Raw genomic sequence first — 55,628 nt, forward strand, 5'->3', positions numbered from 1 at the left:
CTTGCGGTTTACCTCTGGTGATACGGACTACAGCGTTGCCTGGATTCTGTTGACGTTTCTCGGGGTATTTGGCGTGCACCGCATGTACATGGGCAAGTGGATCACGGGGCTGATCTACCTGTTCACTGGCGGTTTGTTCTTGATTGGTATTCTTTATGACTTCTGGACGTTGAACGAACAGATTTCGATCAAGAATGCAGAGCGGCGGTAGATCAAAGTCAAAAGCCCCTCACCCTAGCCCTCTCCCGGAGGGAGAGGGGACTAAAAGCTACAGCAGGTCTTCGCAACGCCATAGATCAAGCCCCTCTCCCGGAGGGAGGCGGGACTAAAAGCAACAGCAGATCTTCGCCACGCCATGGATCAAGCCCCCTTTTCCAGAGGGAGAGGGGACTAAAAGCAACAGCAGGTCTTCGCAACGTCATAGATCAAGCCTCCTTTCCCGGGGGAGAGGGGACTAAAAGCAACAGCAGATCTTCGCCACGCCATGGATCAAGCCCCCTTTCCCGGAGGGAGAGGGGACTAAAAGCTACAGCAGGTCTTCGCAACGCCACAAATCAAGCTCCCTCTCCCCCTGGGAGAGGGTTGGGGTGAGGGTGCTCTTAGCCTTCGTAGCTGATCCGGCCGTCGACCAACGTGTAACGCACTGCACTCGGCAGGCAATGGCCCAGGAACGGGCAATTCTCGCCTTTGGACAGCCATTTCTCGCCCGCCACGGTCGACGACGCCGGGTCAAACAACACCAGGTCCGCGGGTGAACCTACGCCCAACCGACCCGCAGGCAAACGCAACGCATCAGCCGGGCCCGCACTCAGTCGTGCCAGCAAGGTGGGCAAATCGAGCAAGCCGTCTTCCACCAGGGTCATTGCCAGTGGCAGCAGTAACTCAACGCCACTCATGCCTGGCTCGGTTGCACCGAATGGCGCCAGCTTGGCATCACGCTCGTGCGGCTGATGATGGCTGGAGATGGCTTGCACCACTCCCGATTTCACCGCCTCACGCAAACCGTCGCGGTCTGCACGAGTGCGCAGCGGCGGTTGCACGTGGTACACGCTGGAAAAATCCACCAGCGCTTCATCCGTCAGAATTAATTGATACAGCGCCACGTCAGCCGTGACTTTCAGCCCACGCGCCTGAGCCTGAGCAATCAGTTCTACACCGCGCGCACTGGTCAGTTGGCTGAAATGCGCACGCACGCCGCTTTGCTCTACCAGCAACAAATCACGCGCCAACGCCACGGTTTCAGCCGTTTCCGGAATGCCCGGCAAACCACGGAAAGCCGCCATCGGGCCGTCATGTGCCAAACCACCTTCAGCCAGGTCGCGATCCTGTGAGTGAAAAATCACCGTCAGATCAAAGGTGGCCGCGTATTCCAATGCCCGGCACAGGGTGCGTGCATTGGTGAAGCTGTTTAGGCCGTTGCCAAACGCTACGCAACCCGCATCGCGCAGGGCAATCAACTCGGCCAGTTGCTCACCTTCCAGGCCTTTGCTCAGTGCGCCAATGGGGAACACTTTGCAGTTACCGGCCTCACGGGCGCGGTCAAGGATCAGCTCGGCCACGGCGGAGGTGTCCAGCACCGGCTTGGTGTGAGGGGGGCAGCACAGGCTGGTCACGCCGCCGGCGGCAGCGGCACGGGTTTCGCTGGCGATGGTGCCTTTGCGGCTGTAACCCGGCTCGCGCAAAGCGACATTCAGGTCGACCAGCCCCGGTGCAGCCACAAGGCCTTTGGCGTCGATGGTTTGGGTTGGGCTGAAACCGGCTGGTGCAGCGCCAACAGCAACAATTTTGCCCGCTTCCAGATGCAGGTCAGTCACTTGATCCAGTTGACTGCTGGGGTCAATGACGCGGGCGCCGAGAATGCTGAGCTTCACTGTGCTTTCTCCTGTTCGAATTGACGCTGGGCCGTTTGCCCGCTCATGGTCATGGACAAGACCGCCATGCGCACGGCGATACCGTAGGTCACTTGGTTGAGGATGACCGAGTGCGGGCCGTCGGCCACCGCCGATTCAATTTCCACGCCCCGGTTGATCGGGCCGGGGTGCATCACGATGCAGTCCGGCTTGGCGCCGGCCAGCCGTGCGGTGGTCAGGCCGAACAGGCGATAGAACTCACCTTCGCTCGGCAGCAGGCCACCGGACATGCGCTCGCGTTGCAGGCGCAGCATGATCACCACGTCGACGTCTTTCAGGCCTTCGGTCATGTCGGTGTAGACCTTCACGCCGTATTGCTCGATGCCGATGGGCAGCAAGGTTTTCGGTGCGATGACGCGAATGTCCTTACAGCCCAGGGTCTTGAGCGCAATCATGTTCGAGCGCGCCACACGCGAGTGCAGAATATCCCCGACGATGGCGACTGACAGGTTTTCAAAGCCGCCCTTGTGACGACGAATGGTCAGCATGTCGAGCATGCCCTGGGTCGGATGCGCGTGACGTCCGTCGCCGCCGTTGATGATCGCCACCTGCGGGCACACGTGTTCGGCAATGAAGTGCGCGGCGCCGGAGTCGCCGTGGCGCACCACGAACATGTCGGCAGCCATCGCTTCAAGGTTGCGCAGGGTGTCGAGCAGGGTTTCACCCTTGCTCGCCGACGACGTGGACACATTGAGTGTGATTACGTCAGCGGACAGCCGCTGGGCCGCCATCTCAAAGGTCGTGCGGGTGCGCGTGGAGTTTTCGAAGAACACATTGCACACGGTCTTGCCGCGCAACAACGGTACTTTTTTCACCGCTCTTGCGCCGACTTCAAGAAACGAGTCGGCAGTGTCGAGGATTTCTGTCAGCAGTTCGCGGGACAGGCCGTCGAGCGACAGAAAGTGGCGCAACTGGCCCTGATCATTGAGCTGCAGCGGGCGCTTGGCGTCTGTAGGCGTCATCGCAATGGTCTCTTATTGGGCAGGGTTTACGGATGAATCTTGCAGTTCCAGAGTCAGCGGCGCGGGGCCGGACAATTTGATCCGCTCGTTCGGTTTGAGTGGCAATGTCGCGCCCACGACGTCCGGGCGAATCGGCAATTCAGCAGCGTCCAGGTCCAGCAGGCTGACAAGCGTTACGCTGGCCGGACGACCATAGTCGAATAATTCGTTGAGTGCGGCGCGAATGGTACGGCCGCTCATCAGCACGTCGTCGATCAGCACCAGGTGCTGGCCGTCAATTTCGAAAGGCAGATCGGAGGGACGTACTTGCGGGTGCAGGCCGTTCTGGCTGAAGTCGTCGCGGTAAAACGACACGTCCAACGTGCCCAGTGGTGCATCGCTGTTCAGGGCGCGCAGCAGCGCTTGAGCCACCCAGATGCCGCCGGTGCGAATGCCGATAAAGCGCGGTTCGGTGATGTTGCGACGGGCCAGATGGGCTTTGAGATCAAGCGCCATCTGAGCGATCAGTTCAGTCGGGACAGGCAGGATCATAGTGGCTCCTTAAACGCTGCGCGCGGCAAAACCGGCCGCGGCGGGCGCAAACAATGGATCGCGTCATAATTACAAACGCAGTATCAGGCTCAAGATTCAGCCGGGTGCTCGTCGAGCCAGCCTTGCAACACCAACTTGGCGGCAATGGCATCGACGGGGTTATCGCGGTAACTGCCTCGCTGGCCGCCCTGTGCCCGGCGTTCGCCTTTGGCCTCGAAGGTGGTCAAGCGTTCGTCATGGGTAAACACGGGCAGATTGAAACGGCCATTGAGGCGGTTGGCAAACTTTTGCGCACGGGCGCAGAACTCGCTCGGTGTGCCGTCCATGTTCAAGGGCATACCCACGACCAACGCGTCGGGCTGCCACTCTTTGATCAGCTTTTCGATCTCTTCCCATTTGGGAATGCCGTTTTCGGCTTTCAGGTTGCACAACTCGCGTGCCTGGCCGGTGATCATCTGGCCGACAGCAACACCAATGGAGCGTGTGCCGTAGTCAAAACCCAGCAGTAAACGAAGGCTGGCCATCAGGAGTGGCCTGCTTGACGGGTTAACAAATTGAGATCGACTCCGAGATGTTTGGCGGCAGCGTCAAGGCGCAGTTCGCAGGGTGTTTCAAAGAGGATATGCGCTGCGTACGGGCAGGTTAGCCACGCGTTGTCGGCGAGTTCGGCTTCTAGCTGGCCGGCGTCCCACCCGGCATAGCCCAGGCAAATAAGGCTGCGTTGCGGGCCGTGGCCGTCAGCAATGCTGGACAGCACATCGGCCGAGGTGCTGAGGGCCAGTCCGTCTTCAAGCTCGACGGTTGCATCAAATGCTTGGCCGGCAGGATGCAGCACAAAGCCCCGATCAACCATCACCGGCCCGCCGACGTAGATCGGTACATGCTGGCATAAAGGCGAAGGTGTTTTGTCCGGGCGCAGTTGCTCCAGAATATCGGCCAGCGTGAGGTCTGAAGGCCGGTTGATCACCAGCCCCATCGCCCCATTGGCAGTGTGCTCGACGATGTAGGTCAAGGTCTGGGCAAAGTCCGGATCGTCCAAGTGCGGCATGGCGATCAGAAATTGGTGCTTGAGGTAAGTCGGGGCGTGGTTTTTCATGAGCCTTAGTGTGGCGCTGGCAGCGTGAACTGACAAGTTGGCGGATGATAAAAGCCTTGTCTGCTAATTACTCGATAACCGGTCGCCCTGGGTAAACTTCCAGGTGCGGATAATCTCCAGCCGGTCTATGTCTGCCAGGTCGCCGGTGAACGGCGCAAATGGTGCTGCCAGCCTGACGATGCGTTGTGCGGCTTGATCCAGTAGCGGTTGCCCGGAGGACTCAAGCACCAGCACTTCGTGCAGCGAGCCGTCGCGATTGATCGACACCAGCAACCGCAGGGTGCCGTAGATTTTCTCGCGACGTGCCTGTTCCGGGTAGTTCAGGTTGCCGATACGTTCGATTTTCTTGCGCCAGTCCTCTTTGTACCAGGCACCTTTGTCGCGCATGGTTGAGGCTGCACTCATGCGGTAAATCTTGGGGCGCTTGGCATAGAGCTGCTGGTCATTGGCCAGTTCGGCTTCGAGGCTGGAAATCTCGCTGGACAGTTGAGAACTGTCAAACGTGGGAATGTTGGCTTTGGGCGCCGCTTCGGTTTTGACCTTGTGCGGTTCGCTGGCGGCTTTTTTCGGCTTGGGGGCCACGGTGGTCACTGACGGCTTGGGCGCGGCCTGGGGTTGCTCAGGCTTGGCTGCCGGGGGCGGCGTGACCTTTTTCACGGTGTTGTCCTGGAACGGCGCAACTTCGGTGGTTTTAGGCACCGCTTTCTTGTCCAGAGTGCCGCTGCCTTGCTGATTGTCCTGGGCCAGAAAGTCAGCTTTTTCCGGGGCTTTGTCGCTTTTAAAGGTCGAGAGGGTGATTTCCAGGGTTTTGCTGATCTGTTTAGGCTCGCTCATGCTGAAGCCCACTCCCAGAAGCACGGCGATGTGAATCAGCGCCGCGACAAACAGGGTAAAACCCAGTCGGTCAGCTGCGCGCACGCCGCTTTGGCTCAGTTCAGGGGGCAGGTCGCTGGGGAGTGTCATAACAGAAAGACCAACATCGCGTTGTTCACGGGTTGCGCATGATAGCGCAATGTTGGTCCTGTTCTTACGTGTGCAGATCAGCGTGCGGCGAGTTTGCGCTCGATCGCATCCATCAGCAGGGCGCCGATGTTGGTACCGAAGGCGTTGTCGATTTCGCGGATGCAGGTCGGGCTGGTGACGTTGATTTCGGTCAGGTGCTCACCGATTACGTCCAGGCCGACGAACAAGAGGCCTTTTTCACGCAGGGTCGGGCCAACTTGTGCGGCGATCCAGCGGTCTTTTTCGCTCAATGGCCGGGCTTCTCCACGACCGCCTGCCGCCAGGTTGCCACGGGTTTCGCCCTGGGCCGGAATGCGCGCCAGGCAGTAATCCACCGGTTCGCCGTCGATCATCAGGATGCGCTTGTCGCCGTCTTTGATCGCCGGCAAGTAGCCTTGAGCCATGATTTGCTGTGTGCCGTTGGCCGTCAGGGTTTCAAGGATAACCGACAGGTTCGGGTCGCCGACCCGGTGGCGGAAAATCGAGGTGCCGCCCATGCCGTCCAGCGGCTTGAGGATCACGTCACCGTGCAAGGCGGCGAATTCACGCAAGACATCGGCGCGGCGGCTGACAACCGTGGGTGGTGTGCACTGAGTGAATTGCGTGGCGAACAGTTTTTCGTTGCAGTCGCGCAGGCTCTGCGGTTTGTTGACGATCAGCACGCCGTCGCGCTCAGCCTGTTCGAGCAGATAGGTGGAGTACACGAACTCCATGTCGAAGGGCGGGTCCTTGCGCATCAGGATGACGTCCAGATCGCTCAGGGCGGTGTCGGTCTCGTCACCCAGCTCAAACCATTTTTCAGGGTTGGCGAACACGTTAAGCGGCTTCATCCGCGCCCGGGCCTTACCTTCGTTCAGGTAGAGGTCTTGCTGCTCCATATAGAACAATGTCCAGCCGCGGTCCTGTGCGGCCAGTAGCATGGCCAGCGAGCTGTCCTTCTTATAGGAGATGCCCGCAATAGGGTCCATGACAATCCCGACTCGAACGCTCATGGCAAATTCCTCAAGTAAATAGTGGGCGCAAAGGCTTTGAAAAGTGGCGTCAGAGTGGCGCTGAGCGCGGGCTCGGTCAAGAAAAAAACGCCTGCTCCAGCCTGCTCGGGCCGCGTTCATGGATTGCCGGTAGAGACTGTGCTAAAAAGGCTCGCACAGTGCTTACAGCCCTTGTCCATCAAGGAGTTGGGGTTTTAAGCCGAACAGTTGTAACGAATTGGGTCGCTGTGGCGATGGTAGAGCACATATGGAAATACATTCCAGCATCTTGAAGGTGATGGTGATTGACGACTCGAAAACCATCCGCCGCACGGCTGAAACGCTGCTGAAGAATGTCGGTTGTGAGGTCATTACGGCCATAGACGGTTTCGATGCGCTGGCCAAAATTTTCGACCATCATCCGCATATCATTTTTGTCGACATCATGATGCCGCGTCTGGATGGCTATCAGACCTGCGCGTTGATCAAAAACAACCGGGCGTTCAAGTTGACGCCGGTCATTATGCTGTCGTCCAAAGACGGACTGTTTGATAAGGCCAAGGGACGAATAGTGGGCTCTGATCAATTTTTAACCAAGCCTTTCAGTCGGGATGAACTGCTGAGTGCCATCAAGGCCCACGTACCCGGTTTTAACATCGCTCCAGGCACGCAATGACCCTCGGCCGTTGGCCGCTCACCTGATAAATGGGGAACACCATGGCTCGCATTCTGATCGTCGATGATTCGCCGACTGAAATGTATAAATTGACCGCCATGCTGGAAAAGCACGGTCATGTCGTGCTCAAGGCAGAAAACGGTGCCGATGGCGTCGCGTTGGCGCGACAGGAAAAACCGGATGCGGTGTTGATGGATATCGTGATGCCGGGCCTTAATGGTTTTCAGGCCACTCGCCAGTTAACCAAAGACTCCACTACCCAAAACATCCCGGTCATTATGGTGACCACCAAAGATCAGGAAACGGACAAGGTGTGGGGCACCCGCCAAGGGGCGAAGGGCTATTTGACCAAGCCGGTCGAAGAAGAGGCCTTGGTCAAAGAGGTCAACCGCGTTTTATCTCTGACCGAGTGATTGCGTCTTTATGCCCGGTTCACTGACCGCTTACGAGCTGCTACTTGAGATAGACCAGCGCTGCCGCTCACTGGCCGCTGGCCTGGTGCCTGCCCAGGCACAGGATAATATCTGGAGCGGCATCGGTTTTCGCATCGGCGAGTACACGTGTGTGGCGCCGATCGCTGAAATCGCCGAAATCCTTCATGAGCCACGTTTCACCGCACTACCGGGGGTCAAGCCCTGGGTTCGGGGAGTGGCCAATCTGCGCGGGCAATTATTGCCGATCATGGACTTGTGCGGCTTTTTTGCCATTGACTCGTCACAGGTCCGTAAGCAGCGCCGCGTGCTGGTGCTGGAATACAAGGATGTGTTTGTCGGCTTGCAGGTTGATGAGGTGCTGGGCATGCAGCATTTTGCACAGGCCGATCTGGATACCACTGCGCAGGTATTACCTCCTGCACTGCTTGCTCCCTATGTAAAAGGGCATTTTGCCGGCGAGACCACGTGGTGGGTATTCAGCCCGTTTGCCTTGGCGCAGGCACCCCAATTTTGGGCGGTAGCCGTGTGAGTGGCCCACCCGCTTTACCTTTTGTTTCAACCTTCGGGGCTTGATCGATGACCACCACCCGTAGCGTCAAACCCTTGGAAGGTTCACGCAGTCGTGCGCAGATCATGGTGCTGTTTGTTGCCCTGATCGTGTTTATCATGCTGTTGTTTGCCAACTTTGCTTACCTCAATACCCAGACCAATTACGACAAGCAGTACATCAGTCACGCCGGTGAGTTGCGTGTGCTGTCGCAGCGCATTGCCAAAAACGCCACTGAAGCCGCTGCAGGCAAAGCGGCTGCCTTCAAGTTACTGAGCGATGCGCGCAACGATTTCAGCCAGCGCTGGGGGTATTTGAAGCATGGTGATCCTGCCACCGGCCTGCCCCCTGCCCCCTCTGCCGTTCACAAAGAGATGCAGGCCGTTCAGCGTGACTGGGAAAATTTACTCGACAGCACCAACGCCATTCTTGCCAGCGAACAAACCGTGTTGTCCCTGCATCAAGTGGCCGCCACATTGGCTGAGACCATCCCGCAGTTACAGGTCGAGTATGAAAAGGTCGTAGAAATTCTTTTGCAGCGGGGTGCGCCTGCCGGTCAAGTGGCGTTGGCACAGCGTCAAACCCTGTTGGCCGAGCGAATTCTGGGGGCCGTGAATACCGTGCTGGCTGGCGACGCGAATGCTGCGCAGGCCGCCGGTACCTTTGGCCGGGACGCCAATCGTTTTGGCCAGGTGTTGAACGGCATGCTGGAAGGCAATGAGGGGCTGCGGATTTCCGAAGTTGAAGAGAAGGATGCTCGCGCCCGCCTGCTGGAGATTGCCGAACTGTTCCAGTTCGTCTCAGGCTCGGTGGACGAGATTCTGGAAACGTCGCCGCAACTATCCCATGTGCGCGCCGCCGCCGACCAGATTTTCAACCTGTCGCAGACCCTGCTCGATGAGGCCTCGGTACTGGCCAATGGGTTTGAAAACCTGGCCAACAGCCGTTATCTGGACATTATTGGGGGCTACGTTCTGGGGCTGCTGGCGCTGGCGTCTATCATCCTCATCGGGCTGGTAATGGTGCGCGAGACCAATCGGCAACTGCGTGAAACCGCCGAGAAAAACGAGCGCAACCAAAACGCGATCATGCGCTTGCTGGATGAGATTGAGGACTTGGCTGACGGCGATCTGACCGTAACCGCTTCGGTCACGGAAGATTTCACCGGCGCTATTGCGGACTCGATTAACTATTCCATTGACCAACTGCGTGAGCTGGTGGCGACTATTAACCTGACCGCTGGCCAAGTGGCCGGTGCGGTGCAGGAAACCCAGGCCACCGCAATGCAACTGGCCGAAGCCTCAGAGCATCAAGCCCAGCAAATTGCCGAAGCATCCGGGGCGGTTCAACAGATGGCCCACTCCATTGATCAGGTGTCAGCCAACGCCTCCGAATCCTCTGCGGTGGCTGAGCGTTCCGTGGCCATTGCCAATAAAGGCAATGAAGTGGTGCACAACACCATTCACGGCATGGACAACATTCGTGAACAGATTCAAGACACCGCCAAACGCATCAAGCGCTTGGGTGAGTCATCTCAGGAAATCGGCGATATTGTCAGCTTGATTGACGACATTGCCGACCAGACCAATATTTTGGCGCTTAACGCGGCGATTCAGGCGTCTATGGCGGGCGACGCCGGGCGCGGATTTGCCGTTGTGGCTGACGAAGTGCAACGTTTGGCCGAGCGCTCGTCAGCAGCCACGCGACAAATTGAAACCTTGGTCAGGGCGATCCAGGCGGACACCAACGAGGCGGTTATTTCCATGGAACAAACCACCACCGAAGTGGTGCGCGGTGCCCGTCTGGCCCATGACGCGGGCGTTGCGCTGGAGGAGATTGAAGGCGTTTCGCAGAACCTCGCGGACCTGATTCAAAGGATTTCCAACGCCGCACATGAGCAAACCCGCTCGGCGGCGCAGATCTCCCTGACCATGAACGTGATTCAGCAAATCACTAACCAGACCTCGTCTGGCTCTACCGCCACCGCTGACAGCATTGGTAATTTAGCCAAAATGGCCCGCCAATTGCGGCGCTCGGTGTCGGGCTTCACCTTGCCGCCTACCCCGCCCCGTGAGCCACAGTAGTTCTGACTGGAGTCGTTATGGTTGACCGGCACGATTACGTGGCCCTCGAATGGGTTAAAGGCGAAATTTGCGACACCTTGAAGCAGGCCCGTGCATTGCTGGACCGCTATGCCCAGCAGCCCGGCGACGACCTGTTGGCGCAGTGTCTGGAGTGCATCCATCAGGTGCATGGCAGCTTGCTGATGGTCGAGTTCTACGGTGCGGCGTTGCTGGCCGAAGAGATGGAGCAGTTGGTGATCGCGATGCAAGCGGGCCGTGTCAGCCAGCTTGACCAGGCCTTGCCCCTGTTGCAGCAAGCGTTCAGTCAGTTGCCGGTTTACCTGGAGCGTGTGCACAGTGCCCGTCGCGACTGGCCGCTCGTGGTTTTGCCATTGATTAATGATTTACGCACGGCTCGCGGTGAAACCCTGCTGTCTGAGACCAATCTGTTCAGCCCGCCCTTGCATGTACTGCCTGAACTGGACCAGGCCGCACTGGCCCGTTTGCTGCCAGCGCAGTGGCCGCGTCAGTTGCGCGTATTGCGCCACACCTTGCACACCGCGCTGCAGAATGTGCAGGACGAACACGACGTGCCAGCCAACCTTGAGCTGATGGCAGGTGTTTTCGCCCAGCTTCAGCACGTCTGCCATAACGCGCCGCTTAATGCTTTGTGGCAAATAGCCTCGGCTCTGGTTGACGGCATGCTCCGTGGTCGGGTGCCCAACAGCCCGGCCTTGCGCAGCCTGTTTCAAGACGTCGACAAAGAGCTTAAGCGCTTGCTGGAGCAAGGCATTGATGGCGTGAATCAGCCCGCGCCCGAAGAGCTGCTCACCAGCTTGCTGTTTTACATCGCCAAAGCTGAAAAGCCGACGGCCAAAATGCTGGCGCTGAAGAACCGCTACGAGCTGGATGACGCCATGCCGGATGCGGCAATGGTCGATGAGGAGCGGGCGCGTCTGGCAGGCCCGGACCGTGATGCCATGCGTTCAGTGGTCGCGGCGTTGTGCGAAGAACTGGTGCGGGTCAAAGAGCGTCTCGACCTGTTCGTGCGCAGCGACCGCCAACATGTCTCAGACCTGAGCAGCCTGATGGCACCCTTGCGCCAGATTGCCGACACTTTGGCCGTGCTGGGTTTCGGGCAGCCACGTAAAGTCATCATTGACCAACTGGCGGAGTTGCAGAGTGTCGCTCAAGGCCAGCGTGACCCTACCGATGCGGTGTTGATGGATGTCGCCGCGGCGCTGCTTTATGTCGAAGCTACCCTGACCGGCATGGTTGGCAATGTGGAGCCTTCACAGCGCGAAGAAAGTCGTTTGCCTACTACCGACCTGTTGCAGATCCATCAGTTGGTGATCAAGGAAGCCCGTGTGGGCCTTGAAGAAGTTAAAGACTTGATCACCGATTACCTGGAGGCGGGCCTCGACAGCCAACTCTTGCAGCCCGTGCCGCAGTTGTTGACGCAAATTCGTGGTGCGTTGGCCATGATCCCGCTGAGTCGTGCTGCGGGGCTGCTTCAAGCCTGTGGCGATTATGTAAGCGAGCACTTGTTGCTTGGCACTGAAGCGCCTGCGACGAAGCAGTCGGATCATCTCGCCGATGTGCTGATCAGCCTTGAGTACTATCTGGAACGTATTGCCCAGGACCCTGGAGCGGCCAGCGAACAAGTGCTCGACCGTGCTGAAAACAGTCTGATCGAACTGGGTTACGCGCCTAAAGAGCGTCAGGTCCCCGTGCTCAATGATCGCCTGAGTCCCATTGAATTACTGGTCATGCAAGACCTGCAGGCGCTGGACGATCCAGACGTGGTGCACACGTTGGCCGATGTGTTGGCCCGTCCTGTGTCAACGCTCAACCCGCAGGCGCAACACGTCCCCGAGAGTCTGTTGCCACCGCCAGTGGGTGAAGAGGCCATCGAAGAAGAGTTGCTGGAGGTCTTTCTTGAAGAGGCCAATGACGTGCTGGTCACGTTACATGACTACCTGCCGCAATGGGTCGCCAACCCTGCGGACAGCGCCGCGCTGGCTGAGCTGCGGCGCGGGTTTCACACCCTCAAAGGCAGTGGGCGCATGGTGCGCGCGTTGGTGTTGGGTGAACTGGCCTGGGCGGTGGAAAACCTGCTTAACCGGGTGATTGAGCACAACGTCGCACCAGGGCCGGGGATCTACCAACTGTTGGATGACACCTTGGTGATACTGCCTGAACTCATTCAGGAGTTTGCCGAGCAACGCCAGCGGCAACGCGAAGATATTGATCAACTGGCGGCGCGAGCACACAGCCTGTCCCGGGGTGAGCCTCAGCCTCTGCTGATCGAGCAGCAAAATACCGAGATCGACCCGCAACTGCTGGATATTTTCGGTCAGGAAGCGCACACCCACCTTGCCCGCATTGAGCGTTTTCTGGATCAAGCTCTCCAACAAGTGCCAGTTTACGCAAGCGATGATTTACAACTGGCCATGCACACCCTCAAAGGTAGCGCGTCTATGGCGGGCGTGTTGCCCATCGCCCGGCTGGCGACGGCGCTGGATTATCTGGTACGTGAGCACAAGGCCCACCATCTTGCGCTGGAACGCAGTGAAATCGATTGCCTGCGCGAAGCTGCGCGCTTGCTTCATTGCGGCCTGCAGCAACTGGACACTGACCCATTGGCCGAGATTGATGGCGCGCGTGCGTTGGCCGACCGTGCCGAACACTTGATTAACGAGCGTCTGGCTACCTTGCTCGACAAGCCGGTGAGCGACGTGGTGACACGGCGAGATCCCCAGCGCATCGCCGAATTCCTGGGCGAGAGCATGGACATTCTGTTCGATGCCGAAGACTTGCTGCTGCATTGGCGTGATCATCCCCATGAGCGGCAAGGTCTGGATATGCTGCTGGACCAGCTGACCAGCTTGGCAGAGTCTGCGCACTTGCTGGACTTGCAGCCCATTGATGCGCTGTGTGAAGCCCTGCTCGACGTGTATGGCGCGGTTGAAGAGAGCAGCCTTGCGGTCAGCGAGCGTTTCTTTCATGAGGCCAATATGGCCCATGAAGCCCTGATCAACATGCTTGATCAATTGGCGGCAGGCCAGGAAATCGAGCCGCAACCGACCTTGATTCAGACCTTGCATGACCTGTTGCATGAAGGCCTGGCACCAGACGCCACTGGCCTGATTCGCCGCGATGGCGGGCTTAGCATCACTGAGTTGAGTGCGGCCACGGCGCAGTTGGGCGCTGAACAGAGCATCGATACCGATCCCGAGATGGTGGCGGTTTTCCTTGAAGAGGCGGTGGACATTCTGGAGAGCTCGGGGGCGGCGTTGTTACGCTGGCAAGCCGACCCGCAGAACCACCTTGAAGTCGAAAACTTGCTGCGCGACTTGCATACCCTCAAAGGCGGTGCTCGGATGGTTGAAGTGGGTGCCATTGGTGATTTTGCCCACGAACTGGAAACCCTCTTTGAAGAAATCTCGGCAGGCTTTCTCGTGCCCTGCACAGACCTGTTTGTGTTGTTGCAGCGTTGCCATGATCAACTGGCGCAAATGCTCGACGCCTTGCGCAGCGGCCAGCCGGTGCCTTCACCACAAGCGTTGATTGAGCGTATCCGCCAAATCGAACGCAGCAGTCATGAAGCCCAGCCGGTGGCCCCGGCAAACAAGTCGGAACCCGCACCGCCGACCCCGCAGGTTGAGGGCGAGCGTACGGGGCTGGACACCGTCAAGGTGCCGGCTGAGTTGCTGGAAGACCTGTTGAATTTGGCGGGTGAGAGTTCAACCATTCGCGGTCGCGTTGAACAGCAAGTCAACGACGGCAATGTTGCCCTCAACGAAATGCAAACCACGCTTGAGCGCATGCAAGATCAACTGCGCCGGCTCGACAGTGAGACCCAGGGCCGGCTGCATAGCCGCTTGCATACCGAAGCGGACGGCGTGGCTTACGATGAATTCGATCCGCTGGAAATGGACCGACATTCGTTGCTGCAACAGCTGTCTCGCGCTTTGTCCGAGTCGGCGTCGGACTTGCTCGACCTCAAGGCCACGCTGTCGGCCCGGATTCAGGACGCGCATGGGTTGCTGCAAAAACAGGCGCGCATGAACACCCAGCTTCAAGAAAGCTTGATGGGCACTCGCATGGTGCCGTTCGAGCGCGTACTGCCACGCCTCAAGCGTATCGTGCGGCAAGTCGCCAATGAGCTGGGCAAGCAGGTTGAGTTCAATGTCATCAATGCCGAAGCCGAAGTCGACCGCACGGTGTTGGAGCGCATGGTCGCGCCGCTCGAACACATGCTGCGCAATGCGGTTGACCACGGCCTGGAGCCTGCTCACATTCGCCATGCCAGTGGCAAACCTGAGCAGGGGCATATCACCCTGGAGCTGTCCTATGAAGGCGGCGACGTGGTGTTCGACATGCATGACGACGGTGCCGGGATACCTCTCGAATCGGTTCGGCGCAAAGCCATGCTGCGTGGCTTGCTCGACCCCGACACCCTGATGTCTGATCGCGAGGTGTTGCAGTTCATCATGCAGCCGGGGTTTTCAACGGCTGAAAAGATCACCCAGATTTCCGGCCGCGGTGTGGGCATGGACGTGGTGCACGAAGAGGTGCGTCAACTGGGTGGCAGCATGACCATCGACTCGGTGGCGGGGCAGGGTGTGCATTTTCAGATCCGCCTGCCCTTCAGTGTCTCGCTCAATCGCGCGTTGATGGTGCAGTGCGCCGATGAGCAATATGCGATCGCGCAAAACAGCGTCGAGCGCATCGTGCGGGTCATGCCCAACGAACTTGAGGGGTATTACCAGCACAACCCGCCGCTGTATCACTACGGCGGAGAGACCTATCAATTACGTTATCTGGGCGAGCTGCTGCAAACCGTCGGCAAGCCCCGGACGGGGGGCGAAAACGAAGCGCAACCGGTGCTGCTGGTGCACTCTCAGGATCAGCGTGTGGCCCTGCACGTTGATGCGCTGGCCGGTTCAAGGGAAATCGTGGTGAAAAGCCTCGGCCCGCAATTTACGGCCGTGCAAGGTGTATCGGGCGCCACCATTCTGGGCGATGGCCGCGTGGTGCTGATCCTTGACTTGCTGGCCTTCCTTCGCGCCCATCAGGTGCGGCAACCCATCGTCGGTGCGCCACCGGAGGCTACTGGAGCATTGGAGTTCATTCCCGCCGAGCGCCCGTTACTGGTGCTGGTGGTGGACGACTCCGTCACCGTACGCAAAGTGACGAGCCGGTTGCTGGAGCGCAACAGCATTAACGTCATCACCGCCAAAGACGGCGTCGATGCCATGAGCGTGCTCGAAGAACACACCCCTGACCTGATGCTGCTGGACATCGAAATGCCGCGCATGGACGGCTTTGAGGTGGCCACCCGTGTACGCAACAATCCGCGCCTTAAAGACCTGCCGATCATCATGATCACTTCGCGCACAGGGCAAAAGCACCAGAACCGGGCTATGGCCATCGGCGTCAACGACTATCTGGGCAAACCTTACCAGGAGAGCGTGTTACTGGAGCGCATCGCCTACTGGAGCACACTTCATGCTTGATCATCGCGTGGGCAGCCTGACGAGCTTATTGCTGCCGCTTTCGGACCGCTACCTGCTGCTGCCCAACGTGGCGATTGCCGAGCTGATTGACTGGCAGCACGGTGAACCCAGTCGGGATACCCCGCCCTGGCATCTGCGCACGATCAACTGGCGTGACCACACCGTGCCACTGATCAGCTTCGAAGTTGCGTGCGGTAGCTCGCTGGTGATTGGTGAGCGGGCGCGCATCGTCATCCTCAACACCTTGGGCGGCAACCCCGACTTCAAATTCATCGCCATAGTGGTGCAGGGCATTCCGCGCTCTTACAAAGTGGACAGCCAGTTGAGTTTTGTTGATGTGCACCTCAGCGCGTTGGAACTTGCCGCCGTGCAAGTCGGTGATCATGTGGCGAAGATTCCGGACCTGGAGGCGCTGGAGAGGTGGGTGATGGGTGGCGGGCTGGCTCAAGCTCGGGAATGAGCGCATAGACCTTGAGCGCTCAGCCAATTAGCCCGGTGAGGGGCATCGCTGGATTTCTATAACGGCGGAAAAGGCCGCCCGCTGCCCTCGACCATCGGCGCATTGCCCTTTGATGTCGCAACCCTGACCCTTATATAGTTACAAAGTGACACAGACGCACTATCAGTTCTTGAGGATGTTGCACATGTATCACGGCGAAAAATTGAACGCCTGGACGCATTTGGTCGGGGCAGTGCTGGCAGCAGCGGGCAGTATCTGGTTGTTGGTTATGGCGGCGTTGGATGGCAGCCCGCAAAAGATCATCAGTGTTGCGATCTATGGGGTCACGCTGGTGTTGCTGTACACCGTGTCGACTGTGTATCACAGCGTGCGCGGGCGATCGAAGGTGATCATGCAAAAGTGCGATCACCTGTCTATTTACTTGTTGATTGCCGGTAGTTACACGCCATTCTGTCTGGTCACTCTCCACGGGCCGTGGGGTTGGACGCTGTTCGGGATCGTCTGGGGCATGGCAGTGATTGGCATGTTGCAAGAGATCAAGCCGCGCTCCGAAGCGCGTATCTTGTCCATTGTCATCTACGCACTGATGGGCTGGATTGTGCTGGTGGCCGTCAAACCGTTACTCGCAGCGCTAGGCACCGCCGGCTTTGTCTGGCTGGCGGCGGGCGGGGTGATGTACACCGTGGGGATTATCTTTTTTGCCCTTGATCATCGTCTGCGCCATGCCCACGGCATTTGGCATCTGTTCGTGATTGCCGGCAGCCTGCTGCATTTTGTGGCCATCGCGCATTACGTGATCTGATTCAGGGCTGCTGACTGTCCGGTTCAGGTTTTTGGGTGTCGCTGCGAATCTGTGCGTGGCTGATCAGGGCGAAGATAAAACTGCCGCCGATGATATTGCCGGCCAGCGTCGGGCCGGCAAAGATCAGCCAGAAGTCTTTCCACGGCAGTTCGCCGGCAAAGACCAGGTACGACACTTCGGCCGTACCGACCACGATGTGAGTGAAGTCGCCCAGTGCCATCAGGTAAGTGATGAGGATGATGATCCACATCTTGGCGCTCTCCATAGACGGGATCATCCACACCATGGTGGCAATCATCCAGCCTGAAATAATGCCCTTGGCGAACATCTGGCTGACGTCGTTTTCCATCACTTTGTGGCCGATTTCTAAAAAGGCCTTGTCGGTTTGCGTATCAAAGATGGGCAGGTGAAGCATCACGTAGGCCACCAGCAAGGTGCCCATGAGGTTACCGACCAGCACCACCGTCCATAGCCGGAATAATCGGCCGACATTCTTGAGTGTGGGTTTGCTCATGATCGGCAACACGGCTGTCAGGGTGTTTTCGGTAAACAATTGCTGACGAGAAAGAATGACCGCCAGAAACCCCGCGCAATAGCCGAAGCTGGCGATGACCTTGAAGGCTTCGCCGCTGGGTAAGCGTGAGTTGAGCAGGCCCATGGCCATAAGCGACAGGCCCATGGTCAGCCCGGCGGCCAATGCTGACCAGAACAGGGCAGCGATGCTGCGCTCCAGTTCCTGATCGCCCTGCAAGCGAATAATTTCGTGCAGAACGGCGGCCCGTGGAGGTTGGTTTTTGGTGACGTCGTGCTCTTCTTCAGCCGACAGGTTGGGGGTTTTGCCTGACTTTTGCGCGTCCATAAGGCTCCAGAACCATTAGCGTGTGAATGTACGACACGTATGGACTGTAGCTGTTCATTTGTTGCCCTGTAGCCGCTGTCGCAGGCTGCGTTCGGCGACGCAGTCGGCGTAAAATTTGAGTACGCAATTCTCAGCCGAACGGCGTGCTCAGGTTTTACGATCGCTTCGCAATCGGACGTCGCCTTCGGCAACTGCTACGAGGCTACGTGCATCACGCCTGATTGTCATCCTGGAACTGGTCTTTGACGTATTTGATCTCGGTACGGCCGTGAGGCGCTGGCAAGCCATCTTCGCCCAGGTTGACGAAGACCATTTTGTCGACGGTCAGAATGCTTTTGCGGGTAATTTTGTTGCGCACTTCGCAGGTCAGGGTAATGGACGTGCGGCCGAATTCGGTGGCCGTGATGCCCAGCTCAATGATGTCGCCCTGACGCGAGGCGCTGACAAAGTTGATTTCAGAGATGTATTTGGTCACCACGCGCTGGTTGCTTAATTGCACGATGGCGTAAATCGCGGCCTCTTCGTCGATCCAGCGCAGCAGGCTGCCACCGAACAAGGTGCCGTTTGGGTTGAGGTCTTCGGGTTTAACCCATTTGCGGGTGTGGAAATTCATATTCGCTCCTGACCGTCTTGCCTTAGATGGCGACCATGATGTCAGACCATGGCGCATAGCTCTATTAGGCTTGGACTATGGTCTCGATAAGGCAAAAGAAAAAGCCTTGGGAACCGTTGCCTTGATGGCTATAATCACCCCCGCTTCAAAACGGTCATTTTTACCCAGTACCGTTCCCGCCACCTGTCCGAGGGGCGCTGCAGCAGGTTCAACCTGTCAGGCTCGGATGGGGCGTTGTTTGTTCAGGTCTCCCTGGGCAGGCACTAAACGCACAACGGCGCCCATTCGCGATTAAACGAATGGAGGCTCTTGATGAGCGCTGTAAACACGCCTGCTGGTTTTGCCGACTTTAAAGTCGCTGATATGTCCCTTGCCCAATGGGGCCGCCGCGAAACCTTTATCGCAGAGTCCGAAATGCCAGCCCTGATGGGCCTGCGTCGTCGGTATGCCGCAGAACAACCGCTCAAGGGCGCGAAGATTCTGGGTTGCATCCACATGACCATCCAGACTGCCGTACTGATCGAAACCCTGGTTGCTCTGGGTGCCGAAGTGCGTTGGTCGTCGTGCAACATCTTCTCGACTCAAGACCAGGCCGCTGCCGCTATCGCTGCTGCCGGTATCCCGGTATTTGCATGGAAAGGCGAAACCGAAGAAGAGTACGAGTGGTGCCTGGAGCAAACCATCCTTAAGGATGGCGAGCCGTGGGATGCCAACATGATCCTCGACGACGGCGGCGACTTGACCGAGCTGCTGCACAAGAAATACCCGGCCATGCTGAAAAAGATCCACGGCGTGACCGAAGAAACCACCACCGGTGTACACCGTCTGCTGGACATGCTGGCCAAAGGCGAGCTGATGATCCCGGCGATCAACGTGAACGACTCGGTCACCAAAAGCAAAAACGACAACAAGTACGGCTGCCGTCACAGCCTGAACGATGCGATCAAGCGTGGTACTGACCACCTGCTGTCCGGCAAGCAAGCGCTGGTGATTGGCTACGGTGACGTGGGCAAGGGCTCGGCTCAATCGCTGCGTCAGGAAGGCATGATCGTTAAGGTTTCCGAAGTTGACCCAATCTGCGCCATGCAAGCGTGCATGGACGGCTTCGAAGTGGTTTCGCCGTTCATCAACGGCCAGAACGACGGCACTGCTGCCAGCATCGACGCTGCGCTGCTGGGCAAGATCGACCTGATCGTGACCACCACCGGTAACGTCAACGTGTGCGACAAAAACATGCTGGCTGCGCTGAAAAAACGCGCTGTGGTGTGCAACATCGGTCACTTCGACAATGAAATCGACACCGCTTTCATGCGCAAAAACTGGGCATGGGAAGAAGTGAAGCCACAGGTTCACAAGGTTCACCGTACTGGTCTGGGCGAGTTCGACCCACAGAACGACGACTACCTGATCCTGCTGGCTGAAGGCCGTCTGGTTAACCTGGGCAACGCTACCGGTCACCCAAGCCGCATTATGGATGGCTCGTTTGCCAACCAGGTACTGGCTCAGATTTTCCTGTTCGCACAGAAATACGCTGACCTGCCAGCTGAACTGCAAGCTGAGCGTCTGACCGTAGAAGTGCTGCCGAAGAAACTCGACGAAGAAGTAGCCCTGGAAATGGTTCGCGGCTTCGGTGGCGTGGTCACGCAACTGACCAAGCAACAGGCTGACTACATCGGCGTTACCGTCGACGGTCCGTTCAAGCCAGAAACCTACCGTTACTGATTAAAGAAAGGCGGCCAGGCTTGTACTGACCGCCTTTTTTTTGTGTGTGAGTTCAGCGTCAGGGGCCATCACTGCCTCTTCGCGTACGCAAGGGTATCTCCATGTCTCAAGACCGTCGTTTCAGCTTCGAGTTCTTCCCGACCAAGACCGATGCTGGGCATGAAAAACTGATGAACACGGCTCGCCAACTGGCGACCTACAACCCGGATTTTTTCTCCTGCACCTACGGTGCCGGTGGCTCGACCCGTGACCGCACGATCAATACCGTGCTGCAACTGGAGAGCGAAGTAAAAGTACCTGCGGCCCCGCATTTGTCGTGCGTGGGTGACAGCAAGGCCGATTTGCGTGGCCTGCTGGACCAGTACAAGGCAGCGGGCATCAAGCGCATCGTGGCGCTGCGTGGCGACCTGCCTTCAGGTATGGGCATGGCCAGCGGCGAACTGCGTTACGCCAACGACCTGGTGAGCTTCATTCGTGAAGAGACCGGCGAGCACTTCCACATCGAAGTGGCTGCGTACCCTGAAATGCACCCGCAAGCGCATAATTTCGAAGACGACATCACCAACTTCGTGCGCAAGGCTCAGGCTGGCGCCGACAGTGCGATCACCCAATATTTCTTCAACGCCGACAGCTACTTCCGTTTTGTCGAGCGTGTGCAGGCGGCGGGCGTCACGATTCCTGTGGTGCCGGGCATCATGCCGATCACCAACTACAGCAAACTGGCGCGTTTCTCTGACGCGTGCGGCGCTGAAATTCCGCGTTGGATTCGTAAGCAGCTGGAAGCTTACGGCGATGATGTGCAGAGCATTCAGACGTTTGGCGAGCAAGTGATCAGCGAGATGTGCGAGCGCCTGCTGGATGGCGGCGCACCGGGGCTGCACTTCTACACCCTGAACCAGGCCGAGCCGAGCCTGGCGATCTGGAACAACCTGAAGCTGCCGCGGTAAAAATAGCGGCGTCTTTCTTTGGCGGGATTTTTCATGGGTCTTTCAAGGCAGCATGAGACTTCTCGTCATTGGATTTACCTGTCAGTTAACTGAACTCAATCAGGTTATAAATACCATCATTGCTGAGAGTAGGAATGTTTGAAGGTTGATTTAATATCAAAAATTCAATAATTACCTACCGCCAGAGTGAAGATATGTCTAATTTGATTGTGAATGGTGAATTTACAGATTTTGGTGATAAGTGGACCCACTTGGGCGCTACGTTTGATGGCCGTACGGCCACTGTTAAATATATATCCAAGCCAGGTTATATTGAGCAAGAGATTGTTTTAGAAGCCCCTCTCAAAAAAAATGATGCGGTGCGGGTTAAGTTCAAGGTTTCTGATTTGATAGCGTCCTTTTCCGTCACTCTAGAAGGTGTTGGGAATCGAGTTTTTCTTTCAGGCGGTGATTACGATATCGCATTCGTACTGCCAGCCGATATGGTCTCAGACCGATTGGCACTCAAATTCGAAGCCCCTAATTCTTTAGTGCTAGATGACGTATGGCTTGAGGTTGAGAATAAGGTATGCACGCCGAAGGATGTAATCAAAAATGGTGATTTTTCAAGCCGTGATGAGTATTGGACTTATGACGGATTTACTACGTTCGTCGATGGCAAAGCGAATATCGCGGGCGTGGGTCATATCAAACAGACCGTTACTCTAGATCGACCACTTAATACAGCAGACATTGTTAAAGTTAATTTCACCCTTTCAAATGTTTATGGTGGTGTCACTGTTTCTGTGGGCGACAGCGCTCATCAAGCAATCAATAAAAGTGGGGTCTATACACTGGCGATACCTATTCTTTCAGACCACGCAGACAATAATGTGGTTGTGAGATTTCAAGCAGAAAACGCGTTCGACATAGATGATATTTCTGTGATTGTCTGCCTGTAAATTATTAGGGTTTTAGGCTGCCGTGTTGGAGGATGGTAAGGTTCATTTGTTCTCCACCAGATCCGTAACCCGAACAAGAACATGTATTTGAAGCGCACCGGCTTTAGCCTTTAGCTCAGGCGCCTGCTCGCCGCGCTTCAAATCTTCTCTCGATGCCAGCGATGATGGCCCGTCCTGACCGCCAACCCCTGAAGTGGCTGCGCGACCGCTTGTGGGCTGAGGCATTAAAACCGTTCAGCTGCATGAAATCGGCGCGCCGTGATTGCTCTGTTATACTCCGGGTTTTCCGCCAGGCTTACGCCCGGCCGCTCGTCCTTGTACAAGGCATTCAACCTCCCGTTACGGCGCAGCTTACAGCCAGCGCGAGCGGCATGAATGGGCCTTCAGGACTGGAGCAGGACCGGACGGGATTGCGTCACCTTAAACGCGATTCACGCCAGGCAAGACTATCCCTTTGGGCCAAGCCCTAACTAGAACAGGATTTCTCATGTCCTTTGCTTCCCTCGGTCTCTCCGAGGCTTTAGTCCGTGCCATTGAAGCTGCGGGCTACACCGAGCCTACTCCGGTGCAACAGCGGGCCATTCCCGCCGTGTTGCAAGGTCGCGATTTGATGGTTGCGGCTCAGACAGGTACAGGCAAGACAGGCGGTTTCGCGCTTCCTATCCTGGAAAAGCTGTTTCCCAACGGCCACCCCGACAAATCCCAACGCCACGGCCCACGCCAACCCCGCGTGCTGGTCCTGACCCCGACTCGCGAACTCGCCGCCCAAGTGCACGAAAGCTTCAAGCTTTATGCCCGCGACTTGAAGTTCGTCAGTGCGTGCGTCTTCGGCGGTGTGGGTACCAACCCGCAAGTTCAAGCGCTGTCGCGCGGTGTTGACGTACTGGTTGCCTGCCCGGGTCGATTGCTCGACCTGGCCGGTCAAGGCAGTGTTGACCTGTCCCACGTTGAAATTCTGGTGCTCGATGAAGCCGACCGGATGCTCGACATGGGCTTTGTCCATGACGTGAAAAAAGTACTTGCACGTCTGCCTGCCAAACGCCAAAACCTGCTGTTTTCGGCGACGTTCTCCAAGGACATCACCGACCTGGCCGGCAAGTTGCTGCGCAACCCGGAACGTATTGAAGTTACCCCGCCGAACACCACGGTTGAGCGTATCGAGCAGCGTGTTTTCCGCCTGCCGGCCACTCACAAGCGCGCCCTGTTGGCTCACTTGATCACCGCAGGTGCCTGGGAACAGGTGCTGGTTTTCACCCGTACCAAGCACGGCGCAAACCGTTTGGCCGAGTACCTGGACAAACACGGCCTGAGCGCTGTGGCCATCCACGGTAACAAGAGCCAGAACGCTCGTACCAAAGCACTGGCCGACTTTAAAGCAGGTTCGGTACGCATTCTGGTAGCCACTGATATTGCAGCGCGCGGTCTGGACATCGACCAACTGCCGCACGTGGTTAACTTCGAACTGCCCAATGTTGACGAAGATTACGTTCACCGTATCGGTCGTACGGGCCGTGCCGGTCGTTCCGGTGAAGCGATCTCGCTGGTTGCTCCGGACGAAGAAAAACTGCTTAAAAGCATTGAGCGCATGACCAAGCAGAAAATCGCCGATGGCGACCTGATGGGTTTTGACTCAAGCGCTGTTGAAGCTGAGAAGCCTGAAGTGCGTGAGCGTCCGGATGTGCGTAACCCGCGCAACGCGCCACGCGGCCCGCGTGGTGATGGCCCGGGTAACGGCGGCGGTGGTGGTCGTAAAGACAAAGGCAAGGACAAAGGCAAAGAAAAGCCTGCCGCAGCCCGTGGTGAGCGCCCGGCGCGTGAGCAAAAGCCTCGTGAAGCGCAGCCAGCTCGTGAGCAGCGCCAGCCGACGCCTCGTTCAGATGCCAATCGTGCGCCGGACGAGTTCCGTGATGACGACGTGGATAACTTTGGTAACCGCGCTGATTACGTCAGCCCTTACCAGAACAAGAACAATCAGAGCCGTGGTCGCCGCCCAGGCGCTCCGGCAGCGGCTACGGGTTCTGCACCTGCCCGTACGGGTGGCGCTTCGCAAGGCCGCCAGAATGGCCCGCGCACTGGCACTGGCGCCAGCACGGGTACACCGCCTGCCAAGCGCAGCGGCCCGCGTAGCGGCGCTCCGCGTGACGGTCAGGCCCGTCGCGATAACCGTCCGGCCCGCGATGATTCACGTCAAGAGCCAGCGGTGAAGGGGCCTCGTGAGAATCAGCCGAAGATCATGCACAAAGAGTCGAAGAGCGATCGCTTTCTGACCCCGGAGCAACTCGATCAACTGCCGAACCGTCCACGTGGTGAAAAACCAGCGTTGCTGACTCGTAATCGCTGAGTGAGTAGTGCTTGAAAAGCACCCTCACCCCAACTCTCTCCCTGAGGGAGAGGGGGCTGATTTGCAGCGTTACGCAGATTTGGTTCCCTCTCCCTTTGGGAGAGGGCTAGGGTGAGGGGCTTTTGATCCGCACACAAAAACGCCCCGGCTTTCACAAGCCGGGGCGTTTTTTATGGGCCATCTAAAAGGGTTATTACTTGGCTTTCACGCCTTCCAGCGAGATGTCCAGGTCCAGGGTCTGAGAAGTCGGACCAGGGCCATTGATGCCGAAGTCTTTCAGGTTGAGGGTAGTGGTTGCGTTGAAGCCTGCACGCTCGCCGCCCCACGGATCCTTGCCTTCACCGTTGAATGTCGCTTTGAACGTGACCGGTTTGGTCACGCCGTGCAACGTCAGATCACCTGTTACATCAGCTGTTTTTTCGCCCGTTGGCACAACTTTGGTCGACACGAACTTGGCTTCCGGGTATTGGGCGACGTTCAGGAAATCCTTGCTGGCGATGTGCTTGTCACGCTCAGCGTGGTTGGAGAACAGGCTGGCTGTTTTCAGGGTTACGTCAATTTTGCTGTCAGCAGGCTTGTCCGCATCCCACGAGAACGTACCGGTCCAGTCCTTGAATGTACCGTGTATAAAGCTGTAACCCAGGTGGCTGATTTTCCAGTCGATAAAGGCGTGCTGGCCTTCTTTGTCGATGGTGTAGTCAGCGGCCATAACCTGGCCAGCGGTCAGCAGTGCAGTACCGAGTGCCAGTGCAGCGAGCGTCTTTTTCAACATGCGTTCCATTCCTTTTGAATTGAGGTTGAACATCAGGCTTTGCGACCCAGCATTCTGGTCAGGGTCACATCACGATCGATAAAGTGGTGTTTCAACGCAGCCAGACCATGCAAACCGGCGAAAATCACCACGGTCCAGGCCAGCCAGAGGTGTACAACGCCGGCAACATCAGCCTGATCGGGCAGGTTGGAGATCAGTGCCGGTACTTCAAACAAACCGAAAACAGGAATACCAACGCCTTCGGCTGTTGAGATCAAATATCCCGCAATCATTAGGGCAAACAAGCTGAGGTACAGAAACGCGTGGCCAAACTTGGCGCCTATACGGGTCGCACGACTGTAGCTTTCAAGCGCTGGCGGCGCCGGGCTGATGAAACGCCATACAACGCGGATCAGCATCACGGCCAGTAACGTCAGGCCAATGCTTTTATGCAGGTCAGGTGCTTCCTTGCGCCACGGGTCGTAGTAGTCCAGGCCGACCATCCACAAGCCCAATGCGAACAACCCGAACACCGCCAATGCAACAGACCAGTGCAGGACAATACTGACGGCACCATAGCGAGAAGAAGAGTTACGTAGCTGCATTGCCAACATCCTGTGGGAACTTGAGCCTAAGACTAATGATTTACCTATCGAAAGAAAGCGCATTTTTTTGCTGCAAGGTATCGATAAATACGATCTGGAGACTGAGAGTCAAACGTTAAGCAAATGTTAAGTGTTTTTATGTCGCTCTTTTATGCCCGTGAGCGTCTCTAAGTACAACCCCAAGTCGGGTTTAAGCGTAATGGGTTGTTACAAGCCTGCGCATTGCTTAGGCTTGCGAGCTTGTTTGCCCGCACACGCCGGGAGCCACCGCCAGGAGAGTGAAAATGGGCCTCAATAATCAGTGGATGCAGCGCGACCTTGCCGTGTTATGGCACCCCTGCACCCAAATGAAAGATCACGAGCAGCTGCCGTTAATCCCGATCAAGCGCGGCGAAGGCGTGTGGCTGGAAGACTTCGAAGGCAAGCGTTATCTGGATGCCGTGAGCTCCTGGTGGGTTAACGTTTTTGGCCACGCCAACCCGCGTATCAATCAGCGCATCAAGGATCAGGTCGATCAACTGGAGCACGTGATCCTTGCCGGTTTCAGTCATCAACCTGTGATTGAATTGTCCGAGCGACTGGTCAAGATGACGCCCGAAGGGCTCACGCGCTGCTTCTATGCCGACAACGGTTCGTCGTGCATCGAAGTCTCATTGAAGATGAGCTTTCACTACTGGCTCAATCGCGGTCAGCCAAATAAAAAGCGCTTTGTGACCCTGACCAATAGCTACCACGGTGAAACCATGGCGGCGATGGCAGTGGGTGATGTGCCGCTGTTCACCGAAACCTACAAAGCGTTGCTACTCGACACGATCAAAGTGCCTAGCCCGGATTGCTACTTGCGCCCCGAAGGTGTGAGTTGGGAAGAGCACTCGCGCACGATGTTTCTGGCGATGGAACAAACCCTTGCCGAGCATCACGACAGTGTCGCGGCAGTGATTGTCGAGCCGCTGATTCAGGGCGCCGGTGGCATGCGCATGTACCACCCGGTTTACCTCACGTTGCTGCGTCAAGCCTGTGACCGTTATGGCGTGCACCTGATTCTGGACGAAATAGCAGTCGGCTTCGGCCGTACCGGAACGATGTTCGCCTGTGAGCAGGCAGGCATTACGCCGGACTTCCTGTGTTTGTCCAAAGCGTTGACAGGCGGCTATTTGCCCTTGGCCGCCTGCGTCACGACAGAGGACGTCTACAGCGCGTTCTACGACGACTACCCGACCTTGCGCGCCTTCCTGCATTCTCACAGCTATACGGGTAACCCGCTGGCGTGCGCAGCGGCGTTGGCCACCCTGGATATTTTCGAAGAAGACAACGTCATCGAGAACAACAAGGCCCTGGCTCAACGTATGGCCAGCGCCACCGCGCATCTGGCGGACCATGCCCATGTTTCGGAAGTGCGCCAGACAGGCATGGTGCTGGCCATAGAAATGGTTCAGGACAAGGCCACTAAAACGGCTTATCCGTGGCAGGAACGACGGGGTCTGAAGGTGTTTGAGCACGCGTTGAAACGAGGCGCTTTGCTGCGGCCGCTGGGCAGTGTGGTGTATTTCTTGCCGCCTTACGTGATCACCCCGGAACAGATAGACTTTCTGGCCGAAGTGGCCAGCGAAGGCATTGATATTGCGACCCGTAGCGACATCAGCGTGGCCGTGCCGGCGAATTTCCACCCTGACTTCCGCGACCCCGGCTAAAGACACCAACCCTGTGGCCGCTGCCGCAGGCTGCGATGGGCTACGCAGCAGACTTGCTTTAAGGTCTTTGTTGCAGCCCTCGGCAGCCGCTACACATAGCCCTATTCAGAGAATTTAAATGAGACTGTCCCGCTTTTTTATCGATGCGCCTTTGAGCATCGGTGAACATGAATTGCCTGAAGCACAGGCGCATTACATTGGCCGCGTCCTGCGCATGGCCGAGGGCGATGCCCTGCAAGTGTTCGACGGCTCGGGCCATGAGTTCTCAGGGCATTTGCTGGAAGTCGGCAAAAAACGCGTCCGCGTGCTGCTCGACGCCACTTTCGCCGGACAAGTCGAGTCACCTTTGGCAATCCATCTGGGGCAGGGGTTGTCTCGGGGCGAGCGCATGGACTGGGCAATTCAGAAAGCCACCGAACTGGGCGTGAACGAAATCACCCCAATCATGAGCGAGCGTTGCGAGGTCAGGCTTAAGGATGAGCGGGCTGACAAGCGCCTGGCACATTGGCGCCAAGTGGCGATCAGCGCCTGCGAACAATGCGGCCGTTCGCGTGTGCCGGTCATTCATCCGCCCGTATTGCTGGCTGACTGGATCAAAACCACGGACGCTGACCTCAAGCTGGTGTTGCATCCCGTTTCCGAGCCTTTGGCCAGTCACGCCAAGCCCGCACGTCTGGCGTTTTTGATCGGCCCCGAAGGCGGGCTGACCGATAAAGAAATTGATCAGGCCCAAGGCGCCGGGTTCCAGCCTGCACGACTTGGCCCACGGGTCTTGCGTACTGAAACTGCACCGGTTGTGGCCCTGGCGGTAGCCCAGCAGCTGTGGGGTGATTTTTAAGCCGGCAGCATCGCCGAAAAGTGCATTCGAAATTGCTGTGGCGAAACGCCCACGCGGCGCATAAATACACTGCGCATGTGGTGGGCATCGCGAAACCCGCATTCATAGGCCACAGTTTTAAGTGCCATCGAGGTGCTTTCGAGTCGCACGCGTGCGGCATCCACCCGTGCGCCCTCCACGAATTGCGCAGGGGTGACTCCGGCCTCTCGGGCGAACACCCGGCTAAAATTCCGCGGGCTCATCATGGCCGCTTCAGCCAGCTCGTTGATGCTCAGGTCTGCGCGCAGGTTTGCTAAAACATGCTGCTGCACTTTCGCCACTGGCGAACCCGCCTCGTTGGCGTTGGTCAGAAACGGGCTGAACTGTGATTGCCCGCCTGAGCGCTGGGTAAACACCACTAGCCGCTTTGCCACATTGAGCGCTACATGTGGGCCGTTATCCTGACTCAGCAGGTACAGAGACAGATCAATCCCCGCGGTCACACCCGCCGAGGTGTAGAGGTTGTCGTCTTGCACAAACAGTCGATCCGCATCCAGTTGTGCACTGGGGCACAGGCTGGCGAGGGCAGCCGCATCGCTCCAGTGCGTAGTGACCCGCCGCCCCTCCAGCAGTCCGGCCCGCGCCAGTAAAAATGCACCGTTGCAGATCGAACCAAAGCGTCGGGAGTGACGGCATATTGAGTGCAGCCATGTGTTGAATGCCGGGCCGAAATCCTTAGTGGGCAAAGTGGGTCCGCCTGCGCATAACACCAGATCATAAGACGGACTGGCTTGAGAAAAATGCCGGTGAGCCTGGATGACTAAACCGTTGGAGCACGTCAGCAAGCCGGTATGCAATCCCAGTACCTCAACCTCATAGCGCATTTGCGGGGCCAGAAAGGCATTTGCCTCGGCAAATACATCCATAGGGCCGGTCACATCCAGTGCCTGCACGCCGGGGAAAACAATCAACGCTACAGTCTGTGTCATCGGGTTTGCCGTCAGGGTGATAGAAGATGAAATACCGCAGAGGGTGGTTACCGGCAAGCGTGCCTGGCGAGATGGCCGTGTCTGCACCCTGAATGGCACGAATCGCCCTTTCAGTATGATTGTTGCCAGCCGGGCCTGTGCGCACACTGAAGATACCAGCGCCACCCTAGCGCTTGATCGAGGAGTTCGCCATGAGTCATACCATTGCAGGCATCGTCATTCCGGACAGCGCCTTGGCTAAAGCCACCACCGAATACATCCGCGACGTTGAATCAGACTTGCTCTATCACCACTCGCGCCGGGTGTTTTTATTCGGCGCACTGAGCGGTCAGCGCAAGCAACTGGCCTACGACCCTGAACTGCTTTACGTGGGGGCCATGTTTCACGACTTGGGGCTGGTTGAGGGGCATCGCACGCAGAACGAACGCTTCGAAGTCGACAGTGCCAACAGCGCTAAAGCCTTTATGCGGCCATTTGGTTTGAGTGACGATGATGTCGAGCAGGTGTGGTTGGCTATCGCTTTGCACACGACGCCCGGTGTGCCACATCATTTGCGGCCGAACGTGGCGCTGGTGACTGCTGGGGTAGAAATGGACGTGCTGGGTATCAACTATGGGGCGTTTGCAGCAGAGCAGCGCGAGGCCGTGGTGCATGCCCACCCACGTGGCGAGGGCTTCAAGGAATGCATTTTGTGTGCGTTTGCCGACGGCTTCAAAGACCGTCCCGATACCACTTTTGGCACCGTCAACGCCGATGTTCTGGTGGATAAGGACCCGACCTTTAAACCGCTGAACTTTGTCGACATCATTCGCACTTCACCTTGGGTGTCTTGAGTGGGCTTCTACTTATTCAAGGCCCGTTTGTCGTTCAGTTGTTTCGGCCGGGTAGGCGTCTATTGACTTGTCAGTGACTGAAACTACGATGGGATATACACGAAACATATCCCTGAGGTGAGTCATGGAGCAAGGTTCAGTGTTTCACAGTAATCGCAGCCAGGCCGTTCGTTTGCCTAAAGCAGCGGCATTGCCCGATGATGTCAAACGCGTGGATATTGTCGCCATTGGCCGAGCGCGAATCATTACTCCTGCGGGTGAGTCGTGGGACAGTTGGTTTGAAGGTGAAGGGGTAACGGATGACTTTATGGTGCATCGCGAACAGCCCGATGATCAAAATCGGGAAGATTTTTGATGCTCAAATTCATGCTTGATACCAATATTTGTATTTTCACCATCAAGAACCGTCCCGAGTCTGTACGCAGAGCTTTCACTGCACATCACGGTCAGTTGTGCATCAGCACGGTAACGTTGATGGAATTGATCTACGGTGCAGAAAAGTCATCCAGTCCTCAGCGAAACCTGACTGTCATTGAAGGTTTTGCTGCGCGGCTGGAGGTCTTGAATTACGATCAGGACGCTGCTGTTCATACGGGCCAACTTCGCGCCGAGTTGGCCCTTTCAGGCAAACCGATAGGTCCCTATGACCAGATGATTGCCGGACATGCAAGATCGCAGGGCCTCATCTTGGTCACTAATAACACCCGCGAATTTGAGCGCGTCCCCGGTTTACGCATCGACGATTGGGTCTGAACCTTACTGCACCGGATCACTCACCGGCTTGGCAATGATCTGCTTCAGCTCGGCGGTCATCGGAAACTCCAGGTTCAGGCCGTTGGGCGGGATGGGTTGTTCGAACCAGCGCTGGTAGATACTGGTGATTTCACCGGACTGATACAAATCGGCCAGCGTTTTGTTGACCACGGCCAGTAACTGCGGGTCGTCTTTGCGCACCATGCAGCTGTAGATTTCACGTGATTGCTCAGCCCCGACCACGTTCCAGTTGTGTGGGTCGCGGGCTTTGGCGCGTTCACCGTAGAGCAGCGCGTCGTCCATGTAGAACGCTGCGGCACGGCCGGTTTCAAGCATCTTGAACGCTTCGCCGTGATCCTTGGCGCTGATGACGTTCATGTCCATTTTGTTGTCTGCGCTGTAACTCTTGATAAAGCGCTCATTGGTGGTGCCTGCGGTGGTCACGACGTTTTTGCCGCGCAAATCATCAAAGCCTTTGATGCCGCTGTCTTTGGCGGTCAGTAGCTGACCTTTGACGTAAATAAAACCGTAGGAAAACGCCACCTGCTTCTGTCGCTCGGCGGTCACACCGGTTGAGCCGCATTCAAGGTCAACGGTGCCGTTTTGCACCAATGGAATGCGCGTCTGGGAGGTCACCAGGTTGTATTTGACCTTCAGCGGCTGGCCGCCCACCTGTTGCTGAATGCGCTCGACGATTTTGTTCGCCAGTTCCACGGAGTAGCCCATTGGTTTGCCACTGTTATCGCCTACATACGAAAAAGGCACTGACGCATCGCGATAACCCAAGGTAATAGACCCTGAGTCGGCGATCTTTTTCAGTGTGCCCTCTAAAGGGGCTTCGTTGGCCTGAGCGGCGTGGCTGAATAACAGGCCGAGCGTGCAACTGATCACAGTCAGCTTTTTCATTGTTGTATCCCCCTAAAAAGATTAACGACGAACAGCAATCACACTGATTTCTACCAATACCTGAGGTCGCGCCAGCTCGGCTTGCACGGTAGTGCGGGTGGGCGCTTTGCCGTCCGATAGCCAGGCCGACCAGACGGCATTCATGGCGGCAAAGTCGCGTCCTATGTCTTGCAGATAAATAGTGGCGTTAAGAATATGGTCTTTGTCGCTGCCCGTTTCAGCCAGCAAGGCGTCGATCTTGCTCAGCACCTCTTGCGTCTGTGCAGTGATGTCCTCGCTGTGTGTCGGCACTTGGCCAGACAGAAATACCAGCGCCTCGAACGTTGCGGCTGCGCTCAAACGCTCATTGCTGTTGATACGTTGAATCGTCATGGAGCCTTCCTTTTTATTCAGCGTGGCATCGTCAGGCGGCATAGGGCGCCAAGCCTTGTAGGTCGATGGATGTTTTAGTCCGGGCAATCAGTTCACTCAGCAAGCGTGCGCTGCCACAGGCAAGGGTGAAGCCCAAGGCGCCGTGGCCCAGATTGAGCCACAGGTTGCGGTAACCGCTGGCACCGAGAATGGGCACTCCGGTAGGGGTTGCAGGGCGCATGCCAGCCCATTCGATCGCGTCGTGATAATTTCCCGCATCGGGGAATGTGCTGGCGGCCAATTGGCGCATCTGAGCCAGACGTTTAGGGTCCGGGGAGGGATCGAAACCGACAATGTCCACCATCGCGGCGATGCGCAATTGCTCGCCAATGCGGGCATAAACAATTTTTCGATCGTAGTCGGTGATGCTCACCTGCGGTGCTTTTTGCGGGTCGCTAAGCGCCAGCGTGAGGCTATAGCCTTTGAGTGGGTACAGCGCCAGATTCAAGCCCGGCAAGCGCAGAGCCGGGCTGTTGTGCCCCGCCGCCAGCACCAGTTGGTCGACGGCCATAACGTCATTGCCCATTTCCACGGCTTGCACGGCACCGTTTGCGTGGTGAATACGGGTCACGGTCTTACCCAGCAAAAACGTGCAACGGCCACTGGCCTGTAAGCGGGCGGTCAGTTGTTGGCAGAAGGCATGGCAATCACCGACTTCTTCGCTGGGGGTGTAGATACCCCCGACAAACGCGGAGCCTTGCAGGCCTGGCTCCAGGCGGGCGCACTCACTGGCGCTTAAGGGCTGCTGAAATGAGCTGTGGATGACTTTTTGGCGGGCTTTGTCGAAGTTCGCCTGCTCCCGGAATGCCACCAGCTTGCCGTTACGTTGCCAAGCAAAGCCGTCCAGATGATCGTCCTCACGCCATTGTTGCATCGTGGCCTGACTGAGCAGCGCCAAACGCAGCAGATGTGCGCCATTGCGTTGATTGACCGACCCTCGGCACGCCGCCATAAACGACGCCAGCCAGCGCCATTGAGCCGGGTCCATGCGCGGACGAAGCTTGAGGGGGGAATCACCGCGCAGCATCCAGCCCATCGCTTGCCAAGGCACCCCAGCATCGGCCAGAGGGGCGACATAGCGATAAGACAACTGGCCGCCGTTGGCGAAGCTGGTCTGGCTGCCCAAGGTGGGTTGAGCTTCTATCACGCTCACCTCGAACCCGTCGCGCACCAAGGCGTACGCTGTTGCCAGTCCGATTACGCCGCCGCCTATGATGCAAACCCGCTGTGTCATGTCTGTCCCTTACCCCTGTTGAGCGGGCTTCAGGTTAGGGGCAGGTGACAGGCGCCGAATAATGAATAAAGATGGCTCCCCCATAAACAAAGGTTATGGACTGCCGCCATGCGCTTGCGTCATATCGAAGTGTTTCAAGCGATTCGCCAAACCGGTTCTGTCAGTGCAGCGGCGCAGCTACTGCATGTGTCGCAGCCTGCCGTCAGTAAAGTGCTGCAGCACGCCGAACAGCGATTGGGTTTTGCCTTGTTTTTAAGGGTGCGTGGCAAGCTGCAGCCAACACCCGAAGCACTACTGCTGGAACGCGAAGTCAACAAAGTGACTGAAAGCCTGCAGGGCGTTCAGCGGCTGGCAGAAAGTTTGCGCCGAGCGCCGGGGCACCGCCTGCGCATCGGCAGCACCCCGGCTTTGGCCTTGTCGCTGATGCCTCCGGTGATCAGCGAGTGGACGCAGCGCTATCCCGACATCCGCTGTGAGTTGGCCAGTGCCCACACACGAGAGCTGATTCAGAACCTGCTGATGCGCGAACTGGACGTGGCGCTGACCTTCAAGTTGCCCGACCATCCCGGCCTCAAGGCGCAGGCACTGGCCCACGGTGTGCTGGTGGCGCTGGCACCACGCGGGTTCTGGCCGGATGAAAGTGAGGGAGTACCGCTGGCGCTGGAACAACTGGCTGATGCGCCACTGATTGGCCTGAGCAGTGCCGATCCGCTGTTTGCGCATCTGGACAGCTACCTCAAGAACGTTGAACCGCCGCCGCGTATCAGCATTGCGGTGCAGACGTATTCATTAGCGCGGGCGATGGTGGAAGCAGGGGCGGGATTGACGGTGATTGATCCGTTTACCGCGTTGGGCGCGTCACGGGCGAGCACCTTGATTCGGCCCTTGAGCCCGGCGCTGCCAATTACGTTGTATGCGCTGACCCGAGCCGATGAAGCCCCGGCGCATACCCTTGAGGGGTTGCTGCAACTGTTTGCTGAGCGGGCCAGCGAACAGTTGCAGCAGCTTTAGCGTGAGGTGTAGCCACTGCTGAACGCTGCGGCTACGGGTTAACTCACTTCGGCAAGGCGTACACCACCACTTGGTCGCCTACTTGATCTTTCATGATCGAGTTGCCGCCGGCCACAAATGCCACGTATTGACGGCCTTTGTATTCATACACGGCCGGGTTGGCGACAGCGGGAGCCATGACTATGTCAGACCACAGTTCTTTGCCGTCCTCCAGTGAGTAGGCGCGCACTTTGGCGTCCATCGATGCTCCGATAAATACCACACCACCCGCCGTCACAGCAGGGCCACCAATGGTAGGTGAGCCCATGTCTTCAGGCATGTACCAGCCCCACTGCTGCACAGCACCCATCGGACGACGCCATTTCACATCACCGGTGTGCATGTCGAGTGCCACCAGTTCACCGAATGGCGGTGCCCAGCACGGCATACCCGCCCAGTTCTGCGCGTTGAGCAAGCTCATGCCGTAAGGCGCGCCGATTTGTGGGTAGAAGCCGTTCTCGTTGCCCGCTTCTTTAGGTTGCGCATCGTAAGCGGCACGGTCCCACAGCTTGATCATCTGCACGATGTGCGAGGTGTTGACGATGGCTACCTGGCTGACCGGGTCAAACGCTACACCGCCCCATTGCACGCCACCGGCGCTGTCTGGATACGCCAGTACGCCATTGCCTTTTGTGGAAGGTGGCGAGTACATGCCGTTGTATTCCAGGCCGTCCCACATTTTCGAGCACTGGCCAAAACCGACGATGTCAGCAATTTTCCAGATAGCAGGTTTTTTGGACTGGTCGAGCAACGGTGCAGGCTTGGTCGGGAACGGTTGGGTCGGTGAATACACCTCACCTTGCGCATCGCCTTGCGGTACCGGGCGCTCTTCAATCGGCCACACGTCTTCGCCGGTACGGCGGTCAACCGTAAACAGGAAGCCCATTTTGGTCGCTTGCATCAGCGCGGGAACAGGTTTGCCATTGACGGTGATGTCCATCAGCGTCGGGGCAGAGTTGATGTCGTAGTCCCACAAATCGTGGTGAACCCACTGACGAGACCACACCACTTTACCGGTATTGATATCCAGTGCGGTTGTGGAAGTACCTAGTGGAATTGGCTGAGTACGATTGCCGCCCCAATAGTTGGGTGAAGGCGAGGACACGGGGATGTACAGCAAGCCCAGTGCAGGGTCATAGGACATTGCGGTCCAAATGTTGGCCGTACCGGTTTTGCCTGCTTCCGAGTCCGGAATCGGTTTGAATTCCCATTCCAGCTCGCCCGTACGGGCATTCAGGGCAAACAGTGAACCCGGCGATTCGACTTCGTATTCCCAGTCTTTACCGGCCCAGCCGACAATCAGCTTGTCGCCGATGACAGTCGGTGGTTGCAGTTGCGACAGTGGCCATTTGGCGTTGACCTTGTTCCATTGGTTGACGTCCACCACACCGTTTTTGCCGAAGCCTTCGCAAGGCTTACCGGTGTCGGCGTCTACCGCATAGAGTTGCGCGGTCATGTTGCCCAAATAAACCATCTTTTGGCAGGCCACACCTGGCTGCGGGTTTTTTTCCTGCCAATAAGAAACACCGCGAGATTTCAGCGCGGGCTGTGTTTCAGCGACCAACTGCGACTTGGTGTCGTAGGTCCATTTCTCTTTGCCGGTCTCCGGTTCAAGGGCAATGATCCGGTAAAAAGGCGTGCCGACGTACAGCGTGTCGTTGGCAAAAATAGGGGTGGCGGACCACACCGATGGCGGAATTTTACCCGTGCCCGATGACATGTCACCGGTGAAATACTGCCAGACCTTGGTCAGCTTACCGACGTTATCCTTGTTGATTTGGGTCAGGGGGGAGTACTTCTGCGCGCTCAACTGGCCGTGAAAGCTGTCCCACTCTTTGCCTGAAGGCAGCGGGATTTTGGCCTCTTCGGCAGAGATGTTGGCGGGTGCCAACAAGGGCGGCGGCACCGTGTAGGTGTCTTGTGCGTAGGCATTGGACAGTCCTGCCAGCGCACACAGCGCCGGGGCGGCCAACAGATGCTTTTTGATCCTGTTCATATCACGCGCTCCTTGTTGGCTTGCCGCCAAACGTTTCGATGACGACACCCACAGCGCAGATGGCCAGTACCACGGCCGTCAACCAGCCGTGCAGCAGGCACACGGCAATGAACGTACCGATCACCCCGACCCAGCTTAAAAACAGCCAGAAACAGCGCAACCCTCCAGGTTTGGTCTGCACCAGCAGTACGCCTAAAAGAAACATCACAAACTCGGCAAACATGGCGACCATCGCGCCTCCGGAGTCTGTCACGCCCGACAAGGGAGTGAAAAATCGCCAAGCGGTGATGGCCAGAGCGACCAAGGCTGCGACGATCATGATGTAGGCACCAAGGTGGCGCCTGGGCGGTGTATAGACAGCAGAAGTACTCATCCCTTTCCCCTTTCCATGTCATGCCTCAAGGCATCAGGAAATTTAGTGTAGTCAACACACTAAAAAATGGTGGGTGAGTCTGGAAAACTGAGTAGGGATTTTTGGCTGTTGCTGGTCAGAGGGGAGCACGAGTCATCTTAGTCGCTGACCAGGAACGAAGGCTGCGATCGGCCGCGAATCCGCCTTAGAACCTGGCACATCCAAGTGTCCCGTTTTGCGACCGCTGCGCGCTCGATCGCAGCCTTCGGCAGCGGCTACGATGAGCGGGAGGGGCTGAACTAGCGTCTGGACACTTAATGCCCGTGGTCGTTGTGCGCCTCAACCGGCGCATCTTTGGTTACATGCTTGACCAGCTTGCCGATGGTCAGGCCCTGGAACAGGATCGACGACAGCACCACGATGTAGGTGATACTCAAAATCAGGTCGCGTTCAGGACCCAACGGCAGTGCCAGCGCCAGCGCCACAGAAACACCGCCGCGCAAACCGCCCCACGTCAGAATACGAATCGTGCCGCGCGGCACTGTCCGCCAGCGACGCAACAGCACAATGGCGGGAGCCACGGTGAGCAGGCGAGAAAGCAAAATGGCCACGGCCAGCACACTGGCGGCCAGCAAATGCAGCCACGAGAACGGCAACAGCAACAGCTCCATGCCGATCAACGCAAACAGCAGCGCATTGAGCATGTCATCCAGCAGTTCCCAGAAACCGTCCATGTAGCGACGGGTCATTTCGTTCATGGCCTTGTTGCGGCCCAGATTGCCAATAATCAAACCGGCTACAACCATCGCAATCGGTGCGGACACATGCAGTTCACTGGCCATGGCCGAGCCGCCAATCACCAGAGCCAGTGTCAGCATCACCTCGATTTGGTATTGCTCAATGCTTTTGATCATCCGGTAGACCAGATAACCGATCAGCCCGCCGAACACCACGCCGCCAATCGCTTCATGGGCGAACAACATGGCCGTCGCACTGATACTCGGGGTTTCGCCCAATTGCACAATGCCCAACAACACGGTGAACACCACAACGGCGGTGCCGTCATTGAACAGCGATTCGCCCACGATGGTGGTTTTAAGCGGTTTGGAGGCGTTCGCGGTTCGCAGCACACCGAGCACTGCGATCGGATCGGTCGGGGAAATCAACGCACCGAAGAGCAAGCAGTACAAGAAGCTCACATGCCAGCCGAACAGGGCGAAAATCCAGTACGCCAAACTGCCGATCACCGTGGTGGCGATCAGCACACCGACAGTGGCCAGCAGGCCAATGGGCCACCGGTAACTGCGCACATCATTGATGTTCACGTGCAAGGCACCTGCAAACAGCAGGAACGACAGCATCCAGTTCATCAGCAAATCGCCGAAGTCGATCTGGCCGATCAGCTCTTGCACGCGCTCTTCAAGGCCCGGATACCCGAGAAAGCTCAGGCCCTGCAACAGCAGCGAAAACATAAGGGCGGTGACCATGACGCCAATGGTGGGTGGCAGGCCAATGAAACGGAAGTTCACATACGTCAGCAGTGAAGTCAGGCAGATAAACGCAGCAACAAGTTCAAGCATTCGGGATCCTGTGGAAGTGGCAGAGAGGGGTAGGCTGATCAGGTCAGGCCACTTATTGGATGCACCCCCCTGCGTCAGGGGCACATCGCAGGGGCGTGACAAACGGGCGCAATGGCTGGCAATCATTGACCGTCTTGAAGGCGGATGGTTGCAGAGCGTTGGGAATTAGCGATGTTAGCGGCTGATCAACCTGTCGAGTGATGTGTCGACACACGACTGGGCCACCTCAATCAGGTGCATCACCGAAATCAACTCTTCGTTGGGTAAGCCATGCAGGGTACCCCCGGCTTGACGCAACACCTGCGACGCATGTGCGAGCGTTGCTTTTAGCTTGACGCCATCGTGGCTCGCAATGATGGCCGATGTCATTTTAGCTAACGGTGGCGTGTCAGACAGGTAGAAGTCCAGTGCGCGATTGGCGGCGTCGCGGTCGAGCAACAAGGCGTCATGGGTCATAGCCGAAATATCAGTTGACGTTATAGAGGGGCGGCCAACGTGGGAAGTCTCGGTACCGGTCGTTGGCGATATTGTTTTCAAATTTTGCATGCTCTTCCTTGGGTATGAGTGTCTGTCGGCAAAAGTGCTTGAAGTGATGCTGTCATTTATCAAAGAAATAAACATGTGCATAAAAGAATGATTAATTGTTTTGAGCAATTAAAAGTTTATAAAAAGTAATTCTGTTTTTGTAAGGTGGGTGAGTGGGGAGGAAGAATTCCTACACTAATTTGTGATTATGCCTTGCTGCAAAGAGTAGTGCGTGATGTATAAAATGTTTTGGTTTAACGGGTGCAGTAATCCGGTTGATGTTTTGTTTTTAATACTGTTACGTGTGCGGGAGACTTGGGAGGGGATGTACAGGCGTGGGCACTGAGGGTTTGCAAATGCACCGCAGAGAAAAAAATGAACACCTGAAAAGCAATATTCGTTATTTGATTAAAAGTCGTGGCGAGACCCAGCTGTCACTGTGCAACGCCAGCGGTCTAACTCGCACGACTATTTACAATATTCTAGAGGGCAGAGTTACAAACGTTCAGCATTCAACGGTGCGCAAAATATCGGATTTTTTCGGCGTTTCTTATAAAGAAATTGAGCAGGTTGATTTTGAAGAAAAAGAAGCCGTTGATCAGAGTATTTCTTTTGCAGGCAATATGAATCCGGCAGCAGTGCCGATTGTTCCGGAAGATCAGCTAATCAATTGCCTGGGCAAAACAGTGGGGGAGTTGGTCACGTTATATCCACTCACTTACTATTTTGGTCGAGGTCATAACGTGCTGGCTGTGTTGCTCAAGCATGCGCTTGTGGATATTAATGAGCCTGGCGACATGTTGATCGTTCATAAAGGAGTATTCGAAAAAGGGGGCGATAATCTGGCTTACGATTCCCAAACACTTAAGTTGTGTGTGCTGAGGGAGTTGGGCGAAGGAGAAAGTGGCAGGTGTTTGGTCGGGCGTATTATCGAGGAACGATTCAATGATCTGTAAGTGTGCGGGCGATAATATCAGTTACAAGTTGCTGGGCTTCGAAAATGATAAAAATATAGCGATTGTGATGATTGTCGCGACGGGCAAGTTGATGAAGATCAAATTGTCGGAGTTGATGCGCAGTGAGGTCATGAGCGATCTTAATGCGACGGAAGTCAAAGCGATCCATAAGAAATTCTATTCTCAGCAGGGCGCTGTAACGACTTATGACTTCAAAGACCGCCATGAAAGGTCTTGGATGATGTACGTTGCTTTAAACATGCTCCTGTTCACGCTCTATTTATTTACCAACATAGCAGCCCTTAAACCTATTTTTCTAGAGTGGCCCGGCATTGTGGTCACAGCGGGTACGTTTCTTTACCCACTGACTTTTTTGGTGGTCGATATATTGAATGAGTTCTATGGGCTAAGGCTGGCAAGAAGAGCCATAGGGTTCGCGTTTTTCAGTAATGGGTTGATCATTGTGATGCTCAGTGCAACAACCAGCCTACCTGGGCTAGCCGGTTGGGCATTGGATGAACCGTATACTCAAGTTATTGGAAGTCTCTCTGCCGTATTGATTGCTTCGTTGGTCTCTTTTCTTGTGTCTGAATACGTAAATACGTACCTCCTGTGCAAAATTAAAGAGTTGACCAATTCTAAGTACCTCTATGTTCGTGTGTTTTTGAGTACGTTCTGCGCGGTAATAATAGACAGTGTGCTGTTTTGTTTTTTAGCATTTTACGGTGTTATGGAAACCGATGATTTGGTGGGTATGCTGGTTGTTCAAATACTCATCAAAGTCATATTTGCGTTTGTGAATGTCCTGCCTGCTTATGGCGCAAGGGAGCTTTTTAAGCGGTATGTATTTTCTGAGGGGGCGAGATAAGGCAATCAAGGCGAGCTATCAACACACGGAGTGTTGATAGCTATTCATTATTTATCAAGCCATGTTTAGTTTTTTATGCAAGCTGTCGCGTACCGCCTGTTTGTTTTCCAGAAAATACTGCAAGCCTTTGGCTCTCAGGTCGCATGCCGCACAGTTACCACACCCGCTTCCAATAATGCCGTTATAGCACGTTAGCGTGTGTTCACGGATCAAGTCCAATTGGTTGTAGTGATCGGCCAGAGCCCATGTTTCGGCTTTGTTTAACGACATCAACGGTGTTTCAATCTGTACGTTGTATTCCATGCCTGATTTGATCGCATGGTTAAGCGATTTTACGAATTCGTCCCGACAGTCCGGGTAGCCAGAGAAGTCCGTTTCGCACACGCCTGTGATCACTGTTTCGGCTTGAACTTGGTAGGCATAAATCGACGCCAACGTCAGAAATAAAATATTGCGGCCAGGCACAAAGGTATTGGGTAAACCCTTTGCTTCTGACTGATTTGTGTCCGGCACAGGTATGTCATTGCGTGTCAGGCTACTGACCGTTAACGCATTGAGAATGGAGGCATCCAATACAGTATGTGCGGTGATACCCAGTTGACGCGATAACGCTAATGCGGTCTCTATCTCTGCCCGGTGGCGTTGGCCATAGTCAAACGTGATGCAATGGATTTCTTCAAAGCGGGGCAGAGCATGCAATAAGCATGTTGTTGAATCTTGTCCGCCGCTAAAGACGATGACAGCTTTTCTATTCATTTCGCTCGCTCGTTCGTTCGTGGCTGCAAGGTTGTTGCGATATTTATTGAAGCGGCGAGACTATTCCCCGGTTGTGACAGGTACAAGCGAGTGGCGTTTTCTAGGAAGCTTCCAGCTGTTATAGCGATTAGTCCTACGGACTGTGCTAAAACTACTCGCTATGAAACGTTAAAAAGGAAATTCCAATGACGGTTGCCTTCTGGTGTGTACTGATTGCCCTTTGCTTGCCCTACGTATGTACCGGCATTGCGAAATTTAGTGGGGGCAAGTTCGGGCCTCGGCAAAATCACGACCCCCGATCTTTTCTTGAAACTCTGGACGGTTTCGCCAAGCGTGCCCATAGCGCTCAGCTCAACAGCTTTGAAGTGACACCCGCGTTTGCCGCTGCAGTGATCATTGCCGACATCGTGGGCAACGCCCAGCCAGTGACGATCGATGTACTGGCCGTGTTGTTTATCACCAGCCGCCTGCTGTACATCATTTGCTACCTGGCTGATTGGGCGATGATGCGCTCCATTGTGTGGTTTATCGGCATGGGGCTGATCGTCAGCTTCTTCTTTGTGTCTATGTAAATGCATGAATCTGTAGCCGCTGCCGAAGGCAGCGACTACATCGTTTACACCCTGTTATTACTGTGGCAACGCTGCACCCTTAGGCCACAGCAACCAGATATTGCCTTTCTGCTTCATGTCGCCTGCAATTTGCCCGGCTTCAGGGCCAGTACCGACAAAGAAGTCAGCCCGAACTTCGCCGGCAATGGCGCCCCCTGTGTCCTGGGCCGCTACTGGGCGAACAATGGGCTGGCCGTCGGCCTGGGTCGTTGACAGCCAGAGCAAACTGCCCAGCGGGATGACTTTGCGATCCACCGCCACGCTGTAGCCCGCCGTGAGCGGAACATTCAGTGAGCCGCGGGGCCCTTCGTTGCTGTCAGGGTTTTGGGTGAAGAACACGTAGCTCGGATTGCTGGCCAGCATTTCGTGAACCCGTTCTGGATGAGCCATTGCCCAAGCGTGAATCGTGCCCATGGTCACATCTTCTTTTTTCAGCTCGCCCTGCTCAACCAGCCAGCGTCCTATGGGTTTATACGGATGGCCGTTCTGGTCGGCATAACCAATTCGCAGTTGGCGGCCGTCGTCCAGTTGTACGCGGCCGGAACCCTGAATTTGCAGAAATTGCAGGTCCATCGGGTCGGTCAGCCACGCGAGTACGGGGGCGTTCAGACCTTTGCCATTGATCGTTTCAGCCGTGTCATATGGCTTGAGTACCCGGCCTTCAAGGCGGCCACGCAGTCGTTTGCCCTTGAGTTCGGGGTAGATGCTGTCCAGATTAACCACTACCAGATCGGACGGTACGCTGTAGATCGGTACATTGGCGGTTTGGGTCGGCTTCAGGCTGCCGGGGTAAACCGGTTCGTAATAACCAGTGATCAACCCGTCGCTGCTGCCTTCTGCCGAGCGCAGGCTGTACACATCCAGATGGGCCTGCAAAAAATTGCTGATTTCAGGCACGCTCGGGCTGGCCGGCAGGTTGGCAGCATCGCTGCACACGCTGCCCCAATTGGGATCGGCCTTGAGGCGGGTACACGCGCTGCGCCAAGAAGCAAAGCCACTTTGCAGATCATTGCCTGTCACTTGCGGCAACGCGTTCCAGTCGGCTTTGCTGTAGGTGGTGTGAGGTTCTGGTTTTACCGTGTCTTTGTCGGTGCCGTTGCAGCCGGCCAATAACAGGGCAGTGGGCAAGACCCAGGCGAACGGCTTGAAAAATAGGTTCATCAGCAAAATTCCTTCAAGGGTTGCCGAGGTTTAATTCCCTTCAAGGCAAACCCTATATTCAATAGGGGTATTGGTGTTTACAGGGTGCAAGAGGATACTGGCGGCCGATTTCTGCGACGTGAAACCACTCTGATGTTTAAACGACGGTCTCTACTAGTGCTCGCCTGCGTGATGTTATCGGCGTGTGGTGGGGTTGATCCCCATTCGCCACTGGGCCAGCGTAAAGCGATTTTCAAACACATGCTCAACACCAGTGAAGAACTGGGTGGCATGTTACGTGGCCGTCTTGCGTTCGATGGCCCTCGTTTTAGCGAAGGTGCAGTCAAGCTTGATGCGTTGGCCCATGAGCCGTGGAAGCATTTTCCTGAGGTTAAAGAATCTGATCAGACCAGCGCGACTGATGAAGTCTGGAAAAATCAGGCACGTTTTCAGGCGTTGGCCCGACAGTTGGAAGCGGCTACCGGTGAATTGGTGGTCGCCAGTCGGGTGCAGCCTTATGACATCAGTCGCCTGTCGCCCGCCGTACAACAAGTTGAAGATACGTGCAGCGGGTGCCACAAGGTATTTCGTAATCATTGAATGAAGCTGAAAGCTAAAGCCCCCTCACCCTAGCCCTCTCCCAGAGGGAGAGGGGACTGACCGCACGCTGAGTTGAAATCACTGCCTATCTACCCCCTCTCCCAGAGGGAGAGGGGACGGACCGCACGCTGACTTGAAATCACCGCCTATCAGCCCCCTCTCCCTTTGGGAGAGGGTTGGGGTGAGGGGCTTTGCAGCCTTACTTATCCAGTTGATCCAGCGCTTCCTGCAGTTCTTTACGCGATTCAGCCAGCTTGGTTTTGCGCTTGTCGATTTTCTCCGGATCGCCTTTTTTCATGGCCTTGTCCAGATCTGCCTGGCGTTTGCTGACTTCGTGCTTGGCGTCCAGCACCTTGTTTTCGCGTTCTTTCTTCAGGCTCGCGTCGGTGCAATGGGCATCCACTTCGCTCAGGGCTTTTTCCAGGCCCGCCACTTGAGAACTGTTGCCGTGAGCGCGCGCCTGCTCAAGTTGTTGGGAGATTTCGTGCTTCTTGGCCGCACAACCAGTCAGTTCAGGCGCCTGTTCGGCAGCCATCAACGGTGCAGCCAGCAGGCCGCAGACAGTAAACAGGGCGAGGGGTGAAAGAAGTTTCATAAAGAGCTCCATGACAAAAGATGACAATAAACACGATTTAAAAGGCAATGCTGCGGGTTGATGCGCGTCTAGTCAAAGCCGGCAATTCCCGCAGCCCGTAATTGTTCACTTAAAGCCAGTACGTTCGGGTCACGCAAAAATGCACTCAGTTGCGCCGCACGCTGGCCTCCTATGCCCGGGTGTGCCTGCCAGGCCTGTTCATCGCGAGCCACCAGCGCTCGCCATGACTGGCCCAAGGGGACGTCGCCAGTGGGTGGCAGGCCGATTGCTTTGACCCAGCGCTCGAACGGTTGTTGGCGTGCTTGCTGCAAACTGTTTAGCAGGCGGGCAATGCGGCGCTCGCCCAAGCCGTCAATGTTAGCAAGCTGTGCGGCATCGAGTGTCAACCAATCCAGCAGGTGGGTGATTCGGCCTGTCTGAATCAAGGTGTTCCAGGTGCCCGGTCCGACAAATGGCAGGGCCAAACCTTTTTTACTGCTGAGCCAGTTCAACCGCGCCACAAACTGGCTTTCACACCCCGGCGTCGCTTGCCAGCAGCTCAGTGCGTGATAATTATTGGGGTCGGGCGCCAGCACTTCAATGCGCTCGCTGGCGCGCATGACAACACTGTCCAGCCGGGGAATGGTCAGGCCAGCAAGGCTGATGGCCACTTGATCGCCAGGGCGGATGTCCAGGCTCTGCCAGCGTTGTAGCGAACCGGCACTGATACGTCTGATGGTGCGGTCGTCGAGTCGCACCGGGGTTAGCTCAAGCATTGGCGTGATGCGCCCGGTACGGCCGATGTTGAAGGTGACGTTGCGCACTTCGCCCAGGGCCTTGGCGTGGGGGTATTTCCAGGCGGCGGCCCAGTTCGGTGGTTTTGCCTGCCAGCGTTGCGCAAGGGGGCGTTGACCCTGGCGTAAAACTACGCCGTCGCTGGCAAACGGCAGAGCGGTGGTGTACCAGCGTTCGCGCCAGAGTTTGGCGTGTTCGATATGTTCGATGGGCTGGCTATACGCCAGGCTGTCAGCAAAGCCCAGCGTGCTCAGGTGATGCAGTCGTTCGGCGTGTGTACCCTGGCCTTCGGGCCAGTCCCAAACAAACAGGCCTATGCCTTGACCTTGTTCGGCGCTCAGATGTTGGCGTGCCATAAGGCCAGCCACAGTGCTGCGGGCATTGACGCTGCCTGCAACCGCCTGAATATGACCGGGCAAGCGCCAGTACAGTTCGCCTTGCAGCACGATGTCCACAGGCTGCGGCAGCTGTTGGGGGATGGCGTTGATGGCACGCGCCGAGCGCTCCCAGTTTTGACCCCGAACGCCATCGCCCCGGCTGATGACCTGCTGCAAACGCCCTTGGCGATAGACCAGCGTGACGGCCACGCCATCCACCTTGGGTTGAATCCACAGGTCCTGTCGGCCTTTGAGCCAGGCTTTCACCGCTTTGTCATCCGCCAGTTTGGCCAGGCCGGTTTGCACCACGGGGTGGGTCATTGGTCCGCCTGCGGTGAGCAGCGGGTTATCCACAGGTAAATCTTTAAAGCACGTTTGCCACTGTTCAAACCGCGTGCGTGAGGCGTCGTAAATCGCATCGCTGACCTGAGATATGCCGAGGCGATGATAGCTGTCGTCCCAATTTTTAAGCTGTTGTTGTAGCGTTTGGTATGTGGCCTCGTCGGGGCATGGCTGAGCCTGCGTATGAAAGGTTACAAGGGCGAGCAACAGCCCGCAGAGAGAAGAGAGTCTGGCCAACATGGTGAGCGTCCTTGCCCGGAGTAAACGTTTAAGGCTAGTGAAGGGTTTTTGGCATAGGCGGGGAGTGCATTGCACCGTGTTTCGGGGGCATGAAAAAAGCCCCGGACAGTTGCCTGTCCGGGGCTTTTGGGTGCAGCAGGGTTACTTACAAGCCAGCCGCAGAACGCAGCTCTTCAGCGCGGTCGGTGCGCTCCCACGTGAACGTGGTGAAGGTGTCATTGCCCACTGTCTTGGTTTGCGGCGTGCGACCGAAGTGGCCGTAGGCTGCGGTTTCCTGATACATCGGGTGCAGCAGGTCCAGCATGGTGGTGATGGCGTATGGACGCAGGTCGAACACGTCGCGTACCAGCTTGATGATTTTCTCGTCAGAGATTTTGCCGGTGCCGAAAGTGTTCAACGAAATCGAAGTCGGTTGAGCGACGCCGATAGCGTAGGAAACCTGAATCTCGCAGCGCTCAGCCAAACCGGCTGCCACGATGTTCTTGGCCACGTAACGACCGGCGTAGGCGGCCGAACGGTCAACCTTCGATGGGTCTTTGCCCGAGAACGCGCCGCCGCCGTGACGGGCCATGCCGCCGTAGGTGTCCACGATGATCTTGCGACCGGTCAGGCCGCAGTCGCCTACCGGGCCGCCAATGATGAACTGGCCAGTCGGGTTGATGTGGAACTGGGTGTCTTTGTGCAGCAGTTCAGCGGGCAGCACGTGCTTGACGATCAGTTCCATCACGCCTTCACGCAAGTCTTTGTTGGAGACTTCGGGGTTGTGCTGGGTCGACAGTACGATGGCGTCGATGGCTACAACCTTGCCGCCTTCATAACGGCAAGTGACTTGCGACTTGGCATCCGGGCGCAGCCAAGGCAGCAGGCCGGATTTACGGGCTTCAGCCTGGCGCTGAACCAGTTGGTGCGAGAAGGTGATCGGTGCTGGCATCAGCACGTCGGTTTCGTTGCTGGCGTAGCCGAACATCAAGCCCTGGTCGCCGGCGCCCTGATCTTCAGGCTTGGCACGGTCAACACCCTGGTTGATGTCTGGCGATTGCTTGCCGATGATGTTCATCACGCCGCAGGTTGCGCCGTCGAAGCCCACGTCGGAACTGGTGTAGCCGATGTCAGTGATCACGTCACGAACGATTTGCTCCAGGTCAACCCAGGCCGACGTGGTCACTTCGCCGGCGATGATTGCTACGCCGGTTTTCACCAGAGTTTCGCACGCCACACGGGCGAACTTGTCTTCGGCAATGATAGCGTCCAGCACCGCATCAGAAATCTGGTCGGCGATTTTGTCCGGATGCCCTTCAGACACGGACTCGGAGGTGAAAAGGGAGTATTCGCTCATCTCGACGGTTTCCTAATATTTACCGATGGTGAGTGTCGCCAGCTGGCCGCTGAAAGTGGCGGACCTGAATCTGGAAACCATTACGTAAGCCTACATAGAGGCTTTCCCCGGGAACGAGTCCCGCAGCGGTGGCCCAACGGGCCAGATCATCTTGTTCAAAACCAAGCCACAGGTCGCCGCAGGCTTCGCGGGCCCACGCCTGATTATGGCTACACAACTCTGTTACCAACAGGCTACCGCCAGGTTGCAGCAGGTTGGCCAGTTGCCTGAGTGCTTCGGCCGGTGCGGCGAAATGGTGCAAGACCATGTTCACAACGACGCAATCGGCGTGGATCTGTGCATCCTGCAACGCGTCGGCCAGGATCAGCCGGACGTTCTTCAGTGACTCGCGTTCACATAGCTGGCGGGCCAGCTCAAGCATCACAGGGCTGTTGTCCAGTGCCGTGACCTGATGAAAGCGACGGGCCAGATCGGGTAAGAAACTGCCATCCCCGGGGCCCACTTCCAGGGCCGTAGCCGCTGGGTTGAAGCTCAGTTTATCCAACAAGGCCAGAACGCTATCCCGGTACTGTGGCAAACCTGCGATCAAATCCTGTTGAGCGCGAAATTTTTCAGCGATGCGTGAGAAAAAGTCCTGACTGGCCGCTGCCCGTTGCCCGTGTACGGCACTGATGCGCGCGAGGACGTCGGCGGGCAGGGTCAGATTGTCGACTTCTTCGAGCAGGGCCGCGTGCAATTTGCCGCCCAGCTGATCCGTGTGGGGCAGGGCGCGACGATAAAAAATCGCATTGCCTTCACGCCGTGTCGCAACCAGCCCGGCCTGGGACAACACCTTGAGGTGATGGCTCATGCCGGACTGGCCGGTTGCAAAAATGTGCGTCAGTTCCAGCACACCGAACGAATCGTTGGCCAGAGCACGCAGTACATTCAGTCGCAGCTGGTCGCCACCGGCCTTGCACAGGGCGGAAAGCTCATCGCAATCGTCATGACGGATTGAAGGTACGCGTAGGTTCATGGGGCCGCAGTCTAGTTACCCGGTTCGTCGCTCGCAAGTTCAATATCAAAACTTTTTGATATTGATGCGTGGAGGGTGCGTTTGTCGGGATACGTGAGTGAAATGACGAAATGAAATGTCCGATCCTTAACAGGTGGAACGGTTAAGCACAGGAAAAACGCCTCAAGCGACTATCTGTCATTGCCCAGCGGCAGTGGGTGAGGGAAAATGCTCGCCTTTTTTCCGTTTCGTTTTATTTATTAAATACCCAGGAGAACAGCGATGCCCAGCCGTCGTGAGCGTGCCAACGCCATTCGTGCACTCAGCATGGATGCCGTGCAAAAAGCCAACAGCGGCCATCCAGGTGCCCCTATGGGTATGGCGGATATCGCCGAAGTACTGTGGCGCGATTATCTGAAGCACAACCCGAGCAACCCGTCGTTCGCTGACCGTGACCGCTTCGTGCTGTCCAACGGTCACGGTTCGATGTTGATCTACTCGTTGCTGCACCTGACCGGCTATGACCTGTCTATCGACGATCTGAAAAGCTTCCGCCAATTGCACAGCCGTACCCCGGGTCACCCGGAGCTGGGCTACACGCCGGGCGTTGAAACCACCACTGGCCCATTGGGTCAGGGTTTTGCCAACGCAGTGGGTTTTGCACTGGCTGAAAAAGTCATGGGTGCACAGTTCAACCGCCCCGGCCACGACATCGTTGACCACCACACCTATGTGTTCATGGGTGATGGCTGCATGATGGAAGGCATTTCCCACGAAGTTGGCTCACTTGCCGGCACATTGGGTCTGAGCAAGCTGATCGCGTTCTACGACGACAATGGCATCTCCATCGACGGCGAAGTGGAAGGCTGGTTCACCGACGACACGCCAAAGCGTTTTGAAGCCTACAACTGGCAAGTGATCCGCAACGTTGACGGTCACGATCCGGAAGAAATCAAAACGGCCATCGAAACCGCCCGCAAAAGCGACAAGCCAACGCTGATCTGCTGCAAAACCACAATCGGTTTCGGTTCGCCGAACAAGCAAGGTAAGGAAGATTGCCACGGTGCTCCATTGGGCAACGACGAAATCGCCCTGACCCGTACTGCGCTGAACTGGAACCACGGTCCTTTTGAAATCCCGGCTGATATCTACGCCGAATGGGATGCCAAACAAGCCGGTGCTGCGGTTGAGTCCGAGTGGGACAAACGTTTCGCTGCCTACGCGGCCGAGTTTCCGGAGCTGGCGGCTGAGTTGTCCCGCCGTCTGAGCGGCAAATTGCCAGCTGACTTCGATGCCAGGGCCACTGCCTACATCAATGAAGTTGCGGCCAAAGGCGAGACCATCGCCAGCCGTAAAGCCAGCCAGAACACCCTGAACGCCTTTGGCCCGCTGTTGCCAGAGCTGTTGGGCGGCTCGGCTGACCTGGCCGGTTCCAACCTGACCCTGTGGAAAGGCTGCAAAGGCGTTTCGGCGCAAGACGCCAGCGGTAACTACATGTACTACGGCGTACGTGAGTTCGGCATGAGCGCCATCATGAACGGCGTCGCGGTTCACGGTGGTCTGGTGCCTTACGGCGCAACCTTCCTGATGTTCATGGAATACGCCCGTAACGCTATCCGCATGTCGGCCCTGATGAAGCAGCGTGTGATCTATGTGTTCACCCACGACTCCATCGGTCTGGGTGAAGACGGCCCGACGCACCAGCCGGTTGAGCAACTGACCAGCCTGCGTACGACGCCGAACCTGGACACCTGGCGTCCAGCCGACGCGGTGGAATCCGCAGCGGCCTGGAAATTCGCACTGGAGCGCAACGACGGCCCTTCGGCGCTGATCTTCTCGCGTCAGAACCTTAACCACCAAACCCGTGATGCCGGTCAAATTGCCGACATCAACCGCGGTGGTTATGTGCTGAAGGACTGTGCAGGCGAGCCTGAGCTGATCCTGATCTCGGCGGGTTCCGAAGTGGGCCTGGCTGTTCAGGCTTGGGAAAAGTTGACTGAACAAGGTCGTAAGGTGCGTGTTGTGTCGATGCCTTGCACCAGCGTTTATGAAGCTCAGGACGCGGGCTACAAGCAGTCGGTTCTGCCGCTGCAAGTCAGTGCCCGTATTGCCATCGAAGCTTCCCATGCGGACTACTGGTACAAGTACGTCGGTCTGGAAGGCCGCGTGATTGGCATGACCACCTACGGTGAGTCGGCGCCTGCGCCAGCGTTGTTCGAAGAGTTCGGTTTCACTCTGGAAAACATCCTGGGTCAGGCTGAAGAACTGCTGGAAGACTAAGTAAGTCTCTCTGTAGCCGCTGCCGCAGGCTGCGATAAGGGCCGCGCGACCTTCGTTTCAAAAAGGTCGCTGCGCAACCCATCGCAGCCTTCGGCCGCGGCTACAGGGTTTTGCATTGACTGCCCGCCCTGATAAGAGAACCCCATGCCTCAACCGCGTCCTTACAAAGTTGCACTCAACGGCTATGGCCGGATTGGCCGTTGCGTCTTGCGTGCGTTGTTTGAGCGAGGGGCTGCTGCCGGGTTTGAAATTGTTGCACTCAATGATTTGGCCGATATGGCCAGTCTCGAATATTTGACGCGTTTCGACTCCACTCACGGCCGGTTTCCGGGCGAGATACGGATCGAAGGCGACTGCCTGCATATCAATGGCGACTGCGTGAAAGTGTTCCGCAGTGCCACTCCTGAAGGGATCGACTGGGCCTCGTTGGGCGTTGATCTGGTGCTGGAATGCTCCGGCGCATACAACACCCGCACCGATGGTCAGCGTTTTCTCGACGCCGGGGCACCTGCTGTATTGTTTTCGCAACCGATGAGCAGTGAGGCGGATGTAGACGCCACCATCGTGTTCGGCGTGAACCAGCAAAGCCTGACCGGCCAAGAGCGTCTAATCTCAAACGCGTCCTGCACCACCAACTGCGGTGTACCGCTGTTGCGTTTGCTGGACCAGGCGTTCGGTCTGGAATACGTGTCGATCACCACCATTCACTCGGCGATGAACGATCAGCCGGTGATTGATGCATACCATGATGAAGATCTTCGTCGTACACGTTCGGCGTTTCAGTCAGTGATTCCGGTGTCCACGGGCCTGGCTAAAGGTATTGAGCGATTGTTGCCGGAACTTGCTGGCAGAATTCAGGCCAAAGCCGTACGGGTGCCGACCTTGAATGTGTCGTGCCTCGACATCACCCTGGTCACGGCGCGCGACACTGACGCCGCAGAAGTTAACCGCGTACTGCGCGAAGCCGCCACGTGCGGCCCGCTCAAAGGCTTGTTGGCGTATACCGAATTGCCGCATGCCAGTTGTGATTTCAACCATGACCCGCATTCGGCGATTGTTGATGCCAGTCAGACCCGTGTTTCCGGCCCCCGGCTGGTGAACTTGCTGGCCTGGTTCGACAACGAATGGGGTTTTGCCAATCGAATGATCGATGTGGCAGAGCACTATCTGCACGTTACTCAACCTCAATCTGCTCCATAACATTAGAAACTCAGGAATTGCGACCCATGACCGTGTTGAAGATGACCGACCTCGATCTGCAAGGTAAACGCGTACTGATCCGTGAAGACCTCAACGTTCCGATCAAGGACGGTGAAGTCACCAGCGATGCGCGCATCCTTGCTTCGCTGCCGACCATCAAGCTGGCGTTGGAAAAAGGCGCGGCGGTCATGGTCTGCTCGCATTTGGGGCGCCCGACTGAAGGTGAGTTCTCAGCTGAAAACAGCCTCAAGCCAGTGGCTGAGTACCTGAGCAAAGCATTGGGCCGTGAAGTGCCGCTGGTGAGCGATTACCTTAATGGCGTAGACGTTAAGCCCGGCGACATCGTGCTGTTCGAGAACGTGCGCTTCAACAAAGGCGAAAAGAAAAACGCCGACGAACTGGCCAAGCAATACGCCGCCCTGTGCGACGTATTTGTGATGGACGCTTTCGGCACGGCTCACCGCGCTGAAGGTTCGACCCATGGCGTTGCCAAGTTTGCCAAGGTGGCCGCTGCGGGCCCATTGCTGGCGGCTGAACTGCACGCGCTGGGCAAGGCACTGGGGGCTCCGGCCAAACCGATGGCTGCTATTGTTGCCGGCTCCAAGGTGTCGACCAAACTCGACGTGTTGAACAGCCTGAGCCAGATTTGCGACTTGCTGATTGTGGGCGGCGGGATCGCCAACACTTTCCTCGCCGCTGCCGGTCATCCGGTGGGCAAATCGCTGTACGAGCCAGACTTGCTGGACACCGCTCGCGCCATCGCAGCCAAGGTCAACGTACCGTTGCCTGTTGACGTGGTGGTCGCCAAGGAGTTCGCTGAAAGCGCTGCTGCGACGGTCAAGCTGGTCGCTGATGTGGCCGAAGACGACATGATTCTGGATATTGGCCCGCAAACTGCAGCCAACTTCGCCGAACTGCTGAAATCCTCGAAAACCATCCTGTGGAACGGCCCGGTGGGTGTTTTCGAGTTTGATCAATTCGGTAACGGCACTAAAGTATTGGCCCATGCCATTGCTGACAGCTCGGCGTTCTCTATTGCGGGCGGTGGCGACACCTTGGCCGCCATCGATAAATACGGTGTGGCGGATCAAATCTCCTATATCTCGACTGGCGGCGGGGCGTTCCTTGAGTTTGTCGAAGGCAAAGTGCTGCCTGCCGTTGAAGTGCTGGAAAGCCGCGCTAAAGGTTGAATGTGATGCAGGCCCTGAAAGGAAGCATGGACATGGTCAAGGCGTTACCGCTGTTAATGATTGCGGGCTTTTTGGCCGGTTGTGCCGGTTCACCAGAACCGTCGCCCGAAGCGGCTACGCCCGAAGAGAGCGGCTGCTACCAGGCAGACTGGCAGGCGCAGAGCGTGCCACTGGTCAATAAGCGATCAGGGCCTGAAGCGCTGGAAAAATACGAGACACCCCAACCTTCCAAAGAGCGTGGGTGTCCGTAACGCCTTAATACCGGTAGCCGCTGGCGTAGGCTGCGATCGAGCCCGCAGGGTTCGCGCTTTTGAAAAGCGAAGGTTCTGCGAACCTATCGCAGCCTTCGGCAGCGGCTACAGATGATGAATGCCCGCAGTCGGCTAACCCCCGATCTGCAATAACTTGAATAGCAGCCGCCGCTACGGCAGGCTTGCACGATTAACGACCCTCGTCCGGGAGAGATACGTACCATGGCACTTATTAGCATGCGCCAGATGTTGGACCACGCCGCCGAATTCGGTTACGGCGTTCCAGCTTTCAACGTCAACAACCTTGAGCAGATGCGCGCCATCATGGAAGCCGCTGACAAGACTGACTCTCCGGTGATCGTTCAGGCCTCGGCCGGTGCGCGCAAGTACGCAGGTGCTCCTTTCCTGCGCCACTTGATCCTGGCTGCCATCGAAGAATTCCCGCATATTCCGGTGTGCATGCACCAGGACCACGGCACCAGCCCTGACGTGTGCCAGCGTTCCATCCAACTGGGCTTCAGCTCGGTGATGATGGACGGCTCGCTGGGTGAAGACGGCAAGACCCCAACCGACTATGACTACAACGTTCGTGTGACGCAGCAAACCGTTGCTCTGGCGCACGCTTGCGGTGTATCGGTTGAAGGCGAGCTGGGTTGCCTGGGTTCTCTGGAAACCGGCATGGCTGGCGAAGAAGACGGTATCGGTGCCGAAGGCGTTCTGGATCACAGCCAGATGCTGACCGACCCGGAAGAAGCCGCTGACTTCGTCAAGCGCACCCAAGTGGATGCTCTGGCGATTGCCATCGGTACGTCGCACGGCGCTTACAAGTTCACCAAGCCACCTACTGGCGACGTGTTGGCCATCGACCGTATCAAAGAAATCCACAAGCGTATTCCGAACACTCACCTGGTGATGCACGGTTCGTCTTCGGTGCCACAAGAGTGGCTGAAGATCATCAACGAATACGGCGGCGACATCAAAGAAACCTACGGTGTGCCGGTAGAAGAAATCGTGGAAGGCATCAAGCACGGCGTGCGTAAGGTCAACATCGACACTGACCTGCGCCTGGCATCGACTGGCGCCATGCGCCGCCTGATGGCCACCAACCCAAGCGAGTTCGACCCACGCAAGTTCTTCGGCGCAACCGTGACTGCCATGCGTGACGTGTGTATCGCTCGTTATGAAGCGTTCGGCACCGCAGGCAATGCTTCGAAGATCAAGCCGATCTCCCTCGAAGCCATGTACCAGCGTTACCTCAAAGGTGAGCTGAACGCCAAGGTCAACTAAGACCTGGCGCTTCAAAAAAACCCGCAGAGATGCGGGTTTTTTTGTGGCTTTCAGAAAACCCCTCACCACGCCTCTCCCGGAGGGAGAGGGGACTGAGCGAGTTGTAACGTTCATCCATGACAAACATGGATTCAGTGGCCAATTCAGCTATTGCTAACAAGCGTCAATATCCCCCAATCAGTCCCCTCTCCCTCTGGGAGAGGGTTAGGGTGAGGGCTGTTGTTGCGGGTCTATGCCGTTGCCCCGGAGCAAGGCATTCACCAGTGAGCGCGACATCTCTACCGAATGCACCAGCGACCACACCAGCCCGCGCTCCAGACCGCTGCCCCGCTCGGTGATTTCATCGGACACTTCTTCGGCGCTTTTAAGCAGGATCGAGATGTGCTGCAAGGCCGCCAGAGCACTGACATCCGCCAATACGGCAAAAGGTGATTGCGCACCGACGGGCTGCGCTTGAGTCGGTAGGAGCGTATCAATGCGAGGAGGATTGGCGCTCAGATCATCCAGAATGCGCCGAGTGGCTTCATCGTGTTTATGATCATCGCGCCGAGGGCGTTTTGGCTTGGAAGCTTTCATGTGTTCTCCACGGGGATCATCATTTGAGCCAGAGGCCACGGCGACTCCAGAAGATAGCCCCGTGACTTTCCATGCCGCAAGCCGAGCTTGAGGTGAACGCACTTTCTCGGAAGCATCCTGCTTTTTTCAGGATAAACGTCTGACTTTGCTGCGCGTTTCTCAGAGTTTGTTGTGGTCAATATCCAGTTTGCTGAACGTGACCTGCGCGCCTTCCCTGCTGTTTCCTGTGTTGTCCTGCACGTAAGCGCCTGCCTTGAAGTAAAGCGGTTTGGTACGCCAGGTTGCACTGATATCCCGTGCCCACAGTTTATTGGCGGCCTTTATCTTCAAGGTGCCACTGGGGGTGAGGTTGATCACGTAGGT

Annotated in this window: 54 protein-coding genes and 1 riboswitch (2 of these 55 only partly in view); of the genes, 27 read left to right on the forward strand and 27 right to left on the reverse strand. The window is 56.8% G+C overall.

Translation table 11 applies throughout. From position 1 onward, the window contains the following. On the forward strand, positions 1 to 211 hold the 3' portion of the coding sequence (locus tag FJD38_RS14195) for an NINE protein (protein ID WP_122785489.1). Its footprint begins 194 nt before the window's first position; the window shows 211 of its 405 coding nt (coding positions 195-405); its start codon lies off the left edge, out of view; the stop codon is at positions 209 to 211. Positions 212 to 599: 388 nt separating this feature from the next. Here the strand turns inward: FJD38_RS14195 and FJD38_RS14200 are convergent, their stop codons facing one another. From FJD38_RS14200 to gshB, 7 genes are all read right to left on the reverse strand, one after another. Further along, a complete protein-coding gene (locus FJD38_RS14200) occupies positions 600 to 1,871 on the reverse strand; it encodes a dihydroorotase (protein ID WP_146385858.1) in 1,272 nt (423 codons plus the stop codon). Then, positions 1,868 to 2,872: an aspartate carbamoyltransferase catalytic subunit gene (locus tag FJD38_RS14205; RefSeq protein WP_122785487.1), complete on the reverse strand. Its 1,005-nt coding sequence runs from the start codon at positions 2,870 to 2,872 to the stop codon at positions 1,868 to 1,870. Before FJD38_RS14205 ends, FJD38_RS14200 begins: the two co-directional genes overlap by 4 nt. A 12-nt stretch (positions 2,873 to 2,884) precedes the next feature. Continuing rightward, entirely contained in the window at positions 2,885 to 3,403 is a 519-nt protein-coding gene (gene pyrR / locus FJD38_RS14210; protein ID WP_122785486.1) for a bifunctional pyr operon transcriptional regulator/uracil phosphoribosyltransferase PyrR, read from the reverse strand. 89 nt (positions 3,404 to 3,492) lie between these two features. After that, complete coding sequence (ruvX, locus tag FJD38_RS14215; protein WP_122785485.1) at positions 3,493 to 3,927, reverse strand: Holliday junction resolvase RuvX; 435 nt, start codon at positions 3,925 to 3,927, stop codon at positions 3,493 to 3,495. Then, positions 3,927 to 4,499 (reverse strand): YqgE/AlgH family protein, encoded by a 573-nt coding sequence (locus FJD38_RS14220; RefSeq protein WP_122785484.1) that lies wholly within the window; start codon positions 4,497 to 4,499, stop codon positions 3,927 to 3,929. Before FJD38_RS14220 ends, ruvX begins: the two co-directional genes overlap by 1 nt. 63 nt (positions 4,500 to 4,562) lie before the next feature. Further along, complete coding sequence (locus tag FJD38_RS14225; protein WP_122785483.1) at positions 4,563 to 5,462, reverse strand: energy transducer TonB; 900 nt, start codon at positions 5,460 to 5,462, stop codon at positions 4,563 to 4,565. A gap of 77 nt (positions 5,463 to 5,539) precedes the next feature. Further along, on the reverse strand, positions 5,540 to 6,493 hold the full coding sequence (gene gshB, locus FJD38_RS14230) for a glutathione synthase (RefSeq protein ID WP_122785482.1): 954 nt from the start codon (positions 6,491 to 6,493) through the stop codon (positions 5,540 to 5,542). Between the two features lie 247 nt (positions 6,494 to 6,740). Here gshB and pilG point away from each other — a divergent pair, with 247 nt between their 5' ends. The 7 genes from pilG (at position 6,741) to trhA (ending at position 16,976) form a co-directional block, all read left to right on the forward strand. Next, the gene (pilG, locus tag FJD38_RS14235) at positions 6,741 to 7,148 is read left to right on the forward strand and encodes a twitching motility response regulator PilG (protein WP_122785481.1); all 408 of its coding nucleotides are present in this window, start codon (positions 6,741 to 6,743) and stop codon (positions 7,146 to 7,148) included. Positions 7,149 to 7,189: 41 nt separating this feature from the next. Further along, a complete protein-coding gene (gene pilH, locus FJD38_RS14240) occupies positions 7,190 to 7,561 on the forward strand; it encodes a twitching motility response regulator PilH (RefSeq protein ID WP_122785480.1) in 372 nt (123 codons plus the stop codon). A 10-nt stretch (positions 7,562 to 7,571) separates the two neighbouring features. Continuing rightward, positions 7,572 to 8,111, forward strand: coding sequence for a chemotaxis protein CheW (locus FJD38_RS14245; RefSeq protein WP_122785479.1), 540 nt, complete (start codon positions 7,572 to 7,574; stop codon positions 8,109 to 8,111). A gap of 47 nt (positions 8,112 to 8,158) precedes the next feature. Next, entirely contained in the window at positions 8,159 to 10,213 is a 2,055-nt protein-coding gene (locus FJD38_RS14250) for a methyl-accepting chemotaxis protein (RefSeq protein ID WP_146385860.1), read from the forward strand. A gap of 17 nt (positions 10,214 to 10,230) precedes the next feature. Continuing rightward, the gene (locus FJD38_RS14255; RefSeq protein ID WP_146385862.1) at positions 10,231 to 15,714 is read left to right on the forward strand and encodes an Hpt domain-containing protein; all 5,484 of its coding nucleotides are present in this window, start codon (positions 10,231 to 10,233) and stop codon (positions 15,712 to 15,714) included. Continuing rightward, a complete protein-coding gene (locus FJD38_RS14260; RefSeq protein ID WP_122785476.1) occupies positions 15,707 to 16,174 on the forward strand; it encodes a chemotaxis protein CheW in 468 nt (155 codons plus the stop codon). The genes FJD38_RS14255 and FJD38_RS14260 overlap by 8 nt, the downstream gene beginning before the upstream one ends. 184 nt (positions 16,175 to 16,358) lie before the next feature. Next, positions 16,359 to 16,976, forward strand: coding sequence for a PAQR family membrane homeostasis protein TrhA (trhA, locus tag FJD38_RS14265; protein WP_122785475.1), 618 nt, complete (start codon positions 16,359 to 16,361; stop codon positions 16,974 to 16,976). A 1-nt stretch (position 16,977) separates the two neighbouring features. Here the strand turns inward: trhA and FJD38_RS14270 are convergent, their stop codons facing one another. Next, positions 16,978 to 17,835 carry a formate/nitrite transporter family protein gene (locus FJD38_RS14270; RefSeq protein ID WP_122785474.1) on the reverse strand — a complete coding sequence of 286 codons (858 nt, stop codon included), beginning with the start codon at positions 17,833 to 17,835 and terminating at the stop codon, positions 16,978 to 16,980. Between the two features lie 211 nt (positions 17,836 to 18,046). After that, a complete protein-coding gene (locus tag FJD38_RS14275) occupies positions 18,047 to 18,448 on the reverse strand; it encodes an acyl-CoA thioesterase (RefSeq protein ID WP_122785473.1) in 402 nt (133 codons plus the stop codon). Between the two features lie 183 nt (positions 18,449 to 18,631). Next, positions 18,632 to 18,738: riboswitch (S-adenosyl-L-homocysteine riboswitch) on the forward strand. 22 nt (positions 18,739 to 18,760) lie between these two features. Between FJD38_RS14275 and ahcY the strand changes: the two genes are divergently transcribed. From ahcY to rhlE2, 4 genes are all read left to right on the forward strand, one after another. Continuing rightward, positions 18,761 to 20,170, forward strand: coding sequence for an adenosylhomocysteinase (gene ahcY, locus FJD38_RS14280; protein WP_122785472.1), 1,410 nt, complete (start codon positions 18,761 to 18,763; stop codon positions 20,168 to 20,170). 101 nt (positions 20,171 to 20,271) lie between these two features. Next, the gene (gene metF / locus FJD38_RS14285; RefSeq protein ID WP_122785471.1) at positions 20,272 to 21,117 is read left to right on the forward strand and encodes a methylenetetrahydrofolate reductase [NAD(P)H]; all 846 of its coding nucleotides are present in this window, start codon (positions 20,272 to 20,274) and stop codon (positions 21,115 to 21,117) included. A 194-nt stretch (positions 21,118 to 21,311) separates the two neighbouring features. Continuing rightward, the gene (locus tag FJD38_RS14290; RefSeq protein ID WP_122785470.1) at positions 21,312 to 22,058 is read left to right on the forward strand and encodes a hypothetical protein; all 747 of its coding nucleotides are present in this window, start codon (positions 21,312 to 21,314) and stop codon (positions 22,056 to 22,058) included. A gap of 487 nt (positions 22,059 to 22,545) precedes the next feature. Next, positions 22,546 to 24,399: an RNA helicase RhlE2 gene (gene rhlE2, locus FJD38_RS14295; RefSeq protein WP_122785469.1), complete on the forward strand. Its 1,854-nt coding sequence runs from the start codon at positions 22,546 to 22,548 to the stop codon at positions 24,397 to 24,399. A gap of 193 nt (positions 24,400 to 24,592) precedes the next feature. Here the strand turns inward: rhlE2 and FJD38_RS14300 are convergent, their stop codons facing one another. Beyond that, complete coding sequence (locus FJD38_RS14300) at positions 24,593 to 25,171, reverse strand: YceI family protein (RefSeq protein ID WP_146385864.1); 579 nt, start codon at positions 25,169 to 25,171, stop codon at positions 24,593 to 24,595. A gap of 32 nt (positions 25,172 to 25,203) precedes the next feature. Continuing rightward, on the reverse strand, positions 25,204 to 25,755 hold the full coding sequence (locus tag FJD38_RS14305; protein ID WP_146385866.1) for a cytochrome b: 552 nt from the start codon (positions 25,753 to 25,755) through the stop codon (positions 25,204 to 25,206). A 284-nt stretch (positions 25,756 to 26,039) separates the two neighbouring features. On the opposite strand from FJD38_RS14305, the gene FJD38_RS14310 reads away from it, so the two are divergent. Then, positions 26,040 to 27,446: an adenosylmethionine--8-amino-7-oxononanoate transaminase gene (locus tag FJD38_RS14310; protein WP_146385868.1), complete on the forward strand. Its 1,407-nt coding sequence runs from the start codon at positions 26,040 to 26,042 to the stop codon at positions 27,444 to 27,446. Between the two features lie 118 nt (positions 27,447 to 27,564). Continuing rightward, a complete protein-coding gene (locus FJD38_RS14315; protein ID WP_146385870.1) occupies positions 27,565 to 28,284 on the forward strand; it encodes a 16S rRNA (uracil(1498)-N(3))-methyltransferase in 720 nt (239 codons plus the stop codon). Here the strand turns inward: FJD38_RS14315 and FJD38_RS14320 are convergent. Beyond that, the gene (locus FJD38_RS14320; RefSeq protein ID WP_122785464.1) at positions 28,281 to 29,252 is read right to left on the reverse strand and encodes a GlxA family transcriptional regulator; all 972 of its coding nucleotides are present in this window, start codon (positions 29,250 to 29,252) and stop codon (positions 28,281 to 28,283) included. The two genes, FJD38_RS14315 and FJD38_RS14320, sit on opposite strands and share 4 nt — an antisense overlap. A 191-nt stretch (positions 29,253 to 29,443) precedes the next feature. Here FJD38_RS14320 and FJD38_RS14325 point away from each other — a divergent pair, with 191 nt between their 5' ends. The 3 genes from FJD38_RS14325 (at position 29,444) to vapC (ending at position 30,838) form a co-directional block, all read left to right on the forward strand. Then, positions 29,444 to 30,085 carry an HD domain-containing protein gene (locus FJD38_RS14325; protein ID WP_122785463.1) on the forward strand — a complete coding sequence of 214 codons (642 nt, stop codon included), beginning with the start codon at positions 29,444 to 29,446 and terminating at the stop codon, positions 30,083 to 30,085. Positions 30,086 to 30,209: 124 nt separating this feature from the next. Then, positions 30,210 to 30,440, forward strand: a complete 231-nt coding sequence (vapB, locus tag FJD38_RS14330; RefSeq protein WP_122785462.1) for a type II toxin-antitoxin system VapB family antitoxin — start codon at positions 30,210 to 30,212, stop codon at positions 30,438 to 30,440. After that, on the forward strand, positions 30,440 to 30,838 hold the full coding sequence (vapC, locus tag FJD38_RS14335) for a type II toxin-antitoxin system tRNA(fMet)-specific endonuclease VapC (protein ID WP_122785461.1): 399 nt from the start codon (positions 30,440 to 30,442) through the stop codon (positions 30,836 to 30,838). The genes vapB and vapC overlap by 1 nt, the downstream gene beginning before the upstream one ends. 3 nt (positions 30,839 to 30,841) lie before the next feature. On the opposite strand, the gene FJD38_RS14340 is transcribed toward vapC, so the two are convergent. Genes FJD38_RS14340 through FJD38_RS14350 form a run of 3 tightly spaced genes read right to left on the reverse strand, consistent with a single transcriptional unit; the run spans position 30,842 to position 33,389 of the window. Then, positions 30,842 to 31,744: a transporter substrate-binding domain-containing protein gene (locus tag FJD38_RS14340; protein ID WP_146385872.1), complete on the reverse strand. Its 903-nt coding sequence runs from the start codon at positions 31,742 to 31,744 to the stop codon at positions 30,842 to 30,844. 21 nt (positions 31,745 to 31,765) lie between these two features. Then, positions 31,766 to 32,116 (reverse strand): RidA family protein, encoded by a 351-nt coding sequence (locus tag FJD38_RS14345; protein WP_122785546.1) that lies wholly within the window; start codon positions 32,114 to 32,116, stop codon positions 31,766 to 31,768. Between the two features lie 31 nt (positions 32,117 to 32,147). Beyond that, entirely contained in the window at positions 32,148 to 33,389 is a 1,242-nt protein-coding gene (locus FJD38_RS14350; protein WP_146385874.1) for a D-amino acid dehydrogenase, read from the reverse strand. Between the two features lie 108 nt (positions 33,390 to 33,497). Between FJD38_RS14350 and FJD38_RS14355 the strand changes: the two genes are divergently transcribed. Further along, positions 33,498 to 34,400, forward strand: coding sequence for a LysR family transcriptional regulator (locus FJD38_RS14355; protein WP_146385876.1), 903 nt, complete (start codon positions 33,498 to 33,500; stop codon positions 34,398 to 34,400). Between the two features lie 43 nt (positions 34,401 to 34,443). Here FJD38_RS14355 and FJD38_RS14360 read toward each other — a convergent pair whose 3' ends face one another. The 4 genes from FJD38_RS14360 to FJD38_RS14375 form a co-directional block, all read right to left on the reverse strand. Then, entirely contained in the window at positions 34,444 to 36,435 is a 1,992-nt protein-coding gene (locus tag FJD38_RS14360; protein ID WP_122785457.1) for a pyrroloquinoline quinone-dependent dehydrogenase, read from the reverse strand. 1 nt (position 36,436) lies between these two features. Continuing rightward, positions 36,437 to 36,808 (reverse strand): hypothetical protein, encoded by a 372-nt coding sequence (locus FJD38_RS14365; protein WP_122785456.1) that lies wholly within the window; start codon positions 36,806 to 36,808, stop codon positions 36,437 to 36,439. 293 nt (positions 36,809 to 37,101) lie between these two features. Beyond that, a complete protein-coding gene (locus FJD38_RS14370; RefSeq protein WP_146385878.1) occupies positions 37,102 to 38,367 on the reverse strand; it encodes a cation:proton antiporter in 1,266 nt (421 codons plus the stop codon). A 174-nt stretch (positions 38,368 to 38,541) separates the two neighbouring features. After that, the gene (locus FJD38_RS14375) at positions 38,542 to 38,913 is read right to left on the reverse strand and encodes a DUF3077 domain-containing protein (protein WP_146385879.1); all 372 of its coding nucleotides are present in this window, start codon (positions 38,911 to 38,913) and stop codon (positions 38,542 to 38,544) included. Between the two features lie 335 nt (positions 38,914 to 39,248). Between FJD38_RS14375 and FJD38_RS14380 the strand changes: the two genes are divergently transcribed. Both FJD38_RS14380 and FJD38_RS14385 read left to right on the forward strand, forming a co-directional pair. Continuing rightward, positions 39,249 to 39,848: a helix-turn-helix transcriptional regulator gene (locus tag FJD38_RS14380; protein ID WP_146386095.1), complete on the forward strand. Its 600-nt coding sequence runs from the start codon at positions 39,249 to 39,251 to the stop codon at positions 39,846 to 39,848. Further along, positions 39,838 to 40,716: a queuosine precursor transporter gene (locus FJD38_RS14385; protein WP_146385882.1), complete on the forward strand. Its 879-nt coding sequence runs from the start codon at positions 39,838 to 39,840 to the stop codon at positions 40,714 to 40,716. Before FJD38_RS14380 ends, FJD38_RS14385 begins: the two co-directional genes overlap by 11 nt. A gap of 54 nt (positions 40,717 to 40,770) precedes the next feature. Here the strand turns inward: FJD38_RS14385 and queC are convergent, their stop codons facing one another. Further along, positions 40,771 to 41,472, reverse strand: a complete 702-nt coding sequence (gene queC, locus FJD38_RS14390) for a 7-cyano-7-deazaguanine synthase QueC (RefSeq protein WP_146385884.1) — start codon at positions 41,470 to 41,472, stop codon at positions 40,771 to 40,773. A gap of 185 nt (positions 41,473 to 41,657) precedes the next feature. Between queC and FJD38_RS14395 the strand changes: the two genes are divergently transcribed. After that, the gene (locus tag FJD38_RS14395; RefSeq protein ID WP_122785450.1) at positions 41,658 to 42,044 is read left to right on the forward strand and encodes an MAPEG family protein; all 387 of its coding nucleotides are present in this window, start codon (positions 41,658 to 41,660) and stop codon (positions 42,042 to 42,044) included. A 57-nt stretch (positions 42,045 to 42,101) separates the two neighbouring features. Here FJD38_RS14395 and mltA read toward each other — a convergent pair whose 3' ends face one another. Beyond that, positions 42,102 to 43,244 carry a murein transglycosylase A gene (gene mltA, locus FJD38_RS14400; protein WP_146385886.1) on the reverse strand — a complete coding sequence of 381 codons (1,143 nt, stop codon included), beginning with the start codon at positions 43,242 to 43,244 and terminating at the stop codon, positions 42,102 to 42,104. Between the two features lie 129 nt (positions 43,245 to 43,373). Between mltA and FJD38_RS14405 the strand changes: the two genes are divergently transcribed. After that, a complete protein-coding gene (locus tag FJD38_RS14405; RefSeq protein ID WP_122785545.1) occupies positions 43,374 to 43,823 on the forward strand; it encodes a c-type cytochrome in 450 nt (149 codons plus the stop codon). 199 nt (positions 43,824 to 44,022) lie between these two features. Here the strand turns inward: FJD38_RS14405 and FJD38_RS14410 are convergent, their stop codons facing one another. The 4 genes from FJD38_RS14410 to FJD38_RS14425 all read right to left on the reverse strand — a co-directional run bounded on the left by FJD38_RS14410 (position 44,023) and on the right by FJD38_RS14425 (position 48,502). After that, on the reverse strand, positions 44,023 to 44,418 hold the full coding sequence (locus FJD38_RS14410) for a DUF1090 domain-containing protein (protein WP_122785448.1): 396 nt from the start codon (positions 44,416 to 44,418) through the stop codon (positions 44,023 to 44,025). A 68-nt stretch (positions 44,419 to 44,486) separates the two neighbouring features. Beyond that, entirely contained in the window at positions 44,487 to 46,151 is a 1,665-nt protein-coding gene (ligB, locus tag FJD38_RS14415; RefSeq protein WP_146385888.1) for an NAD-dependent DNA ligase LigB, read from the reverse strand. Between the two features lie 145 nt (positions 46,152 to 46,296). After that, positions 46,297 to 47,487, reverse strand: a complete 1,191-nt coding sequence (gene metK / locus FJD38_RS14420; RefSeq protein WP_122785446.1) for a methionine adenosyltransferase — start codon at positions 47,485 to 47,487, stop codon at positions 46,297 to 46,299. A 19-nt stretch (positions 47,488 to 47,506) separates the two neighbouring features. Next, a complete protein-coding gene (locus tag FJD38_RS14425) occupies positions 47,507 to 48,502 on the reverse strand; it encodes an ArsR/SmtB family transcription factor (RefSeq protein WP_146385891.1) in 996 nt (331 codons plus the stop codon). Positions 48,503 to 48,763: 261 nt separating this feature from the next. Here FJD38_RS14425 and tkt point away from each other — a divergent pair, with 261 nt between their 5' ends. The 5 genes from tkt (at position 48,764) to fba (ending at position 54,689) form a co-directional block, all read left to right on the forward strand. Then, positions 48,764 to 50,761, forward strand: coding sequence for a transketolase (gene tkt / locus FJD38_RS14430; RefSeq protein WP_146385893.1), 1,998 nt, complete (start codon positions 48,764 to 48,766; stop codon positions 50,759 to 50,761). A 144-nt stretch (positions 50,762 to 50,905) separates the two neighbouring features. Further along, entirely contained in the window at positions 50,906 to 51,961 is a 1,056-nt protein-coding gene (gene epd, locus FJD38_RS14435) for an erythrose-4-phosphate dehydrogenase (RefSeq protein ID WP_146385895.1), read from the forward strand. Between the two features lie 26 nt (positions 51,962 to 51,987). Then, entirely contained in the window at positions 51,988 to 53,151 is a 1,164-nt protein-coding gene (locus tag FJD38_RS14440) for a phosphoglycerate kinase (protein ID WP_122785442.1), read from the forward strand. 32 nt (positions 53,152 to 53,183) lie between these two features. Then, positions 53,184 to 53,402, forward strand: coding sequence for a hypothetical protein (locus tag FJD38_RS14445; RefSeq protein ID WP_122785544.1), 219 nt, complete (start codon positions 53,184 to 53,186; stop codon positions 53,400 to 53,402). A 222-nt stretch (positions 53,403 to 53,624) separates the two neighbouring features. Beyond that, positions 53,625 to 54,689, forward strand: a complete 1,065-nt coding sequence (gene fba, locus FJD38_RS14450) for a class II fructose-bisphosphate aldolase (protein WP_047278209.1) — start codon at positions 53,625 to 53,627, stop codon at positions 54,687 to 54,689. Between the two features lie 204 nt (positions 54,690 to 54,893). Here the strand turns inward: fba and FJD38_RS14455 are convergent, their stop codons facing one another. After that, entirely contained in the window at positions 54,894 to 55,265 is a 372-nt protein-coding gene (locus tag FJD38_RS14455) for a hypothetical protein (protein WP_122785441.1), read from the reverse strand. Positions 55,266 to 55,424: 159 nt separating this feature from the next. Beyond that, positions 55,425 to 55,628 carry the final stretch of a polysaccharide lyase family 7 protein gene (locus tag FJD38_RS14460; RefSeq protein ID WP_122785440.1) on the reverse strand. Its footprint extends 465 nt past the window's final position, so only the last 204 of its 669 coding nucleotides appear in the window; the start codon falls outside the window, past its right edge — the gene reads right to left on this strand; the stop codon is at positions 55,425 to 55,427.

Origin of the sequence: Pseudomonas saxonica (assembly GCF_007858365.1) — a bacterium.
GTDB classification, from domain to species: Bacteria; Pseudomonadota; Gammaproteobacteria; order Pseudomonadales; family Pseudomonadaceae; genus Aquipseudomonas; species Aquipseudomonas saxonica.

What these genes read in the sequence shown, in the direction of transcription:
- FJD38_RS14205 (WP_122785487.1), bottom strand. Translation starts at nt 2,872, where the DNA reads ATGACGCCTACAGACGCCAAGCGCCCGCTGCAGCTCAATGATCAGGGC.
- pyrR (WP_122785486.1), bottom strand. Translation starts at nt 3,403, where the DNA reads ATGATCCTGCCTGTCCCGACTGAACTGATCGCTCAGATGGCGCTTGAT.
- ruvX (WP_122785485.1), bottom strand. Translation starts at nt 3,927, where the DNA reads ATGGCCAGCCTTCGTTTACTGCTGGGTTTTGACTACGGCACACGCTCC.
- FJD38_RS14220 (WP_122785484.1), bottom strand. Translation starts at nt 4,499, where the DNA reads ATGAAAAACCACGCCCCGACTTACCTCAAGCACCAATTTCTGATCGCC.
- FJD38_RS14225 (WP_122785483.1), bottom strand. Translation starts at nt 5,462, where the DNA reads ATGACACTCCCCAGCGACCTGCCCCCTGAACTGAGCCAAAGCGGCGTG.
- gshB (WP_122785482.1), bottom strand. Translation starts at nt 6,493, where the DNA reads ATGAGCGTTCGAGTCGGGATTGTCATGGACCCTATTGCGGGCATCTCC.
- pilG (WP_122785481.1), top strand. Translation starts at nt 6,741, where the DNA reads ATGGAAATACATTCCAGCATCTTGAAGGTGATGGTGATTGACGACTCG.
- pilH (WP_122785480.1), top strand. Translation starts at nt 7,190, where the DNA reads ATGGCTCGCATTCTGATCGTCGATGATTCGCCGACTGAAATGTATAAA.
- FJD38_RS14245 (WP_122785479.1), top strand. Translation starts at nt 7,572, where the DNA reads ATGCCCGGTTCACTGACCGCTTACGAGCTGCTACTTGAGATAGACCAG.
- FJD38_RS14250 (WP_146385860.1), top strand. Translation starts at nt 8,159, where the DNA reads ATGACCACCACCCGTAGCGTCAAACCCTTGGAAGGTTCACGCAGTCGT.
- FJD38_RS14255 (WP_146385862.1), top strand. Translation starts at nt 10,231, where the DNA reads ATGGTTGACCGGCACGATTACGTGGCCCTCGAATGGGTTAAAGGCGAA.
- FJD38_RS14260 (WP_122785476.1), top strand. Translation starts at nt 15,707, where the DNA reads ATGCTTGATCATCGCGTGGGCAGCCTGACGAGCTTATTGCTGCCGCTT.
- trhA (WP_122785475.1), top strand. Translation starts at nt 16,359, where the DNA reads ATGTATCACGGCGAAAAATTGAACGCCTGGACGCATTTGGTCGGGGCA.
- FJD38_RS14270 (WP_122785474.1), bottom strand. Translation starts at nt 17,835, where the DNA reads ATGGACGCGCAAAAGTCAGGCAAAACCCCCAACCTGTCGGCTGAAGAA.
- FJD38_RS14275 (WP_122785473.1), bottom strand. Translation starts at nt 18,448, where the DNA reads ATGAATTTCCACACCCGCAAATGGGTTAAACCCGAAGACCTCAACCCA.
- ahcY (WP_122785472.1), top strand. Translation starts at nt 18,761, where the DNA reads ATGAGCGCTGTAAACACGCCTGCTGGTTTTGCCGACTTTAAAGTCGCT.
- metF (WP_122785471.1), top strand. Translation starts at nt 20,272, where the DNA reads ATGTCTCAAGACCGTCGTTTCAGCTTCGAGTTCTTCCCGACCAAGACC.
- FJD38_RS14290 (WP_122785470.1), top strand. Translation starts at nt 21,312, where the DNA reads ATGTCTAATTTGATTGTGAATGGTGAATTTACAGATTTTGGTGATAAG.
- rhlE2 (WP_122785469.1), top strand. Translation starts at nt 22,546, where the DNA reads ATGTCCTTTGCTTCCCTCGGTCTCTCCGAGGCTTTAGTCCGTGCCATT.
- FJD38_RS14300 (WP_146385864.1), bottom strand. Translation starts at nt 25,171, where the DNA reads ATGTTGAAAAAGACGCTCGCTGCACTGGCACTCGGTACTGCACTGCTG.
- FJD38_RS14305 (WP_146385866.1), bottom strand. Translation starts at nt 25,755, where the DNA reads ATGCAGCTACGTAACTCTTCTTCTCGCTATGGTGCCGTCAGTATTGTC.
- FJD38_RS14310 (WP_146385868.1), top strand. Translation starts at nt 26,040, where the DNA reads ATGGGCCTCAATAATCAGTGGATGCAGCGCGACCTTGCCGTGTTATGG.
- FJD38_RS14315 (WP_146385870.1), top strand. Translation starts at nt 27,565, where the DNA reads ATGAGACTGTCCCGCTTTTTTATCGATGCGCCTTTGAGCATCGGTGAA.
- FJD38_RS14320 (WP_122785464.1), bottom strand. Translation starts at nt 29,252, where the DNA reads ATGACACAGACTGTAGCGTTGATTGTTTTCCCCGGCGTGCAGGCACTG.
- FJD38_RS14325 (WP_122785463.1), top strand. Translation starts at nt 29,444, where the DNA reads ATGAGTCATACCATTGCAGGCATCGTCATTCCGGACAGCGCCTTGGCT.
- vapB (WP_122785462.1), top strand. Translation starts at nt 30,210, where the DNA reads ATGGAGCAAGGTTCAGTGTTTCACAGTAATCGCAGCCAGGCCGTTCGT.
- vapC (WP_122785461.1), top strand. Translation starts at nt 30,440, where the DNA reads ATGCTCAAATTCATGCTTGATACCAATATTTGTATTTTCACCATCAAG.
- FJD38_RS14340 (WP_146385872.1), bottom strand. Translation starts at nt 31,744, where the DNA reads ATGAAAAAGCTGACTGTGATCAGTTGCACGCTCGGCCTGTTATTCAGC.
- FJD38_RS14345 (WP_122785546.1), bottom strand. Translation starts at nt 32,116, where the DNA reads ATGACGATTCAACGTATCAACAGCAATGAGCGTTTGAGCGCAGCCGCA.
- FJD38_RS14350 (WP_146385874.1), bottom strand. Translation starts at nt 33,389, where the DNA reads ATGACACAGCGGGTTTGCATCATAGGCGGCGGCGTAATCGGACTGGCA.
- FJD38_RS14355 (WP_146385876.1), top strand. Translation starts at nt 33,498, where the DNA reads ATGCGCTTGCGTCATATCGAAGTGTTTCAAGCGATTCGCCAAACCGGT.
- FJD38_RS14360 (WP_122785457.1), bottom strand. Translation starts at nt 36,435, where the DNA reads ATGAACAGGATCAAAAAGCATCTGTTGGCCGCCCCGGCGCTGTGTGCG.
- FJD38_RS14365 (WP_122785456.1), bottom strand. Translation starts at nt 36,808, where the DNA reads ATGAGTACTTCTGCTGTCTATACACCGCCCAGGCGCCACCTTGGTGCC.
- FJD38_RS14370 (WP_146385878.1), bottom strand. Translation starts at nt 38,367, where the DNA reads ATGCTTGAACTTGTTGCTGCGTTTATCTGCCTGACTTCACTGCTGACG.
- FJD38_RS14375 (WP_146385879.1), bottom strand. Translation starts at nt 38,913, where the DNA reads ATGCAAAATTTGAAAACAATATCGCCAACGACCGGTACCGAGACTTCC.
- FJD38_RS14380 (WP_146386095.1), top strand. Translation starts at nt 39,249, where the DNA reads ATGCACCGCAGAGAAAAAAATGAACACCTGAAAAGCAATATTCGTTAT.
- FJD38_RS14385 (WP_146385882.1), top strand. Translation starts at nt 39,838, where the DNA reads ATGATCTGTAAGTGTGCGGGCGATAATATCAGTTACAAGTTGCTGGGC.
- queC (WP_146385884.1), bottom strand. Translation starts at nt 41,472, where the DNA reads ATGAATAGAAAAGCTGTCATCGTCTTTAGCGGCGGACAAGATTCAACA.
- FJD38_RS14395 (WP_122785450.1), top strand. Translation starts at nt 41,658, where the DNA reads ATGACGGTTGCCTTCTGGTGTGTACTGATTGCCCTTTGCTTGCCCTAC.
- mltA (WP_146385886.1), bottom strand. Translation starts at nt 43,244, where the DNA reads ATGAACCTATTTTTCAAGCCGTTCGCCTGGGTCTTGCCCACTGCCCTG.
- FJD38_RS14410 (WP_122785448.1), bottom strand. Translation starts at nt 44,418, where the DNA reads ATGAAACTTCTTTCACCCCTCGCCCTGTTTACTGTCTGCGGCCTGCTG.
- ligB (WP_146385888.1), bottom strand. Translation starts at nt 46,151, where the DNA reads ATGTTGGCCAGACTCTCTTCTCTCTGCGGGCTGTTGCTCGCCCTTGTA.
- metK (WP_122785446.1), bottom strand. Translation starts at nt 47,487, where the DNA reads ATGAGCGAATACTCCCTTTTCACCTCCGAGTCCGTGTCTGAAGGGCAT.
- FJD38_RS14425 (WP_146385891.1), bottom strand. Translation starts at nt 48,502, where the DNA reads ATGAACCTACGCGTACCTTCAATCCGTCATGACGATTGCGATGAGCTT.
- tkt (WP_146385893.1), top strand. Translation starts at nt 48,764, where the DNA reads ATGCCCAGCCGTCGTGAGCGTGCCAACGCCATTCGTGCACTCAGCATG.
- epd (WP_146385895.1), top strand. Translation starts at nt 50,906, where the DNA reads ATGCCTCAACCGCGTCCTTACAAAGTTGCACTCAACGGCTATGGCCGG.
- FJD38_RS14440 (WP_122785442.1), top strand. Translation starts at nt 51,988, where the DNA reads ATGACCGTGTTGAAGATGACCGACCTCGATCTGCAAGGTAAACGCGTA.
- FJD38_RS14445 (WP_122785544.1), top strand. Translation starts at nt 53,184, where the DNA reads ATGGTCAAGGCGTTACCGCTGTTAATGATTGCGGGCTTTTTGGCCGGT.
- fba (WP_047278209.1), top strand. Translation starts at nt 53,625, where the DNA reads ATGGCACTTATTAGCATGCGCCAGATGTTGGACCACGCCGCCGAATTC.
- FJD38_RS14455 (WP_122785441.1), bottom strand. Translation starts at nt 55,265, where the DNA reads ATGAAAGCTTCCAAGCCAAAACGCCCTCGGCGCGATGATCATAAACAC.